Origin of the sequence: Sulfurivirga caldicuralii (assembly GCF_900141795.1) — a bacterium.
In the GTDB taxonomy this organism is placed as follows: domain Bacteria; phylum Pseudomonadota; class Gammaproteobacteria; order Thiomicrospirales; family Thiomicrospiraceae; genus Sulfurivirga; species Sulfurivirga caldicuralii.
The window spans coordinates 57304-113235 of the sequence record NZ_FSRE01000002.1 but is presented as its reverse complement, the minus strand read 5'-3'; the positions used below and the strand labels follow the sequence as shown (position 1 = coordinate 113235).

The 55932-nt window shown below is 60.1% G+C and carries 56 protein-coding genes and 4 tRNA genes (2 of these 60 cut by a window edge); 10 read left to right on the top strand and 50 right to left on the bottom strand.

From position 1 onward, the window contains the following. The 6 genes in view from BUQ81_RS03695 to leuC are tightly spaced (at most 51 nt apart) and all read right to left on the bottom strand, a layout consistent with a single transcriptional unit that may run on beyond the window. Window positions 1-983, bottom strand: the 5' portion of a protein-coding gene (locus tag BUQ81_RS03695) for an aspartate-semialdehyde dehydrogenase (RefSeq protein WP_074201050.1). Its footprint begins 40 nt before the window's first position; 983 of the gene's 1023 nt are visible here — the first part of the coding sequence; its start codon is at window positions 981-983; the stop codon falls past the left edge of the window. After that, window positions 980-1441, bottom strand: coding sequence for a bactofilin family protein (locus BUQ81_RS03690; RefSeq protein ID WP_074201049.1), 462 nt, complete (start codon window positions 1439-1441; stop codon window positions 980-982). Before BUQ81_RS03690 ends, BUQ81_RS03695 begins: the two co-directional genes overlap by 4 nt. Further along, window positions 1351-2316 (bottom strand): peptidoglycan DD-metalloendopeptidase family protein, encoded by a 966-nt coding sequence (locus tag BUQ81_RS03685; protein WP_074201048.1) that lies wholly within the window; start codon window positions 2314-2316, stop codon window positions 1351-1353. Before BUQ81_RS03685 ends, BUQ81_RS03690 begins: the two co-directional genes overlap by 91 nt. A gap of 51 nt (window positions 2317-2367) precedes the next feature. Continuing rightward, entirely contained in the window at window positions 2368-3441 is a 1074-nt protein-coding gene (gene leuB, locus BUQ81_RS03680) for a 3-isopropylmalate dehydrogenase (protein ID WP_074201047.1), read from the bottom strand. 9 nt (window positions 3442-3450) lie between these two features. Further along, entirely contained in the window at window positions 3451-4125 is a 675-nt protein-coding gene (leuD, locus tag BUQ81_RS03675) for a 3-isopropylmalate dehydratase small subunit (RefSeq protein ID WP_074201046.1), read from the bottom strand. A gap of 12 nt (window positions 4126-4137) precedes the next feature. Continuing rightward, window positions 4138-5553, bottom strand: a complete 1416-nt coding sequence (gene leuC / locus BUQ81_RS03670) for a 3-isopropylmalate dehydratase large subunit (RefSeq protein ID WP_074201045.1) — start codon at window positions 5551-5553, stop codon at window positions 4138-4140. 354 nt (window positions 5554-5907) lie between these two features. Between leuC and queE the strand changes: the two genes are divergently transcribed. Then, window positions 5908-6540 carry a 7-carboxy-7-deazaguanine synthase gene (queE, locus tag BUQ81_RS03665; RefSeq protein WP_074201044.1) on the top strand — a complete coding sequence of 211 codons (633 nt, stop codon included), beginning with the start codon at window positions 5908-5910 and terminating at the stop codon, window positions 6538-6540. Window positions 6541-6751: 211 nt separating this feature from the next. Here the strand turns inward: queE and BUQ81_RS03660 are convergent. The 3 genes from BUQ81_RS03660 to ffh form a co-directional block, all read right to left on the bottom strand. After that, window positions 6752-6828, bottom strand: a tRNA-Arg gene (locus BUQ81_RS03660). A 71-nt stretch (window positions 6829-6899) separates the two neighbouring features. Next, window positions 6900-6990, bottom strand: a tRNA-Ser gene (locus BUQ81_RS03655). A gap of 61 nt (window positions 6991-7051) precedes the next feature. Then, a complete protein-coding gene (ffh, locus tag BUQ81_RS03650) occupies window positions 7052-8476 on the bottom strand; it encodes a signal recognition particle protein (RefSeq protein WP_074201043.1) in 1425 nt (474 codons plus the stop codon). Window positions 8477-8540: 64 nt separating this feature from the next. On the opposite strand from ffh, the gene BUQ81_RS03645 reads away from it, so the two are divergent. The 4 genes from BUQ81_RS03645 to BUQ81_RS03630 all read left to right on the top strand — a co-directional run bounded on the left by BUQ81_RS03645 (window position 8541) and on the right by BUQ81_RS03630 (window position 12131). Then, on the top strand, window positions 8541-9341 hold the full coding sequence (locus tag BUQ81_RS03645) for a cytochrome C assembly family protein (protein ID WP_074201042.1): 801 nt from the start codon (window positions 8541-8543) through the stop codon (window positions 9339-9341). A gap of 48 nt (window positions 9342-9389) precedes the next feature. Then, complete coding sequence (locus tag BUQ81_RS03640; RefSeq protein WP_074201041.1) at window positions 9390-10685, top strand: HlyC/CorC family transporter; 1296 nt, start codon at window positions 9390-9392, stop codon at window positions 10683-10685. Then, entirely contained in the window at window positions 10685-11494 is an 810-nt protein-coding gene (locus BUQ81_RS03635) for an inositol monophosphatase family protein (protein ID WP_074201040.1), read from the top strand. The genes BUQ81_RS03640 and BUQ81_RS03635 overlap by 1 nt, the downstream gene beginning before the upstream one ends. Window positions 11495-11579: 85 nt before the next feature. Beyond that, a complete protein-coding gene (locus BUQ81_RS03630; RefSeq protein WP_074201039.1) occupies window positions 11580-12131 on the top strand; it encodes a cytochrome b in 552 nt (183 codons plus the stop codon). Between the two features lie 84 nt (window positions 12132-12215). Here BUQ81_RS03630 and BUQ81_RS03625 read toward each other — a convergent pair whose 3' ends face one another. From BUQ81_RS03625 to BUQ81_RS03500, 26 genes are all read right to left on the bottom strand, one after another. Next, window positions 12216-12986, bottom strand: a complete 771-nt coding sequence (locus BUQ81_RS03625; RefSeq protein WP_074201038.1) for a hypothetical protein — start codon at window positions 12984-12986, stop codon at window positions 12216-12218. After that, a complete protein-coding gene (gene ntrC / locus BUQ81_RS03620) occupies window positions 12987-14420 on the bottom strand; it encodes a nitrogen regulation protein NR(I) (protein WP_074201037.1) in 1434 nt (477 codons plus the stop codon). Beyond that, a complete protein-coding gene (gene glnL, locus BUQ81_RS03615; protein WP_074201036.1) occupies window positions 14410-15480 on the bottom strand; it encodes a nitrogen regulation protein NR(II) in 1071 nt (356 codons plus the stop codon). The genes ntrC and glnL overlap by 11 nt, the downstream gene beginning before the upstream one ends. Window positions 15481-15535: 55 nt before the next feature. Next, window positions 15536-15808, bottom strand: a complete 273-nt coding sequence (locus BUQ81_RS03610) for a hypothetical protein (protein WP_234947332.1) — start codon at window positions 15806-15808, stop codon at window positions 15536-15538. Window positions 15809-15867: 59 nt separating this feature from the next. After that, window positions 15868-15943 (bottom strand) — tRNA-Lys (locus BUQ81_RS03605). Window positions 15944-15988: 45 nt separating this feature from the next. Continuing rightward, a tRNA-Lys gene (locus tag BUQ81_RS03600) sits at window positions 15989-16064 on the bottom strand. Window positions 16065-16109: 45 nt separating this feature from the next. Further along, a complete protein-coding gene (gene queC / locus BUQ81_RS03595; RefSeq protein ID WP_074201035.1) occupies window positions 16110-16787 on the bottom strand; it encodes a 7-cyano-7-deazaguanine synthase QueC in 678 nt (225 codons plus the stop codon). Next, on the bottom strand, window positions 16784-17572 hold the full coding sequence (gene ybgF, locus BUQ81_RS03590) for a tol-pal system protein YbgF (RefSeq protein ID WP_074201034.1): 789 nt from the start codon (window positions 17570-17572) through the stop codon (window positions 16784-16786). The genes queC and ybgF overlap by 4 nt, the downstream gene beginning before the upstream one ends. Continuing rightward, window positions 17569-18180, bottom strand: a complete 612-nt coding sequence (gene pal, locus BUQ81_RS08920; protein WP_074201033.1) for a peptidoglycan-associated lipoprotein Pal — start codon at window positions 18178-18180, stop codon at window positions 17569-17571. Before pal ends, ybgF begins: the two co-directional genes overlap by 4 nt. Then, window positions 18177-19487, bottom strand: coding sequence for a Tol-Pal system beta propeller repeat protein TolB (gene tolB, locus BUQ81_RS03580; protein ID WP_074201032.1), 1311 nt, complete (start codon window positions 19485-19487; stop codon window positions 18177-18179). Before tolB ends, pal begins: the two co-directional genes overlap by 4 nt. A gap of 9 nt (window positions 19488-19496) precedes the next feature. Then, a complete protein-coding gene (tolA, locus tag BUQ81_RS03575) occupies window positions 19497-20504 on the bottom strand; it encodes a cell envelope integrity protein TolA (RefSeq protein ID WP_074201031.1) in 1008 nt (335 codons plus the stop codon). After that, complete coding sequence (locus BUQ81_RS03570; protein ID WP_074201030.1) at window positions 20501-20947, bottom strand: biopolymer transporter ExbD; 447 nt, start codon at window positions 20945-20947, stop codon at window positions 20501-20503. The genes tolA and BUQ81_RS03570 overlap by 4 nt, the downstream gene beginning before the upstream one ends. 1 nt (window position 20948) lies before the next feature. Then, complete coding sequence (locus BUQ81_RS03565) at window positions 20949-21641, bottom strand: MotA/TolQ/ExbB proton channel family protein (protein ID WP_074201029.1); 693 nt, start codon at window positions 21639-21641, stop codon at window positions 20949-20951. Window positions 21642-21725: 84 nt separating this feature from the next. Then, window positions 21726-22730, bottom strand: a complete 1005-nt coding sequence (ruvB, locus tag BUQ81_RS03560) for a Holliday junction branch migration DNA helicase RuvB (RefSeq protein ID WP_074201028.1) — start codon at window positions 22728-22730, stop codon at window positions 21726-21728. Continuing rightward, on the bottom strand, window positions 22727-23338 hold the full coding sequence (ruvA, locus tag BUQ81_RS03555; RefSeq protein WP_074201027.1) for a Holliday junction branch migration protein RuvA: 612 nt from the start codon (window positions 23336-23338) through the stop codon (window positions 22727-22729). The genes ruvB and ruvA overlap by 4 nt, the downstream gene beginning before the upstream one ends. Then, window positions 23335-23841, bottom strand: a complete 507-nt coding sequence (gene ruvC, locus BUQ81_RS03550; RefSeq protein ID WP_074201026.1) for a crossover junction endodeoxyribonuclease RuvC — start codon at window positions 23839-23841, stop codon at window positions 23335-23337. The genes ruvA and ruvC overlap by 4 nt, the downstream gene beginning before the upstream one ends. Window positions 23842-23846: 5 nt before the next feature. Beyond that, the gene (locus BUQ81_RS03545; RefSeq protein ID WP_074201025.1) at window positions 23847-24596 is read right to left on the bottom strand and encodes a YebC/PmpR family DNA-binding transcriptional regulator; all 750 of its coding nucleotides are present in this window, start codon (window positions 24594-24596) and stop codon (window positions 23847-23849) included. A gap of 8 nt (window positions 24597-24604) precedes the next feature. After that, window positions 24605-25669: a quinolinate synthase NadA gene (gene nadA / locus BUQ81_RS03540; protein ID WP_074201024.1), complete on the bottom strand. Its 1065-nt coding sequence runs from the start codon at window positions 25667-25669 to the stop codon at window positions 24605-24607. Between the two features lie 2 nt (window positions 25670-25671). Then, window positions 25672-27471, bottom strand: coding sequence for an aspartate--tRNA ligase (gene aspS, locus BUQ81_RS03535; protein WP_074201023.1), 1800 nt, complete (start codon window positions 27469-27471; stop codon window positions 25672-25674). Then, window positions 27468-28160 carry a DUF502 domain-containing protein gene (locus BUQ81_RS03530; protein WP_084188215.1) on the bottom strand — a complete coding sequence of 231 codons (693 nt, stop codon included), beginning with the start codon at window positions 28158-28160 and terminating at the stop codon, window positions 27468-27470. The genes aspS and BUQ81_RS03530 overlap by 4 nt, the downstream gene beginning before the upstream one ends. Before the next feature lie 90 nt (window positions 28161-28250). Then, a complete protein-coding gene (locus BUQ81_RS03525; protein ID WP_074201411.1) occupies window positions 28251-29213 on the bottom strand; it encodes a selenium metabolism-associated LysR family transcriptional regulator in 963 nt (320 codons plus the stop codon). Window positions 29214-29325: 112 nt separating this feature from the next. Then, the gene (locus tag BUQ81_RS03520; RefSeq protein WP_074201022.1) at window positions 29326-30345 is read right to left on the bottom strand and encodes an ion channel; all 1020 of its coding nucleotides are present in this window, start codon (window positions 30343-30345) and stop codon (window positions 29326-29328) included. Window position 30346: 1 nt separating this feature from the next. After that, entirely contained in the window at window positions 30347-31534 is a 1188-nt protein-coding gene (locus BUQ81_RS03515) for a UbiH/UbiF/VisC/COQ6 family ubiquinone biosynthesis hydroxylase (protein ID WP_074201021.1), read from the bottom strand. Further along, window positions 31531-32703, bottom strand: coding sequence for an FAD-dependent monooxygenase (locus BUQ81_RS03510; RefSeq protein ID WP_074201410.1), 1173 nt, complete (start codon window positions 32701-32703; stop codon window positions 31531-31533). The genes BUQ81_RS03515 and BUQ81_RS03510 overlap by 4 nt, the downstream gene beginning before the upstream one ends. Further along, the gene (locus BUQ81_RS03505; RefSeq protein ID WP_074201020.1) at window positions 32691-33998 is read right to left on the bottom strand and encodes an aminopeptidase P N-terminal domain-containing protein; all 1308 of its coding nucleotides are present in this window, start codon (window positions 33996-33998) and stop codon (window positions 32691-32693) included. Before BUQ81_RS03505 ends, BUQ81_RS03510 begins: the two co-directional genes overlap by 13 nt. After that, window positions 33999-34586 (bottom strand): UPF0149 family protein, encoded by a 588-nt coding sequence (locus tag BUQ81_RS03500; RefSeq protein ID WP_074201019.1) that lies wholly within the window; start codon window positions 34584-34586, stop codon window positions 33999-34001. A gap of 61 nt (window positions 34587-34647) precedes the next feature. On the opposite strand from BUQ81_RS03500, the gene BUQ81_RS08715 reads away from it, so the two are divergent. Then, window positions 34648-34959, top strand: a complete 312-nt coding sequence (locus BUQ81_RS08715; RefSeq protein WP_074201018.1) for a cell division protein ZapA — start codon at window positions 34648-34650, stop codon at window positions 34957-34959. Between the two features lie 216 nt (window positions 34960-35175). Then, entirely contained in the window at window positions 35176-35781 is a 606-nt protein-coding gene (locus tag BUQ81_RS03490) for a 5-formyltetrahydrofolate cyclo-ligase (RefSeq protein ID WP_159432259.1), read from the top strand. Between the two features lie 300 nt (window positions 35782-36081). On the opposite strand, the gene ilvA is transcribed toward BUQ81_RS03490, so the two are convergent. Then, window positions 36082-37611, bottom strand: a complete 1530-nt coding sequence (gene ilvA / locus BUQ81_RS03485; RefSeq protein WP_074201016.1) for a threonine ammonia-lyase, biosynthetic — start codon at window positions 37609-37611, stop codon at window positions 36082-36084. 153 nt (window positions 37612-37764) lie between these two features. Here ilvA and BUQ81_RS03480 point away from each other — a divergent pair, with 153 nt between their 5' ends. From BUQ81_RS03480 to BUQ81_RS03470, 3 genes are read left to right on the top strand one after another with little or no spacing between them, the layout of a single operon-like run. Further along, window positions 37765-39738 (top strand): TonB-dependent receptor domain-containing protein, encoded by a 1974-nt coding sequence (locus BUQ81_RS03480; RefSeq protein ID WP_074201015.1) that lies wholly within the window; start codon window positions 37765-37767, stop codon window positions 39736-39738. Between the two features lie 11 nt (window positions 39739-39749). Further along, window positions 39750-40367, top strand: coding sequence for an SCO family protein (locus BUQ81_RS03475; protein ID WP_074201014.1), 618 nt, complete (start codon window positions 39750-39752; stop codon window positions 40365-40367). After that, entirely contained in the window at window positions 40364-40837 is a 474-nt protein-coding gene (locus BUQ81_RS03470; protein WP_074201013.1) for a copper chaperone PCu(A)C, read from the top strand. Before BUQ81_RS03475 ends, BUQ81_RS03470 begins: the two co-directional genes overlap by 4 nt. An 89-nt stretch (window positions 40838-40926) precedes the next feature. Here BUQ81_RS03470 and BUQ81_RS03465 read toward each other — a convergent pair whose 3' ends face one another. The 14 genes from BUQ81_RS03465 to fabG all read right to left on the bottom strand — a co-directional run. Beyond that, complete coding sequence (locus BUQ81_RS03465) at window positions 40927-42063, bottom strand: ABC transporter permease (RefSeq protein WP_074201012.1); 1137 nt, start codon at window positions 42061-42063, stop codon at window positions 40927-40929. Further along, window positions 42063-43217 (bottom strand): ABC transporter permease, encoded by a 1155-nt coding sequence (locus BUQ81_RS03460; RefSeq protein ID WP_074201011.1) that lies wholly within the window; start codon window positions 43215-43217, stop codon window positions 42063-42065. The genes BUQ81_RS03465 and BUQ81_RS03460 overlap by 1 nt, the downstream gene beginning before the upstream one ends. Next, a complete protein-coding gene (locus tag BUQ81_RS03455; RefSeq protein WP_200770545.1) occupies window positions 43214-45163 on the bottom strand; it encodes an ATP-binding cassette domain-containing protein in 1950 nt (649 codons plus the stop codon). The genes BUQ81_RS03460 and BUQ81_RS03455 overlap by 4 nt, the downstream gene beginning before the upstream one ends. Continuing rightward, window positions 45156-46235, bottom strand: coding sequence for an HlyD family secretion protein (locus BUQ81_RS03450; protein ID WP_074201009.1), 1080 nt, complete (start codon window positions 46233-46235; stop codon window positions 45156-45158). Before BUQ81_RS03450 ends, BUQ81_RS03455 begins: the two co-directional genes overlap by 8 nt. Window positions 46236-46353: 118 nt before the next feature. Then, window positions 46354-48141 (bottom strand): ABC transporter ATP-binding protein, encoded by a 1788-nt coding sequence (locus tag BUQ81_RS03445; RefSeq protein WP_074201008.1) that lies wholly within the window; start codon window positions 48139-48141, stop codon window positions 46354-46356. Continuing rightward, window positions 48138-48920, bottom strand: a complete 783-nt coding sequence (locus BUQ81_RS03440; RefSeq protein ID WP_074201007.1) for a TatD family hydrolase — start codon at window positions 48918-48920, stop codon at window positions 48138-48140. Before BUQ81_RS03440 ends, BUQ81_RS03445 begins: the two co-directional genes overlap by 4 nt. Then, window positions 48917-49816 carry a DNA polymerase III subunit delta' gene (gene holB, locus BUQ81_RS03435; protein WP_074201006.1) on the bottom strand — a complete coding sequence of 300 codons (900 nt, stop codon included), beginning with the start codon at window positions 49814-49816 and terminating at the stop codon, window positions 48917-48919. Before holB ends, BUQ81_RS03440 begins: the two co-directional genes overlap by 4 nt. Further along, window positions 49813-50430 (bottom strand): dTMP kinase, encoded by a 618-nt coding sequence (gene tmk / locus BUQ81_RS03430; protein WP_074201005.1) that lies wholly within the window; start codon window positions 50428-50430, stop codon window positions 49813-49815. The genes holB and tmk overlap by 4 nt, the downstream gene beginning before the upstream one ends. After that, window positions 50427-51434: an endolytic transglycosylase MltG gene (mltG, locus tag BUQ81_RS03425; protein WP_074201004.1), complete on the bottom strand. Its 1008-nt coding sequence runs from the start codon at window positions 51432-51434 to the stop codon at window positions 50427-50429. The genes tmk and mltG overlap by 4 nt, the downstream gene beginning before the upstream one ends. Window positions 51435-51437: 3 nt before the next feature. Beyond that, window positions 51438-52241 (bottom strand): aminotransferase class IV, encoded by an 804-nt coding sequence (locus BUQ81_RS03420; RefSeq protein ID WP_159432258.1) that lies wholly within the window; start codon window positions 52239-52241, stop codon window positions 51438-51440. A gap of 35 nt (window positions 52242-52276) precedes the next feature. Next, the gene (locus BUQ81_RS03415) at window positions 52277-53596 is read right to left on the bottom strand and encodes an aminodeoxychorismate synthase component I (RefSeq protein WP_074201002.1); all 1320 of its coding nucleotides are present in this window, start codon (window positions 53594-53596) and stop codon (window positions 52277-52279) included. 9 nt (window positions 53597-53605) lie between these two features. Next, the gene (gene fabF / locus BUQ81_RS03410) at window positions 53606-54844 is read right to left on the bottom strand and encodes a beta-ketoacyl-ACP synthase II (protein ID WP_074201001.1); all 1239 of its coding nucleotides are present in this window, start codon (window positions 54842-54844) and stop codon (window positions 53606-53608) included. A 114-nt stretch (window positions 54845-54958) separates the two neighbouring features. Further along, window positions 54959-55198, bottom strand: coding sequence for an acyl carrier protein (gene acpP / locus BUQ81_RS03405; RefSeq protein ID WP_074201000.1), 240 nt, complete (start codon window positions 55196-55198; stop codon window positions 54959-54961). 75 nt (window positions 55199-55273) lie between these two features. Then, window positions 55274-55932, bottom strand: partial view of a 3-oxoacyl-ACP reductase FabG gene (gene fabG / locus BUQ81_RS03400; protein WP_074200999.1) — the 3' portion only. The gene runs 82 nt beyond the window's last position; the window shows 659 of its 741 coding nt (coding positions 83-741); its start codon lies beyond the right edge, outside the window; its stop codon occupies window positions 55274-55276.

Sequence of the window (55932 nt, the reverse complement as noted above, 5' to 3'; positions counted from 1 at the left end):
GTATTGGTCGCCGCGCCCTTGCGCACATTATCAGCCACCACCCACAGGTTGAGCCCGCGCGGATGGGAAATATCCTCGCGAATGCGGCCCACATAGACCTGATCGGTATCGGCCGCATCGATGGCGGTGGGATAGCCGCCGTCCCTGCGCTCGTCCATCAGCACGATGCCGGGGGCTTTTGCCAGTATCTCGCGCGCCTGCTCGGCCGTGATCTTTTCCTTCGTTTCGATATGCACGGCTTCACTGTGGCCATAGAACACGGGCACCCGCACCGCGGTGGGGTTCACCACAATGCTGTCGTCACCCATGATCTTTTTGGTCTCCCACACCATCTTCATCTCTTCCTTGGTGTAGCCGTTATCCATGAACACATCGATCTGCGGAATGCAGTTGAAGGCGATCTGCTTGGGATAGACATTGCACTCGATGGGCTTGAGGTTGAGCAGGTTCGCCGTCTGTGTCGCCAGCTCCTCGATGGCTTCCTTGCCGGAGCCGGACACTGCCTGATAGGTGGCCACATTAATGCGCTCGATGCCCACAGCATCATAAATGGGCTTCAGCGCCACCAGCATCTGAATGGTGGAGCAGTTGGGGTTGGCGATAATGCCGCGATTTTTGTAGCCGGCCACCGCCTCGGGATTCACTTCGGGCACCACCAGCGGGATGTCGTCGTCATAGCGGAACTGGGACGTGTTGTCCACCACCACACAGCCCGCTGCGGCCGCCTTGGGCGCATAGATTTTGGAGACACTGGCGCCGGGGGAAAACAGGCCGATCTGCACCTTGGAGAAGTCGAAGGTTTCCAAGTCCTGGACTTTCACCCACTGACCGTTGAACTCGATCTTCTTGCCGGCGGAGCGGCTGGAGGCCAGGGGATAGAGATTGCGTACCGGAAACTTGCGCTCCTGCAGAACGCGCAAAATGGTTTCGCCGACTGCACCGGTCGCGCCGACAACTGCGACATCATACCCTTCAGGTCTCATTGCACTTCATCCTTCTGTTTGTCTTGATTGATTTCCAACGCAGGCCCCGGCTCGGTTCGGGCCGGTTCGAGATTGACCTGCACGATATTGATCTGCGCCTGCTCGCCCTGATCGAAGCTCTGCCCCACAAAGCGACCCCCCTGCTCAATGGTGAAGGTGGGTGCCACCACGGTGCCCTGCAGCGTACCGGACACCATAATGTCCAGCTGCTGGCACACCACATCGCCTTCCATGTAGCCGTTCACCACCACCTGTCGGGCGCGCAGCGTACCCAGCACCTTGCCTTTGGGGCCAATGATGACCTCGGCGCTGGAGTCGATACGGCCTTCCACAATGCCCTCAACGTACAGCGGCGCGTTGAGACCCGTCAGTTCGCCCTTGAGGTGGACATCGCCGGCAATGATGGTGGCGCCACCGCCTGAATGTACTGTTTTACCCTTTCCACCAAAGAGTCCCATGGCACGTGCCTCGCCTTTTTGAAAATCGCGTCGTAGTGCTTCAGATCCCACGCCACAAAGGGGGCCGGATTGAGCGAGCGCTGAATGAATGAAATCTCATAATGCAGGTGCGGCCCCGTGGACAGGCCGGTATTCCCCATCAGGGCAATGACATCACCCTTTTTGACCACCTGGCCGTTTTTAACCAGCACCTTTTTCAAATGGCCATACAGGGTGCGAAAACCAAAGGCATGATCAATCAGCACCATATTACCGTAGCCGCTGCTCTTGTGATAGCCGGCATATTCCACCACCCCGTCGGCCGTGGCAATGATCTTGTCACCGAGTTTCCCGCGGTAATCAATGCCCTTGTGGAATTCGCGCTTGCTGGTCACCGGGTGTTTGCGCCAACCGAAGCTGGAGCTCACTCCCTTGAAGGTCTGCACCGGACGCCCTGACGGAATCACCTGCAGCAGATAGCGTTTCTCGCCCATGGTCAGCTTGAGGTTTTCCACCCGCTGCGCCAGTGGCGCGGTGTCATCTTCCGGTTCGGCACCGAGCATGGCCTCGAGTGCAGCCACGGCTGCATCCAGATTTTCCAGATGCTGCCCCTTGGCGTCCAACTCCTGCTGCAACTTTTGCGTGGCAGCCTGATAGGCAGACAGTTCCCCTGCCCGCTGCTCGAGCAGCTGCTCGTACCGAGCCAACGCTTCGGCACGTTTCTGCTGCAGCAGCTGCACTTCCTGCCGCAACCCCCAGATGAGCGCCAGCGAAATGGCAGCCAGTATCACCAGCCCCATCACCACCCACCAGAAAAATCGCTTGACCAGCTGGTTAAAGGTGTAGTGACGCACCCCATGGACGTCACTGATGGTGATGGTAAAGCGGTTTTTCATGCTAAGGTCAGCCGCTGAATACGGGGGTCCCCGACTTTTTTAAAGTCGGTTTCACAACGCCGCGACAACGGCATCGCCCATGGCGCTGCAGGAGACCTTTTGCGTGCCTTCTGTCCAGATATCTGCTGTACGCAGGCCCTGATCGAGCACCTTGCTGACCGCCTGCTCGATACGCGCCGCCTGGTCCTCGGCGCCGAGGGAGTAACGCAACATCATGGCGGCAGATAGAATGGTGGCCAGCGGGTTGGCAATATCCTGCCCGGCGATGTCTGGCGCCGAACCGTGGGACGGCTCGTACATACCCTTGTTTTCTTCATTCAGAGACGCAGAGGGCAACATGCCGATGGAGCCGGTCAGCATGGAGGCCTCATCCGAAAGAATGTCACCGAACATGTTGCCGGTGAGCATCACATCAAACTGCTTGGGCCAGCGCACCAGCTGCATGGCGGCATTGTCCACCAGCATATGCTCCAGCGTAACATCCGGATAGTCCTTCGCCACCTCGGTGACCACTTCCTTCCACAGCTCGGTGACTTCCAGCACGTTGGACTTATCGATGGAGGTCACCTTTTTATTGCGCTTCTGCGCTGCCTGGAAGGCCACATGGGCAATTCGTTTGATTTCGGATTCGGAATAGACGTAGGTGTTGAAGCCTTCACGCTCGCCATTTTCCAGGGTGCGAATCCCGCGGGGCTGGCCAAAGTAAATTCCGCCCGTCAACTCGCGCACGATAAGAATATCCAGTCCGCTGACCACTTCAGGCTTGAGCGACGAGGCGTGCGCCAGCTGCGGATAAAGCATGGCTGGTCGCAGGTTGGCAAACAGCCCCAGCCCGGAACGCAGCCCGAGAAGGCCTTTTTCCGGACGCTTGTCCCGGGGCAGGTCGTCATACTGTGGACCGCCCACGGCACCCAGCAGAATGGCATCGGCCTCGCGTGCCAGCTGCATGGTGGATTCCGGCAGCGGCGAGCCCTCGGCGTCGTATGCAGCCCCGCCCACTAGCGCCTCTTCCATTTCGATATCGATGGCGCCCTCGTCGCTCAGGCGCTTGAGCACCTTGACCGCCTGTTCGGTAATTTCGGGGCCAATACCGTCACCCGGCAGAACCAGTACTTTCTTGCTCATGTTCGTTCCTCAGATCTGGTCAAATTTTTCCGCAATTTCGTGCAGGTGCATGAACAGCCAGGGGGCTTCCTGCTTGCGGCGTTCTTCATAGGCGCGAATTTCAGCCGCATACTGCAGCGTCAGGCCGATGTCATCCAGCCCCTGCAGCAGGCAATGACGACGGAAGGGGTCCACTTCAAAATGAATCACCTCACCATTGGGCTTGGTAATGGTCTGCGCCTCCAGATCCACCGTCAGCTGATAGCCTTCCTGCGCTTGCACCTCCTTGAACAGCTGATCGACGGTGACCTCGTCCAACACGATGGGCAGGATGCCGTTTTTGAAGCTGTTGTTAAAGAAGATTTCCGCAAAGCTGGGCGCGATGATGACATCAAAGCCATAATCCTTAAGCGCCCAGGGCGCGTGCTCACGGCTGGAGCCGCAGCCAAAGTTTTCCCGCGCCAGCAGAATCTTGGCGCCCTGATAGCGGGGCTGGTTGAGCACAAATTCCGGGTTGACCGGTCGGTTGCTGCAGTCCTGCCCCGGTTGCCCCACATCCAGATAGCGCCATTCATCGAACAGATAGGGGCCGAAGCCGGTACGCTGAATGGATTTCAGAAACTGCTTTGGAATAATCGCGTCGGTATCCACATTGGCGCGATCCAGCGGCGCCACGATGGCGGTCAAGCGTCCAAACTGTTCCATCTGCCGCCCTCCTTACAGAAATTCACGTACATCAACGAAATGCCCGGCAATGGCTGCTGCAGCGGCCATCTGCGGGCTGACCAGGTGCGTGCGCCCGCCAGCGCCCTGCCGCCCCTCGAAGTTGCGGTTCGAGGTGGAGGCGCAGTGCTTTTTCGGCGGCAGACGGTCGGCATTCATGGCCAGACACATGGAGCAGCCCGGGTTGCGCCACTGGAACCCGGCCTCCTTGAAGATCTTGTCCAACCCTTCCTTTTCCGCCTGCATCTTCACCAGACCGGAACCGGGCACCACCAACGCCTGCTCCACGCGGTCGGACACCTTGCGTCCCTTGACGATTTCCGCAGCGGCACGCAGGTCTTCGATGCGCGAGTTGGTACAGGAGCCGATAAAGACATAGTCCACCGGAATTTCGGTCGCCGGCGTTTCAGCCTCCAGCCCCATGTATTCCAGCGCGCGACGCATGCCGGCCTCGCGTACCGGATCCGTTTCATAATCGGGATTCGGCACCTTGCCGGTAATGGGAATCACCATTTCCGGGGACGTCCCCCAAGTCACCTGCGGTTCGATCTGGCTGCCGTCAAACTCCAGCACCACATCGAAGTCGGCATCCGGATCGGAGTGCAGAGTCTTCCAATGCTCAACCGCACGGTCCCACAGCTCGCCGGTGGGGGCAAACGGGCGCCCTTTTACGTAATCGATGGTCTTGTCATCCACGGCCACCATACCGGCGCGGGCGCCCGCTTCGATGGCCATGTTACACACTGTCATGCGCCCTTCGATGGACATGTCGCGGAACACCTGGCCGCCGAACTCGATGGCATAACCGGTTCCGCCAGCAGTACCGATCTGGCCGATAATGTACAGAATGACATCCTTGGGACCCACGCCCGGCTGCAGCTGCCCATCCACCTTGATGAGCATGTTCTTCATTTTCTTCTGGATCAGGCACTGAGTGGCCAGCACATGCTCAACTTCCGAGGTACCGATACCATGCGCCAGACAACCGAGCGCACCGTGGGTGGAAGTATGGGAGTCGCCGCAGACCACAGTCATGCCTGGCAGGGTGGCCCCCTCCTCTGGGCCCACCACATGGACAATGCCCTGACGGGGATCCCCCATGGGGAACTCGAGAATGCCAAATTCCTGCGCATTTTTGTCCAGGGTCAGCACCTGAATGCGCGAGATGGGGTCTTCGATGTTCTCCGGCCCCCCTTCCACTTCGGTGGTGGGCACATTGTGATCCGGGGTACACAGATTGGCATCCACGCGCCACGGCTTGCGCCCGGCCAGACGCAGGCCTTCAAACGCCTGCGGCGAGGTCACTTCGTGCAACAGGTGGCGGTCGATATAGATTAATGCGGTGCCATCCTCATCCTGACGCACCACATGCTCGCCCCAGAGCTTGTCGTAGAGGGTTTTTCCTGCCATGATCCGCTCGTCGATATCCGATAGAAATAATCTTGCCATTATAGCAGCAAGGCACCTCCGCAAAACCTCTGAATGCGCTCGCGTTGCTGGCGCGAGGGCAGCAGATTCAAGGCGCACGGCGCAGCTTTTGTTGGCGCCAAAGGCAAGCCGCGCAACGCAGAAGATGCTGCCGTCCCGCCGCAACCCGAAGGGACAGGGCGATTCCGGCCCAATGCGGTGTTGCACCTCACTCGCACGGAATGACCATGCCACGTTCGGTGCGTCTTGCCTTGAACCGGAATCGCCACTGTCGCGACCGTTCAGAGGTTTTGCGGAGGTGCCGTAAAATAACCTTTTTAATTTCGGACGCTGCCCATGGCCTACCGCATCAAGGAAGTCTTCTATTCACTGCAGGGCGAAGGGGCCCACAGCGGTCGCCCCGCCATTTTCTGTCGCTTCAGCCATTGCAACCTTTGGACGGGCAAGGAGGAAGATCGCGCCACTGCGGTGTGCCGCTTCTGTGATACCGATTTCGTGGGCACCGACGGACAAAATGGTGGCCGTTTCGACACGGCCGAGGCACTGGTTGAACACCTCATTCGCTTCTGGCCAGATATCAGCGTACCCCCTTTCGTGGTGCTGACCGGTGGCGAACCCCTGCTGCAGGTGGATACCGCCCTGCTCAAGGCGCTCAAACGGCAACGTTTTGAGATCGCGGTGGAAACCAACGGCACCATCAAGGCGCCGGGCGGCATCGACTGGCTGACAGTCAGCCCCAAGGCCGGTGCGCCGCTGATTCAGACATGGGGCGACGAGCTCAAGCTGGTATATCCGCAGGCTGATCTGCCGCCAGAGAAAGTGGCACACCTCGAATTCAAACTGTTCTATCTGCAACCCATGGACGGGCCCAACCAGCAGGCCAACCTGCGCAAGACCCTAAACTACTGCCTCAAGCACCCGCAATGGCGCCTGAGCCTGCAGACTCACAAGCTGCTTGGGATCGACTGACCGGCGAATCCCGAATCCACTGACTACCCCTGCCACTCAAGCCCGACCTGCCCCCAAATGGAAAAGACAAATTCCGACGGCCGACCAACCAAGTGGGGGGCGCCATCCATTGAGCGCGCCAATACGCTCTGGAGAATAGGAAGCACGAAAAAACTTGAAATAAAAAAGCCCCGCAAGGAGGAGGGGGAACCTTGCAGGGCCGGGAGGTGTATGGCGCGCTCGGGAGGACTCGAACCTCCAACCGCCTGGTTCGTAGCCAGGTACTCTATCCAGTTGAGCTACGAGCGCTGAAATTGATGGGTGCGAATTATGCGGATTGGCAACCGCATTGTCAAATAATTTTCACACTCAAATAAAAATGGCGGTGAAGGAGGGATTCGAACCCTCGATGGGCTTTTGGCCCATACTCCCTTAGCAGGGGAGCGCCTTCAGCCTCTCGGCCACTTCACCGCGTTGAGGCCGGTATTATACGAAAACGAACGGGCTTGTAAAGCGCGAGGCCTATCTGCAGCTACTTGCGCCCAAATGGCAAGCCGCCACCGAGGCCCGGCAGACCGCCCATACCGCCGGCGCCACCAGGTCCGCCCATTCCGCCCGGCAGCTTGCCGCCCAGCCCGCGCATGAGGTTTTTCATGCCGCCCTTGGAGAGCTTTTTCATCATCTTCTGCATCTGCTCGAACTGCTTGAGCAGTCGGTTCACATCCTGCACCTGCACACCCGCCCCCTTAGCGATGCGGCGCTTGCGCGAACCCTTGATAATGGAGGGATGACGACGCTCCTGCGGCGTCATGGAGTTAATGATTGCCTCCATGCGCTTGAACTCCTTTTCCGCCACGGCAGGATCCACCTGATTGGCCAGCCCGCCCATACCGGGCAATTTGCCCATCAGGCCGCCAATTCCACCCATGCGGTGGATCTGCCCCAGTTGCTCGCGGAAGTCTTCCAGATCGAACTGTCCACTCTTCTGGACCTTTCTGGCGAACTTTTCCGCCTTTTTCTTGTCGATCTTGGCTTCAGCTTCCTCGATCAGGGAGAGCACATCGCCCATGCCGAGAATACGGCTGGCCATGCGATCCGGATGGAACGGCTCCAGCCCGTCCAGCTTCTCACCCGTACCGATGAACTTGATCGGCTTGCCGGTAATTTCACGGATAGAAAGTGCCGCACCGCCGCGCGCGTCACCGTCCGCCTTGGTGAGCACCACGCCAGTGAGCGGCAGCGCATCGTGAAATGCCCGGGCCGTATTGGCTGCGTCCTGACCGGTCATGGCGTCCACCACAAATAGGGTTTCCGCCGGATTCAGCGCCGCATGCAGGCGCTTGATCTCGGCCATCATTTCGTCGTCCACGTGCAGACGACCGGCGGTGTCCACGATCAGCACATCGGCAAACGCCTTGCGCGCCGCCGCCACCGCCTGCTGCGCAATCTCAACAGGATCCTGTTCGGGCGAGCTGGGGAAGAAGTCCACACCCACCTGCCCGGCAAGCGTTTCCAGCTGCTTGATGGCCGCGGGGCGATAGACGTCCGCCGACACCACCATCACCTTTTTCTTCTCGCGCTCCTTCAGGTACTTGGCTAGCTTGCCGACGGTGGTGGTCTTGCCCGCACCCTGCAGACCAGCCATCAAAATGACTGCTGGCGGCTCCACATTCAGATTGAGCGGTTCAGCCGCACCGCCCATCACCTCGGTCAGCGTTTCATTGACGATCTTGATGAACGCCTGCCCCGGATTCAGGGCACTGCTGACTTCCTGACCGATGGCGCGCTCACGGACACGATCGATAAACTGCTTGACCACCGGCAGCGCCACGTCCGCCTCCAGCAGGGCACGACGCACGTCGCGCAGGGCGTCCTGAATATTGCTTTCGGTCAGCTTGCCCTGCCCGGTCAGACTGCGCAGGGTCTTGTTCAATCGATCGGTTAAATTCTCAAACATGCCTTGCTCCATTTCAGGCGATTTTACGCTATTATAGCGGCTTTACGACTATGACCTTTTGCCCATGTCCGGTTTCGGCTTTGCAAGCCTTATCGCATTCATTCTCTACCTGAACAACTGGCTGATTGTGGTTGCACGCCTGCGGTTTGACCTGGAGGCAGGTTACCGTCGTCCGCAGCTGATTGCCTACACCCTCATCGGCCTCATCGCTCACGCCATCAGTATCTGGCTGGCCATGCGGCAGCAGGATCAGTGGGTGTTCGGCTTCGGCATCGCCCTTTCGCTGATCGGCTGGAGTGCTGCCGTAGCGCTATGGATCGGCATGCTCACCAAGCCGACAGAAATGCTCGGCCTGATCATCTTTCCCTTTGCCGGCCTGCTGGCACTGGCGCCGCTGGTCATTACCGACACGCACCCACTGCCGGTGGAATACGGGGCGCATATCGTGCTGGCCATTCTCGCCTATGGCCTGTTCTTCCTTGCTGCCACCCAGGCGATTCTGTTCCTCATTCAGGAACAGCGCTTCCGCTCCCATAAACTGGGCAGTCTGTTCGGGGCTCTGCCGCCGCTTCAGCTGATGGAAAAAACCCTCTACCAGTTGCTGGTTCTGGGCTTCATCACCCTCACCTTTGCACTGATCACCGGTTTCTTTTTCGTGGAAGATCTGTTTGCCCAGCATCTGGCCCACAAGACCTTCTTCTCTCTGTTGGCCTGGCTGCTCTATGGTCTGCTGCTGTGGGGGCACTTCCGCCGCGGCTGGCGTGGGCGCAAGGCAGCCCGCCTCACCCTGTGGGCCTTCGTTCTGCTGATGCTGGGCTATGTCGGCTCCTCCATCGTACTTGAATTTCTTCTGCCCCGCCCCTAATCAGAGCTTTTTTGTCACAACATTTTTTGACATGGAGATTTCACACCCATGAACGATATGCCGCTGTCCCTGCTGTTTGCCATCCTGGGATTGCTTCTGCTCATGTCCGCCATCTTTTCCAGCTCCGAAACTGGCATGATGGCACTGAACCGCTATCGCCTCAAGGCACTTGCGAAAGAAGGTTACAAGCCCGCCATCCGCGCCCTGCGCCTGCTGGAACACCCGGATCGCCTGCTGGGCGTCATCCTGTTGGGCAACAACTTCGTTAATATCCTCGCCTCTTCCATTGCCACCATTATTGCCATGCGTATCGCCGGCGAGCCGGGTATCGCCATCGGCGCGGGTATCCTGACGCTGGTCGTACTCATCTTCTCCGAGGTGGCACCGAAAACCTTGGCGGCCATGTATCCGGAAAAGATCGCATTCCCGGCCACCTATTTCCTCGAGCCGCTGCTGAAGGTGCTGTCGCCGCTGGTGCTCATGGTCAACTTCGTGGCCAACAACTTCCTGCGTCTGCTCGGCGTCAAGCTGGTGAAAAACGATAGTGATCTCCTCACACCGCAGGAGCTGGAAGCCATTATCGAAAGCTCACCACAGATCCCCAAGCAGTACCGCGACATGCTCAAGAGCATCCTGCGCATGGAAGAGGTCACGGTGGAAGATGTCATCGTGCCCAAGTCCGACATCTACGCCATCGATGTGGACGAGCCCATGGACAGGATTCTGGAAGCGATCAAGAAATCACCCTACACGCGCATTCCGCTGTATCGTGGCTCGCTGGACGAGGACCTGATCGGTATCATCAATATTCGCCGCGCCCTGCCGATTTTGATGGGCTGTCACGAAATCACCCTGAAGGACATCATCAAGCAGTCTCGCCCAGCCTATTTCGTCCCCAACACCACCCCACTGAACAAGCAGCTGGCGGAATTTCGCAAGCACCGCCGTCGTATGGCGCTGGTGGTGGACGAGTATGGCGATCTGATCGGTCTGCTCACCATGGAAGACCTGCTTGAAGAAATCGTCGGTGAACTGACCCACGACAAACGCGGCACCCCTCAGGAACGCAGTCCGGTCATTCAGGCCGAAGGTGGCGAACTGCTGGTGGAAGGCGGTGCCTTTATTCGCGATCTGAACCGGGAGTATGGCCTGGATCTGCCGGTGGACGGTCCGAAAACCATCAACGGCCTGATTCAGGAAGTGCTGGAAACCATGCCGCAACCGAGCACCGCGCTCAAGATCGGCAACTGGATTCTCGAAGTGGTTTCCACCAGCGAAAACGCCATCGAGCAGGTCAGGATCACGCCAGCATCCAACAACAGCGAAGAACGCACGGAGGACTGATGCACCCCACACCCTACGAATCCGATGCCGACTGGCAACTCCTGCAGGACGAACTGCGCCGCCTGGCACAGGCAGAATTGCTGCCCCGCTTTCGCCATGTGACGGCGGAAAAAAAGGCCGATGGCTCCCTGCTCACCGAAGCGGACGGCGCCATGCAGCGTGCCTGCCAGCGCTTTCTGCACGACAACTGGCCCCAACTCGCCTTTGTGGGGGAGGAATCCACCCCGGCGGCACAACAGGCGGCGTTGCAGTCGGATACCGGTTGCTGGGTACTCGACCCCCTTGATGGCACCACCAACTTTGCCCACGGCTGCCCGCTGTTCGCCACCTCGCTGGCGCTAGTGCAGGGAGGTGAAGTCGTGCTTGGGCTGGTGTACGACCCCGTCCGCGATGAACTCTTTACCGCACGCAAGGGTCAGGGCGCCACACTGAACGACACCCCCATCCGGGTCAACACCGCGGTCGATCAGCTTAAGGAGACACTGGCGCTGATCGACTTCAAGCGCCTGCCCAAGCCGCTGGCGGCCCGCCTCGCCACCGAGGCACCCTATGCCTCGCAGCGCAATATCGGCGCGGTGGTGCTGGACTGGTGCTGGATCGCTGCCGGGCGTGCTGAAATCTATGCCCACGGCGGCCAGGGGCTGTGGGATTATGCGGCGGGACACCTGATTCTGCATGAAGCGGGCGGCGTCTCGGCAACGCTGGACGGCGAAGCCGTTTTTAACGGCACCCTGAACAAACGCAGCGCCGTGGCAGCCGCATCCCCCGAACTGCTGCAGCAGTTCCTGGCCCTTGCAGCAGATGTCTAATGCGTAACCGCCGGCAAACTAATACAATTTATCGGCACGCATAAGCAAAACAACACATCCCACGCATATACAGGAGCTGCTGCCCATGTTATGGAATACCCGCGAAAGCTATGGCCTGATTACCCGCCTGTTCCACTGGGGCATCGCCCTGCTGTTCTTTGCCCTCTTTTTCGTGGGACTCTACATGGGCGAACTGGACAAGACCGATCCGTTGCGCAAGCAGCTGTTCGCCCTGCACCAGTCCGTTGGCATGCTGGTCTTTCTACTGACGCTGATTCGCATTCCTCTGAGCCGGATTCAGCCTGAACCCATGCCCCCCTCGCACATGGGGCCTTGGGAAGTGCAGTTCGCCAACGCAGTGAAAAAAGGCATGAACCTGCTTCTGCTGCTGATCCCCATCGCGGGCTACCTGACGGTCACCACCAAGGGTTACCACCCCATCTTCTTCGGCATTGAAATGCCCATTCTGATCGGCGAAAACGAAGAGCTGCACGAGTTCTTTGAAGAGACGCACGAATTTCTGGCGTGGACCCTGATGGCCATTGTGGTGCTGCACATGGCCGCTGCGTGGAAACATCACTTTATTGACAAGGACGATGTGCTGTTGCGCATGCTGGGTCGCAAACGCCCTGAATAAGTCTATCTGAACGCCCTGACAGACCCAGTGCCCCGGTTTTTTGCCGGGGCACTTTTTTTCGGTCTGTAAAAGTCGGGGACCCCCTTACGGATTGCGCCAGCGGGATACGCCAACCGTATGCACGCGGCGACCGCGTCCGCCGCCTTCGCGCAGCGGCACCGCCTCCCACTGCCAATGCGTCTCTGCGGGTGGTGGCGTTTCGCCCCACCAAGGATCAATCTCATCCACGACACGCCCGCCGCGATCCAGCGATTCAATATGCCGGTCGGCAATCAGCAGCACCTCAGCACCCGGGAAACGCTGCAGATAAGTCAGGTGGGCACGCATCAATGCGCGGCCGTAGGCATCAATGGCGTCGTCCTTAATTCCCTGTTTCAACAGGTATTGTGCGGGCAGCAGCGGCAGTTGCGTGGCCAGATTGAGCGACACCACTACATCGTAGCCCCGGTCCAGTCCCCAGCTGGGCACAGGCGGTGTGAAATCTCCCTGCACCAGCTGGTGCAGATGCTCGGTCACATCCCGCTCGAGCAGATGCACCTGTTTATAACCCCGCAAGCGCCGACGCGCCCTGCGCAGAAAAACGATATCCACCACATCCACCCGCACGCCCTGGCGGTCCAGCCATTCCAACGGGATATCTTCCAGCAGACCGCCGCCAAGAATCAGCCAGCGTGAACCGGGCTGAGCATTCAGCGCCTCCATGGCCTGCCGACACCGGGCGTAGTGAGCACTCCATGCCCCTGCACAGCGGTGGCGCCGTGCCTGCAACGCGATGGCTTCATAAAGATAGCCCAGTGAACGGGCCTGAGGGACCGCCGGCCAGGTGGTCCAGTACTGCAACCACTCGGCCAGCATTTATTCGATACCCAACTGCTGAAGCTTGCGGGTCAGGGTGTTGCGTCCCCACCCCAGCCGTTTGGCGGCCTTCTGCTTGTGGTAGAAGGAGGCCTTGAGCGCCTCTTGGATCAGAACCTTTTCCAGCGTCTGCTCGGCCACGCCGTGCAGATCGTTGCCTCCTTTGGCCAGATAATCTGCCGCCCAGCGGCGTAGGGCATGGCTCCAGTCATCCCCCGTTTCCTGCCCGCCGGTGGTGACCTGTGTCTCGCGCAGCTCCAGCGGCAGATCCTCTTCGTGCACCACCTTGCCCGGTGCCATAATCGTGAGCCAGGTACAGAGGCTGGAGAGCTGGCGCACATTGCCGGGCCATGGCAACTGGCTCAGATAGCGCTCCACGGCCGGATCCAGCGTCTTCTCCTCAAGCCCCAGCTTGCGCGCCTCTTCCGCCAGATAGTGGCGCAGCAGCAGGGGAATGTCCTCGCGGCGCTCGCGCAGCGGCGGCACCTTGATGCGGATCACATTGAGGCGGTAGAGAAGATCTTCACGAAAACGTCCCTGCCTCACCAGTTCTTCCATGTCCTGATGCGTCGCGGCGAGAATGCGCACATTCACGGCGATGGGGTCGCGCCCGCCTACACGAAAGAAGGTACCGTCGTTGAGTACGCGCAGCAGACGGGTCTGCAGATCCACCGGCATGTCGCCGATTTCGTCAAGAAACAGTGTGCCGCCATGGGCCTGCTCAAAACGGCCAATGCGGGTGGCCACGGCACCGGTAAAGGCGCCCTTTTCATGGCCGAACAGCTCGGATTCGAGCAGTTCCCGCGGAATCGCGGCGGTATTCAGCGCCACGAAAGGCTTGTCCGCCCGCGGGCTGAGCGAATGCAGCGCGCGCGCCACCAGCTCCTTGCCCGTGCCCGTTTCACCATTGATCAGCACAGTGACATCCAGCTTGGACACCCGACCGATAATGCGGAACACCTCCTGCATTGCCGGGGCCTGGCCGATGATCTGCACCGACAGCTGCCCGCCTTCATCAGTCCTTTTCCGCGTCCCGCGGCGACGTCCACCGGAGAGTGTCTTGCGCACGGCACGGTCCACCAGTGCCACCACCTCATCCACCTCAAAGGGCTTGGGCACATATTCAAAGGCTTCGTGAGCAAATGCATTGACGGCCGTATCCAGATCAGCGTGCGCGGTCATCACGATGACAGGAATCTCTGGCCTGCGCTCGTGCAGCGCCTCCATGAAGGTCAGCCCGTCCATGCCAGGCATGCGCATATCGGTCAGCACGGCCCTCGGAGGCGCCTTGTCCCAGCTCGCCAGCGCATCTTCAGGCGATTCGAAGGTGCGGATTTCGTAAGGCAGTGACTCCAGCGCCTCGCTCAGTACCCAGCGGATGGAGGCATCGTCATCAACCACCCAGACAATCGGCTGTTCGGTTTCATGCGTCATGGGCTTCTCGCTCTCTTGGCAATGGCAGGATCACGCTGAAACAGGTGTGCCCCGGCTCACTTTCCGTCGTAATCAGGCCACCGTGCTGGCGCACAACGGCCTGAGAAACCGGCAAACCCAGCCCCGTGCCGTCCGGCTTGCTGGTCACCATCGGATAGAAAATGGCGTCCGCCAGCTCGGGTGGAATGCCTTCCCCTTCATCGATGACCTCAACCACAACGACCTGTGGCAGCAACTTTTGCCCAAGAGTAAAGCGATGCTCTACCCGCGTGCGCAAGGTCAGCACACCACCGTGAGCATGCATTGCTTGAAAGGCGTTGCGTACCAGGTTGATGAACGCCTGCACCAGCTGTTCGAAATCCATGGCAAATTCGGGAATGCTGGGGTCATAGTCCAGCCGGATGGAAATGTTGGCCGGGCGCTCACCCTCAAGAACTTCCAGCACATAGCCGAGCACGTCGTGGATGTTGTGCGGCGCCAGTTCAGGCAGCTTGCGCGGCCCCAGCATACGATCCACCAGGTTCTGCAGGCGCTTCACCTCATCGCGAATGACCGACAGTGCCTTGTGGGCCTGACGGGTGTCCGGCAATTGCGGCTTGAGCAATTGTGTGGCACCGTAAATGCCGGCCAAAGGGTTCTTGATCTCGTGCGCGAGCGTTTTCACCAGTTGCGTACCCGCTTCATACTGATGCCAGCGCTCCTCCTCTTCCAAAATACGGCGCTCGCGCAGGGTCTCGTTGACTTCCACCAGCCAACCGTTTTCACCCTGAATATCGTAGGATGCAATCACCAGCCGTCCCTCCAGCTGCTGTCCGTCGTCCCGCTCCAGTACCTGCTCGTGCAGCGTCATGCGCATATGTTCACACGCTTTCCAGTCGATATCCGTCTTGGGAAAGAACCAGCTGAAAGGACGGCCCCGCGCCTTGTTCAGACCACAGAAAAAGAGTTCAGAGGCAGACAGGTTCATCCACTGCAGCTTCTGATCGGCGTCAAACCACATCACGGCCGTCATCAGTCCACCGAGCAGTTCCTGTGCGACTTGAGGGGGTATCTTGTACATCTAGCAGCGCATCCTGCACCGTAAAAGTGCAGTATAAGGCCTTATAACGTGCTGCTCAATGGGATTCTGTGCCCTGCTGTGGTGCAGTTTGAACAGCAGGAGGATCGGAGGGGAATGCAAAGATGAACATGATGGCGAACAGAATCAGAATGACCTGACGCGTCAGACCGGTAAAGCGCAGGCCCGGGTGGGCAATGATGGCAAAGCCGAGGGCTGCCGCGGCGGCACTCCACGCACCCAGCAGGGCCGACAGGACCGCGGCCAGCGCGCCGATGGCCATGGCAAAATAGTGCCAGGTAAAGGGCAGTTTCTGGGGTTTGTTTTTCACGCCGGATCCGCCATGTTGTCACAAATGAAAAAAGGCCCTTTGCAGGGCCTTTTGAACAATGGTGGGTCGTGAAGGATTCGAACCTTCGACCAACTGGTTAAAAGCCAGCTGCTCTACCAACTGAGCTAACGACCCGGATGGGGGTGGAACACCGCATGTGCCATGTTCCGCAATTCTGGATGGTGGGTCGTGAAGGATTCGAACCTTCGACCAACTGGTTAAAAGCCAGCTGCTCTACCAACTGAGCTAACGACCCAAATCAATGAGGCGGTATTATACGAATCGACCCGCCGAATGCAACTCAATTTTGATAACGGGTGGGGTCGGCAACCCCCGCCTCTTCAAAGCCCTTGCGACGCAGCCGACAGCTGTCGCACACACCGCAGGCCCGCCCCTGTTCATCCGCCTGATAGCAGGAAACCGTCAGCCCGTAATCCACCCCCAACGCGAGTCCGGTGCGGATGATTTCCGCCTTGGCAAGATGAATCAGCGGGGTGTGAATCTTGAAGGGATGCCCTCCCACCCCTGCCTTGGTGCCCAGGTTGGCCGCCTGCTCTAAGGCAGCGATAAATTCGGGACGACAGTCGGGATAGCCGGAATAATCGACGGCATTGACCCCGATAAAGATATCCTGCGCCTCCAGCACCTCCCCGAGCCCCACGGCAAAGGAGAGAAACGTCATGTTGCGCGCAGGCACATAGGTAATGGGGATGGATTCCCCAACACCGTCCGTGGGCACCGACAGCGAATCATCGGTCAGCGCGGACCCGCCGATAGTGCCCAGGTCAATGCGCACAACACGGTGGCTGATGGCCCCCAATGCTTCGGAAATCCGTGCCGCCGCATCCAGTTCGGCGCGGTGGCGCTGACCATAATCAAAGCTCAGCGTATGACACGCATAGCCCTGATCGCGGGCGATGGCCAGTACCGTGGCGGAATCAAGCCCACCAGACAGCAGGACAATCGCGGGTCTGTTCATTTCGCCTTGCCCGCCTGCAGCTGTTTCAACAACGCCCTGGCTTTCGGCGTGACTGTATCATCCGGGTAGGCCTTGATTTCTCGCTGCAGCAGCTTGATGGCTTCCTGCTTGCGGCCCAGCTTGGCCAGCGCTGCCGCACCCCGATACAGGGCAGCCGGCACCTTGCTGCTGTCCGGGTATTGCTTGATCACCTGCTCGAACCGGTTCCAGGCGGACTTGTAATCCAGCAGCACCATATACGCCTCGCCGGCCCAATAGGCGGCATTGGGTGCCAGCACGGAATCCGGATGTTTTTTCAGGAAAGCCTCAAAAGCCTTGGCCGCTTTTGCATAGTGAGCTTTCTGCAACAGGGTAAAGGCGGCACTGTATTCCGACTGCGTCGCGGTATCAGCCGGCTTGAGACCCTTTTCCGAACCACCCGCCTCGTTCCGTTCGACTGGCGCCTCTGCGGAAGCCTGCTCAACCGCCGCACTGTCTGCAGGGGCTGGCCGCTGCAGCTGCGCCTCCAGTTCGTCGATGCGTGCCTTCAAGGCGTCGAGCTGGCGCTTTTCATCCGCCTTTTGCTGACGCAAACGATACTCCAGTCGATCCACCCGATCCTGCAACGCCTGAATTTCCCGCTGCTGCTCGGCCAGTCGGTCGCTGAGCTGCAGCAGAACAGGGTTTTCCATCATCCGCTCCAGGCGGCTGACGCGCTTTTCCAGATCATATTCGCTCACCACCACGGGTGCCGCCAGCGCAGTCCCCGTCGTGAACGCCACGAAAAGAAACAGCAAGCGTTTCATCGGATAAACACCATTTCGACGCGACGATTCTTCGCCCACGCCGCCTCATCGTTGCCATCCACCGCCGGCTTGGTTTCACCATAACTGACGATCTCGATCCGATCCGGCGTGACGCCATACAGCTCGAGGATTTGTGCCACCGCCTTGGCGCGGCGCTCGCCAAGGGCGAGGTTGTACTCCGGTGAGCCGCGCTCATCGGTATGCCCCTCGAGGCGCACGCGCACATTGGGCTCGTCCAGCAGCTTTTCGGCGTAATACTTGATGGTCTCGCGCCCCTGCTCGTCCACCTGATCGGAATCAAAGCCAAAATAGATCACCGGCGCATCGGGCTGCATATCTTGATCAGTCTGCTCAGCGCCAGCCTGCATTTCATCGGGGCTCAGCCCCGCACCGACCGCTTCGCCGCTATCCGACTGAATGGGGATCACTTCAACGCCGGATGCCTGATCGCCCGATTGAATCGGCAAGCCATTGCGTTCGCCCTGCGCCTTTTCCGCTTCGCTTACGGGCTCGACCGGCGCAGTTTCAGGCTTGGTCTGCTGACCGCCACATCCGGCCAGTGTTCCGGCCAGCAGAAGCGCTGGCCACAGTTTCGTCATTCGCTTCATTTGTCAGCTCCTTTGATTTGATCCATATAGGGTCCCCAGTCCGGTTCGCGCACTTCGCCTGCCTTCACACGCAGAATTTGCGATGCACCACCGTCGACGGAGACCACTGCCAGCATGCCGCGGTTGTCCTTGTTCATGGCATAGATCAGCATATCGCCATTGGGGGCGAAACTGGGTGACTCATCCAGAAAAGTTCGCGTCAGGATACGGAATTCGTTGCTGTACAGGTCCAGCAACCCGATATGCATGCCCACGCCCGGGACACTGGTGACCATGGCCAGATAACGACCGTCCGGCGTAATGGTCGGCGTGGCGTTGTAAGTGCCTTCAAAGGTCACGCGGCGTGTTTCACCAGTATCGAGAAACACCTGAAAGATCTGCGGCTTGCCACGACGGTCCGAGGTAAAGTAAATGGAGCGGCCATTGGGCGCCCAGCATGGCTCGGTATCGATGGCTGGATTGCGGGTCAGACGCTGCAGCTTCCGGGTAGCCAGGTCGAGGATATAAATTTCCGCATTGCCGTCCTTTGAGGTAGTGAACGCAAGCTTGCGACCGTCGGGCGACCACGCCGGCGCGCCATTGATGCCCTTGAAGCTGGCCACCTTTTCGCGTTTGCCCGTAAACAGGTTCTGGACAAAAACTTCCGAGCGACCGTTTTCGAATGAAACATAGGCGAGCTTACGGCCATCGGGTGACCAGTCCGGTGACATGATCGCCTCATAGGAGCGTAACACTGTCTGCTCGTTCAAGCCATCGGAGTCCGACACGTTCAGCAGGAAACGGCGCGCCTTGCCTTCACCCTGTTTGACCACATAGGCAATGCGCGTGTCGAAAGCCCCCGGAATGCCGGTAAGCTCTTCGTACATGCGGTCACTGATCTGATGAGCCACGCGGCTCAGCTGCCTGGTCTTGACGCTCGGCCACACGCGAGCGAACAGCACACTGCGACGCAGCAGATCCACCAGCGTGGCTTCTACGCGCCACGTCCCATCAACATTGTGCGCGATCTTGCCCATCAGCAGCACATCACTGCCGCTGTCGCGCCACTGCTCAAAGTGAATCTGCCCGGGCGCCAGCGGCAGTTCCGGCAACTGATCAACAGGCAGGGCGCGGAACTTGCCGCTGCGGCGCATGTCGAAGCCCACGATTTCGGACAGCTTCTGCGGCGCTTCAGCCTCGCCCTGAAACGGCAGAATGGCAACCGGCGTGGCCTGCGTTTCAGCCTCTTCAATCTCGATGGTCAGTACTGCATGCGCCTGCCAGGCGAGCATCAGCAAAACAAGGGTCAATACAGCACGTTGCAACATGCGGTGTCCTCAGGGTTTGAATACAAATCGAATGGTACGCTCAAACAGCGCCGGATCAGGCGGCGGCGGCAGGGTGCCGGTGCGCCACACGGCGCGCTCTGCCGCATCGCGGAATATCTTGTCCGCCCTGGCGTTGCAGTTGAGCACCTGCACATCGACTATCTTGCCTTGTTTGTCCTGCTGGATCTGCAGCTCGCACTGGGCGTTCGGGTCCACCTTGGCTGGGGTGCGCCAGTTTTCCTTCACCTTGGCAGCAATCTGGCTGATATAGAGCTGGCGCAGCTTTTTCAGGCGCGCTGCGCGTTCAGCTGCCTGACGGCGCTTTTCCTCTTCCGCCAACTGCTGCTGCAACAGCGCTGCCTGCTGCTGACGCTCCTTCTCCAGCTGAGCCTTGCGCGCGGCCTCTTCAAGTCTTTTCTTTTCTTCTAGTTTTCTTTTCAGCTCTTTTTCGAGCCGTTTTTTCTTTTCCAGTTCCGCCTTGCGTTTCGCTTCGGCCTCCGCCAGCAGACGCCTGGCCTTTTCTTCCGCTTCGCGACGTTTTTTGGCTGCCAGTTCAGCCTTTTTCTTCAACTCTTCAGCCTTGCGCTTCGCCTCGGCCAGTCGCTTCTGTTCGGCCAGCTGTTGCTGCTTGAGCGCTTCAGCCTGCTCCCTGGCACGGCGGGCCTGTTCGGCTGCCTGCTTCTTGCGGCGTTCCAGCTCTGCCAGACGGCGCTTTTCCGCCTCTGCCTGTGCTTTCAGACGCTGCGCCTCTTCTCGACGACGCTGCTGCTCGGCGCGCACCCTTTCAATCTGCTGCTGCACCAGTTGCGCATCGACGGTAAAGGTCTTCAGCGGGGGAATTTCCTTGAGCGGCGCTGTTTTCGGCGCAGGCTCGGTCGGCGCGGGTTCAGCCTGCACAACAGCGCCGGGCGTTTTGGGCTGTGATTCCCACACGCCGAACAATAACAGCAACAACACCCCGTGCACCAACAGGGAAGCCAGTGTGGCCACGGGGTGCTTAAGCACAAAGCGGATCACTGCGCATCCTCCGGCTGGGTCAGCAACGCCACGTTATCCACGCCATTGGCACGCAGAATGACAAACAGCTTGACCACTTTTCCATAAGGCGCATTACGGTCGCCCTGAATATAAACAGGCTGTTTCATCACCTGTGCCCGCGCCACCGTTTCTGCCACCAGTCGGGCAAGGTCCTGCTGGGCGAGGGCACGGTCGGGATCAGCACTGGTGCGATAAAGCCCCTCCTTGGTAACGGTAATCACAAAGGGCTCGATCTTGGCGGCGGCACGCGCGCTTTTTACCTTCGGCGTCGCCGGTAGATCCACCCACACGGCCTGCTGCACAATGGGGGCAGTGACCATGAAAATGATCAGCAGCACCAGGGTCACATCCACATAAGGCACCACGTTGATCTCGGCGATCAACGGGGCCTTGCGCAGGTATCCTCGCCGCTTGCGCGCCATTTCAGCGTCCCTCGCCGTCCAGTTCCAGCTTGCGCGCCTGACGGTGAACCCGCGTCATCACCAGCTCGGCCAGCGCTTCCCAGTCGCTTTCCAGACGGTTGGCCCGCGCGGACAGGCGGTTGTAGGCAATCACCGCCGGGATGGCGGCAAACAGACCGATTGCCGTGGCGATAAGCGCTTCGGCAATCCCGGGTGCCACCGCAGACAGGGTGGCCGTTTTCACATTGGCCAGACCGGCAAAGGCGTGCATCACCCCCCACACGGTGCCGAACAGACCGATGTAAGGGGCGGACGAGCCCACAATGGCAAGCGTTGGCAGCATCTGCACCAGAGCCGGCTGGGCGGCACGCATGGCCGCTTCCTGGGCGCGCTCAGCCCCTTCCACCAGCGCTTCCGGTTTACGAATCCCCATCTTGTCCAGCTTCAGCAGCTCTTCCACCGGCGCCGCAAAAATGCCAGCTACCGGACTGTCTGCATAGGGCTTGGCCGTATAGACGTTATAAAGTTGCAGCCCCGGACTCTTTTCAAAGTCCTCGCGTAGTTCACGCGTATCTTTAGCCAGGCGCCCCAGCTGGGCGCGCTTGGCAAAACCGACGGCCCAAGCGGCTACTGACATGAACAGCAGCAGCACGATCACACCCTGCACCACCGGCGAGGCGGTCAAAATCAGATGTAGGAGTTCTTTTGCTTCCATATTTGCTCTAGTGTCCTGTTTTTCATGCCTGCGAAAACAGGCGAAAAATCGGGGTTTCAAAAAGTCAGGGACCCCCTCTTGCAATCAGTCCCGCCGTGTGAGCCCAAGATGCCCATATGCCAGATCCGTCGCACTACGGCCACGGGGCGTGCGCACGACAAATCCCTGCTGCACCAGATAGGGCTCGATCACCTCCTCAATAGTGCCCTTTTCTTCACCCAAGGCACTGGCAAGGCTGTCGATGCCCACCGGGCCACCGTCAAACTGGGTGATAATCACCTCCAGCAGGCGACGGTCCATTTTATCCAAACCGCAGGGATCCACTTCCAGCAAATTGAGTGCGGCATCCGCCAGGTCTGCTGTAATCACGCCGTCACCTTTTACTTGTGCAAAATCACGTACCCGCTTGAGCAGCCGATTGGCAATTCTCGGCGTGCCGCGCGCTCGACGGGCAATTTCAGCCGCCCCGGCCGGCTCAATATCGACACCCAATATATGCGCCGCACGGGTCACGATGTGCGACAACTCCTCGACGGAATAGAACTCGAGGCGATGGACAATGCCAAAGCGGTCCATCAGCGGCATGGTCAGCAGCCCGGCGCGGGTAGTGGCCCCCACGAGGGTAAACGGCGGAATGTCCAGCTGCACGCTCTGCGCCGCAGGGCCCTCGCCGATGACGATGTCGATGCGGAAGTCCTCCATGGCGGGATAGAGCACCTCTTCCACCGCGGGCGACAGCCGATGAATCTCATCGATAAACAGGACGTCAAAGGGCTCGAGACGGGTGAGAATGGCGGCCAGGTCGCCGGCACGCTCCAGTGCAGGCCCCGAGGTCTGGCGCAGATTGGCGCCCATTTCATGGGCGATAATATTGGCAAGGGTCGTCTTGCCCAGCCCGGGTGGACCATACAGCAGCACGTGATCCAGCGCTTCCTGCCGCTGACGGGCCGCCTTGATGAACATGGTGAGCTGCTCACGCACGCCCTGCTGGCCCACATACTCGTTCAGCGCCTGCGGACGGATGCGCGGCGGCAAGTAGATGTCGTCTTCCTGCGCCTGATTGCCGATAATGCGGTCGGTCTCGATCATCGCTGCTGCGCCTGTCTCAATGCGGCCTTGATCAGCTCAGGTGTCTCCAGCGCGTCGGCATCTGGTACCTGATCCAGCAACTTCTGCGCTTCGGCGGGCTTGTAGCCCAGGCTCTCGAGCGCCTGCAGCGCCAACGTCATACTGTTTTCAGCCAGGGGCAAGGTGGCACCGCCCGTCAAAGCCGCATGGCCAGCCGACACCTCGACACCCAGCTGTTTGAGCTTATGCTTCATTTCCACCAGCAGTCGCTCGGCGGTCTTTTTACCCACACCCGGAATTTGGGTCAAGGCCTTGAGGTTTTCCTGCGACACGATGGCAACCAGCTCACTGACGGACCAGGTGGAGAGAATGGCCAGCCCCATCTTGGCACCGACGCCATTGATCTTCAGCAGCGTGCGGAAAACATCGCGCGTGGCCTGATCGGCAAAGCCATACAGCTGCATCTGGTCTTCGCGCACGATCATGTGGGTGTAGAACCGCTGTGCCGCAGCATCCAGCTGCACGGGGGTATTCATGGGCAGGTGCAGCTCGTAGCCCACCCCCTGCACATCCAGTAGCAGCACTGGCGGCTGCCAGCTAAGAACCTGTCCCGTGAGTGCACCAATCAAAAGCGCGCCCCCTTGTTGAGGATGGAAAGGTCAACGCCCAGTGCGGCCAGCCGCCCATGGCACAGGGCGCAAGCCAGCGCATCGGCTGCATCCTCCTGCGGCGTTTCCGACAGGCGCAGCAGCTGGCGCACCATGAACTGCACCTGCTCCTTGCGCGCATGGCCCTTACCGACGATGGCGCCTTTGATGCGCGTGGGCGTATATTCGTAAATGGGCAACTCGGCCAGCGCCGCCGCACACAGCACCACCCCGCGTGCTTGACCCAGCTTGATGGCCGCCACCGGATCCTTGTGCACGAACACCTTTTCCACCGCCACCTGATCCGGCGCATACTGCCTTACCAGCTCGCCAAAAGCTTCAAAAATGCGCTTGAGCCGTTGCGGTGCAGGAAACTTCTCGACACGAATCACGCCGCTGGCCACATACACCGGCTGCTGGCGCACCATTTCGATAATGCCAAAGCCGGTCTTGCGGGAGCCGGGATCAATGCCGAGAATGCGCAAGGGTTTCAGGCGATCTTCTCCATGACTTCATCAGGGATATCCACGTTGGAATAGACCCGCTGTACGTCGTCCAGATCTTCCAGTGCGTCGATCAGCGCCATTACCTTCTGCGCCTGCTCGGGATCGGTGATTTCCGCCTTCACATCCGCTTCCATGGAAATGTCCGCCTGCACCGGCTTGAACCCGGTTTCTTCCAGCGCGGTGAGCACATCCATGTAGTTTTCCGGTGTGGTGATGACATCCACACTGCCGTCATCGTTGACGACCACATCGTCTGCCCCGGCTTCAATGGCCGCTTCCATCAGCGCATCCTCACCCACACCGGGCTCAAAGGAGATCAGCCCCACGCGCTTGAACATGTAGGCCACGGAACCATCCGTACCCAGGTTGCCGCCCCGCTTGCTGAAAGCGTGACGCACTTCAGACACGGTGCGCTGACGATTGTCGGTGAGGCAGTCCACCATGATGGCCACGCCACCCGGGCCATAGCCCTCGTAGCGGATCTCTTCGTAGTTGTCCGCCTCGTCCTGACCGGCCCCGCGTGCAATGGCCTTTTCGATGGTGTCCTTTTTCATGTTGTTGCGCAGCGCCTTGTCCACGGCAGCGCGCAGACGCGGGTTATCCTCAATGACGGCCCCCCCCATCTTGGCAGCCACCACCAGTTCACGGATCAGCTTGGTAAAGATCTTGCCCCGCTTGGCGTCCTGTGCCGCCTTGCGGTGCTTGATATTGGCCCATTTACTGTGTCCAGCCATAATCGCTCCTATTTCACCAGACCCTGCTCACGGGAAAAGGCCAGCATCCGCTCGATGGGCTGCACGGCGCGCTCCCGCAATTCAGGGTCGATCACAATTTCCTGATCTTCCGTTTCCAAAACGCGCTTGAGATTGACCAGCGAGTTCATCGCCATCCACGGGCAGTGGGCGCAGCTGCTGCACTGACGCTCGCGGCTGCTTGTTGGCGCCACGATCAGCTCCTTGTCAGGCGCCACCTGCTGCATCTTGTAGAAGATGCCATAGTCGGTGGCCACGATAAACTGCCTGTCCGGCAGGGTACGCACTGCTTCGATCAGCACGCGGGTGGATCCCACCACATCCGCCAGGGCAATGACATTCTCCGGCGATTCCGGGTGCACCAGCACTTTCGCCTCGGGGTGCTCGGCCCTGAGCTTTTCCAGCTCATAGGCCATGAACTCGTCATGCACCACACAGTGCCCCTGCCAAACCAGCATGTCTACGCCGGTTTCCTTTTCGATCCAGTGGCCCAGGTGGCGATCCGGTGCCCAGATGATGCGCTCACCCTGCGCCTTTAGGTGGCGCACGATATGCAGCGCATTGCCGGAGGTCACCGTCCAGTCTGCCAGGGCCTTCACCTCTGCGCTGGTGTTGGCATAGACCACCACCGTATGATCAGGGTGTTCGTCGATAAAAGCCCTGAACGCATCCGGGGGACAGCTGAGGTCCAGTGAACAGGTGGCCTCCAGCGTGGGCATGAGTACCTTTTTCCCCGGGCTCAGCAGCTTGGCGGTCTCGCCCATGAAGCGTACGCCACACACCACGAGGATATCCGCATCGGATTTGGCGCCAAAGTTGGCCATTTCCAGCGAGTCGGCCACCACGCCGCCCGTCTCTTCCGCCAGGGCCTGCAGCTCGGCATCCACATAATAATGGGCCACCAGCTGGGCATTCTTTTCCTTCAGCAGCGCCTTGATATCACTTTTCAGCGCGGCTGTCTGCTCCGGCGACAGAATCGGCCCGGCCGGCGCCTGCTGTGCCAGCTGCTCAATGCGCTGCTGCAATGCCTGAGGAAGCCGGGTGGTATCAGTCATGATTACTTGACGGCCTCGCGGAAGCGCAGCCCCAGTTCGCGCAACTGCTCCGGCGCCACTTCACCTGGCGCCTCAGTGAGCAAACACGCCGCCGACTGGGTTTTGGGGAAGGCAATGACATCACGGATGGTGTCACACCCGGCCATGAGCATCACCAGACGGTCCAGACCGAAGGCCATGCCGGCATGGGGCGGTGCACCGTACTTAAGCGCCTGGAGGAAGAAGCCGAACTTCTCCTGCGCTTCCTCGTCGGAAATGCCCAGCAGCTTGAACACTTCCGCCTGCATGGCCGAATCGTGGATACGCACGGAACCGCCGCCCACTTCGATGCCGTTGATAACCAGATCGTAGGCACGGGACAACAGCTGGTGCTTTTCTTCCTGCTCCAGCGCCCTGAGTTCCTCGGTGGTCGCCTTGGGCTGGGTAAAGGGATGGTGAATCGCGGTTAGGCGTGCAGTCTTCTCGTCCTCTTCGAACATGGGGAAGTCCACGATCCATACCGGTGCCCACTCACCTTCCAGCATGCCCAGGTCCTCGCCCAGCTTGACGCGCAGCGCACCCAGAGACTCGTTGACCACCTTGGCCTTGTCCGCACCGAAGAAGACGATATCGCCATCCTGGGCACCGACCCGTTCCATAATTTCCATCACTTGATCGGGGAAAAACTTCACAATGGGCGACTGTAGCCCTTCAATGCCCCTGGACAGATCGTTAACCTTGATCCACGCCAACCCCTTGGCACCGTAAATGCCGACAAATTTGGTGTACTCGTCGATCTCCTTGCGCGTCAGCCTGGCACCGCCGGGCACCTTCAGCGCGGCCACGCGGCCTTTCGGATCCTTGGCCGGGCCGGCGAACACCTTGAAGTCGATATCCTGAAGCAGGTCAGCCACATCCATCAGCTCCAGCGGAATACGCAAGTCGGGGCGATCCACCCCATACTTGCGAATCGCTTCGGCGTAGGTCATGCGCGGAAAATCTTCGCTAAACTCGACGCCGATGCCTTCCTTGAAGATATGCTTCACCAGTCCCTCCATCAGCGCCATCACGCCCTCTTCGGTGAGGAAACTGGTTTCCAGATCCAGCTGGGTGAACTCAGGCTGGCGATCGGCACGCAAGTCCTCGTCACGGAAGCAGCGGGTAATCTGGAAGTAGCGATCGAAGCCGGACATCATCAGCAGCTGCTTGAACAGCTGTGGCGACTGCGGCAGGGCAAAGAACTTGTGCGGATGGGTGCGGCTGGGTACCAGATAGTCGCGCGCGCCTTCAGGGGTGGACTTGGTCAGCATGGGGGTTTCGATTTCCATGAAACCGTTGTCGTCCAGGTAGTTGCGCATGGCGCGGGTGACCTGATAGCGTAGCTTGAGATTGCGCTGCATGTCGTCCCGGCGCAGATCGATGTAGCGGTACTTCAGGCGCACATCCTCGCCCACCTTCTCGTCCAGCTGGAATGGAATGGGCTCTGCCATGCTCAGCACCTGCAGGTCCTTGGCGAGGATTTCGATCTGGCCGGTAGGCAGGTTGGGGTTAGTGGTCCCTTCCGGGCGGGCGCGCACACGGCCGGTCACCTGAATGACGCACTCGGCCCGCAGGCGTTCGGCGGCAGCAAACGCCTGCGGTGTATCCGGGTCCACCACCACCTGCACCAGACCGCTGCTGTCGCGCAGGTCGATAAAGATCACCCCGCCATGGTCGCGACGGCGGTGCACCCAGCCGGAAACGGTGACCGTTTCATCCATCAGGTTTTCAGTCACTGTGCCGCAGTAGTGGCTGCGGTAGGCGTGTTCTGTCGTATTGCTCATGGGTTCTCCGATTTTTTATGTTCTGTGTCAACGTCATGGGAGTCATTCTGATGCGCTTCAGCCGGGCGCCCTTGTGCGTCACATTCAACGGGGGGCACCACCACCCCGCCGGAAATCACCATCTTCAGTGCCTCATCCACACCCATCTCCAGCTCGATGATGTCAGAGCGGTCGGCAATGATGAAAAAACCGGACGTAGGGTTGGGCGTCGTCGGCACAAACAGGTTGACGACCTCGTCCACTCCAGTCTTGCACTGGGCTTCCCCGCGAGTGGTGCTGGTCTGAAACCCCAGCGTCCACAGCCCGCGACGGGGATACTCCACCAGAAAGACTTTCTGAAAGCTCTGATCACCGGTCCCCAGCACCGCTTCGGTCAACTGCTTGACCGCAGAATAGATGCCCCGCACCAAGGGAATACGCTCAAGAAAGGTTTCCCACAGACGCATGAGGCGGTTGCCGAGAAAATTGGCCACCAGCATGCCTGTCACCAGAATCAGCGTCAGCGAGACGATAATGCCAAAGCCGGGAATCTTGAAACCGAGCCAGTATTCCGGCCGCCAGTGTTGCGGCAGCAAAAGCAGGCTCTTGTCGAACAGATTGACCAGGAAGATGAGGGCGGCGATGGTGACACCAAGCGGCAGCCACACCAGCAGGCCGGCGATCAGATAGCGTTTCAGCACGGACAGCATGCGCACCCTCTTGAGCGTTGCGGTTTCAGAAAACGCATATTATACGAGACCGCCCCGCCATGATGTGGGCAAGCACACTGAATGAGCGGCTCAACCGCCCTTGCGCATGGCCTGCTGGACCGCCTCCAGTTCGGGCACGGAAAAGCCTTCTTCAATGGCGCGTTGCTTGCAGTAATCCACTGCAAAATTGAGTAGCTCGACCACCGCATTGTTGCGGAACTTGTGCTTCTGGCGCACATGAGAGAAGGGACGTGTCAACGGCGGGTTGAGCGGAATGGCCTTGAGCGTGCCCAGCTTGAGCTCCTTGCGCAGTGTCGTACGCGAGACGATGGCAATGCCCACACCGGCTTCGATGGCCATCTTGATGGCCTCGGGGCTGCCCAGCTCGAGCACCACGTCCAGATCGCTGTAGCTCATCCCCTGCTCCTTGAGGTACTGATCGATCACCGCACGGGTACCTGAGCCCTCTTCACGGGTAATGTACTCGTAGCGACGGATCTCCTCCACGGAGACCTCCTTGCGGGAAACCAGCGGATGATCTGGCGGCACGGCCAACACCATTTCGTCGATGCGGCACACCTCCACTTCCAGATTCTTGTTGTATACCGGCGCCTCCACCAGCCCCAGGTCAACCAGGTTGTTTTCCACCATGGTGACGATGGCGTCGGTATTGCCTACCTGCAGGCGGATATTTACTTCCGGGAACTGCTGCTTGAAGGCACCCAGCAGGCACGGCAGCATGTATTCGGCAATGGTAGTGGAAGCCCCGATCAGCAACGAACCGGACACCTCGCCGGTAATTTCCAGCACCTCGTTGTACATGCGCTCATAGAGCTCGAGGATGTTTTCGGCGTAGCCATAAACGATCTTGCCCGCTTCGGTCAAGGAAATCTTGTTGTGCGTGCGGTCAAACAGGCGGGTGTTGAACTGCTCTTCCAGCTGCTTGACCTGAAAGGTTACCGCCGGCTGCGTCATGTGCAGCGTTTCAGCCGCCTTGGTAAAGCTCAATACCTTGGCAACCGTGTAAAAGACCTGCAGGCGGCGATCCACTATGGCCATTGAGGGCCTCCCTTTGCCGAACGTTTCAATTTAATTTTTTGATTGCCCCATGAGCAAAAATCATAACGGCTAATCCTAATCGAGACTGTCATATTTTTGCAATACTTCAGGAACTCTTCTTTTCCTCAATCAGCTGGTGAAGACGACTCACGGCGCTTTCCACCCGCTTGATGTCCGCACCCAGTCTTTCCACTTCACGCCGGCCGCCCTCATCTCCCAGCCTTTCCAGCATGCTCGCCTGATTACGCGCCAGCACCTCAATATCCTGCGCCAACCGCTCCACGCTTTTTTCCAACTGCTCGGCACTGCGCACCTCGATGGTTTCAAGCCGCTGCAACAGCGCATCCACATGGCGGGCCAGGGCCCGCTCCTGCGCAATCACGCGCTCGTTGGTATCCCGCACGGTATGCAGAATCTCTTCCTCAATACGGGACTGCTCTTCGCCCACCAGAAAGGCGGAGATGTTCGCCGTCACCAGCGAGAACAGTAAGACGCCGATCAGGAGCATGGCGCCGCCGAACAGGCGTCCATGTTCCGTTTCAGGTACCACATCGCCATAGCCGACCGTAGTCACCGTCACCAGTGCCCACCAGATGCCGTCACCGATGGTACGATGCTCAAGATGGGCAAACAGCGCTCCGGCAAACACCACCAGCAACGCGGCCAAGCCCAGCACCTGACCGAAGCGGTTACGGCGCAGAATTTCCAGCGCCGTACCAAAGAAGTGAACCGTAAAGCGGAAGATCAGTGCCAGACGCAGCGACTGGAAAATGATGGCATAGGCTTCCCACCACGGCAGCAGCGGAAAGGCCAGAAACACAATCAGGGCATTCATCCAGTTAAAACGTACATAGCGCCACTTGTCGTCCACGAGGTAAAGGGAACCGATGAATTCCACCGCAAAGACCAACCAGATAAGAACATCAATGAAGCGGAACTCGGCCTGAACACCGAAAATCTGCGCAAATACCTGAAAGAACACCAGCGCCAATGCAATCAGCACGGCCGTTTCCATCAGCTCGCCAAAGCGGCGGGCACGCGCATTCTCGCTGGCGGGCACACCGCCCACGCCCAGTACCGCGCGCATGTTGATGTTGATGCTTTTTTTCAACTTCTGAATGGGCATTTCAATAGCTTCCCGGTCGTGCATCCAGCGCAAGACGCGTCAGGGTCTGCGTCGCCGGCCGCAGACGCCCGGCCAACATGACCAGCTGCCGCAGCGGCCGCTTCCACGGCAGGTCGTGGGCAAACAGCCACTCAAAACCATCCATGGCGCGCTGCACCGCCAGATTATCCATATAGCGGCGGCGCTGATAACGGCTAAGCACAGCCGGCACCCAGAAGGGGGCCTTGGCTTCAAAAGCCGTCAGCACCTCTTCACACAGCACCTGTGCATCCAGAAAGCCCAGATTTACACCCTGCCCCGCCTGCGGGTGGATGGTATGTGCGGCATCGCCCACCAGCACTACCCGCTCGGCATGGTAGCGCTGGGCATGCCTCCGCACCAGCGGAAAGCCGGCACGCTCACCGACCCAATCAATCCGCCCCAAACGCCCGCCGCTGGCCTCGGTCAGCGCTTCTGCAAACGCCTCATCATCCAGAGACAGCACCCAGTCGAGCTTGTGCTGCGGCAAATACCACGCCAACGAGGAAAGGTTGTCCTGCATAGCCAGAAACGCCACTGGTCCCTCTGCGGTATAACGCTGCCAGCAGGCGTCCTGATGAGGCCGCTCGGTGCGCACACAGCCGACAATAGCGGCCTCGCCATACTCGTGCGCATCCAGAGGGATGTTGGCCAGCTGGCGCACGCGGGAAAAGGCACCATCTGCACCCACCAGCAGCTGCGCGTGCAAAACGTCTCCGCCCTCCAGCACCACATGCACGCCGCTGGCTTCCGTTTCAAATCCCTCGATACTGTCAAAGCAAGCAGTCACATTGGCATGATCGGTCATACGCGCCCACAGCGCGGCCTGAATCAGACGGTTCGGCAGTACATGTCCCAAATTGTCCTCGCCCACCGAGGCAGCATCAAACACTACCTCACCGTCCACATCATCCGCCCACACATGCATGGCACGAAAGGGGTGTGCACCCTGCGCCAGCAGCGCCTTCCACACGCCCAGCTGCTCAAGCCATTGTTCCGAGGCGTGTGTCAACGCGCTCACACGCACTTCACAGGGGGCCACATCCTCAATTGCCGGTGGGGGTTCGCGCTCCACCACAGCCACCTGCATACCAGCTTCGGCCAGGCGCAGCGCCACTGATGCACCCACCATGCCCCCGCCAACAATTACGGTATCCACGATTCGACTCATGACTCCAGCCCCATGGAAAAGCGCGCCAGACGCCGCTTCAGACCCGGCATCAGCTGCGTCGCCACCAACCCCGCGCCACGTAGATGGCCGGCACCGGGCAAGCGGCATTGAAAAATAGTCACCAGAGAATCCGTCATGCGCATCACTGCCTGATGATCCGCCTGCCGTTTTGTCTCGTAAGCCTGCGCCCACACCGCGGTGCCCCAGGCGTCCCGCTGCTGCAACGCATCCAGATAGTCGGCTACATCGCGCAAGCCCAGATTGAGCCCCTGGGCCGCCACCGGATGCTGGGTATGCGAGGCATTGCCCAGCAGCGCCACCCGCCCTTCCGCCACCCGCGGCACATAGACCTCCTTCAAGGGGTAGGCCAGGCGCGGACCGACTTCGTCGAAACCGCCCAAGCGCGGCCCGATTCGTGCAGCGAAAGCCTCCAGCCAGTCACGGTCATCCAACGCCATCACTGCATCCAGCTGTTCATCAGGGCAGACATACACCGCCTTGTGGTGGTGGGTACGGTGCGGCAGCAGCGCCACCGGTCCGTCGGGGGTAAAGCGTTCATACGACCAGCCATGGTGGGGCTGACGGGTCTTCACCTGCGCCAGCACCGCATGGGCACCATAATCCTTTTCCTGCAGTGGCCAGCCCATGGCTTCGCGAACGCGGGAGTGGGTGCCATCCGCGCCCGCCAGCAGTACGCTCTCAATGGACGTCCCGTCCTGCAGCTGCACCCCCACGCGCGTCTCCTCAAGCGCCACATCCACGACCTGCGCCGGGCGCAGCACCTGCACACCGGCGCGTTCGGCTTCTGCCCACAGGACACGGCCCAGATCGACGCCCAGCACACTGTAGCCCAGTGCCGGCACACCCATCTCCTCGGCGTGCATCAGTGTCAGGCCAAAGTGCCCCTGCTGGGAAACATGCACATGGCGAATCGGCGTGGCCAACGGCGCCAGCTCGTCCCAGATACCAATGCGTTCCAGCAACTGCTGGCTGGCCAGATTGAGTGCCAGCATGCGCCCATCAAACGAGGTGCCCTCGGATTGGGCCGGGGCACTGCGTTCCACCAGCAGGGTTTTTACCCCTTGCCGCCGGGCACCAATGGCCAGCGCCAGCCCAACGGGGCCGCCGCCAACCACAATCAGATCGGCTGAGCGGGCTAACTCATCCATGCCTCAATCTCCTCCGGCGTGCGCGGCAGGCCATGCGTGAGGATTTCGTAGCCCTCGGCGATGACGCGCACATCGTCCTCAATGCGGATGCCGATGCCGCGCCAGTGCGCCTCGACGGTGTCATCATCCGGTGCCACATACAGTCCCGGCTCCACCGTCAGCACCATATTCTCTTCCAGAGGGCGCCAGGCGCCGTTGAGACGGTAGGCACCCACATCGTGCACATCCAGCCCCAGCCAGTGGCCGGTCTTGTGCATGTAGAAGCGGGTATAGGCCTTTTCTTCGATCAGCGTATCCACCTCGCCCTGCAGCAGGCCCAGATCCACCAACCCTTCTGTCAGCACACGCACAGCCGCCTGGTGATGACGGTCATAGGGGATGCCGGGGCGTACCTGCGCCAGCGCCGCATGTTGGGCCGCCAATACCACTTCGTAGAGCGCCTTCTGCTCGGCACTGAAGCGGCCGCTGGCGGGGAAGGTGGTGGTAATGTCGCCCGCATAGAATGCCTTTTCCGCGCCCGCATCCACCAGCAGCAGTGCGTTGCGATCGAGTGGCGCACCGTTTTCGGTATAGTGAAGCACACAGGCATTGGCACCGGATGCCACGATGGGGTTGAACGACAGGTCATCCCCTCCCGCCTCGTAGAAGGCACACTCCAGCGCCCGCTGCACCTCACGTTCCGTCTGCACGCGAGGAGCCGCCTGCATGGCGGCGAGGTGCCCCTTGACGCTGATCTGCGCCGCTTCGCGCAAATGCGCCAGCTCCCAGGGCTGCTTGATGAGGCGCTGTTCATGCAGAATGCGATCCAGATCCTGCAGTGCCTGTGGTGGCTCGACGCCTTCGCGAATGTGCTTTTTCAGGCCCGCAAAGACCGGCTGCAGCACCGGCCACCAGTAAGCGCTGTCGCTGAAACTGACATGCACCTGCTGTACGCCCTTGAGCAGCTCAACCAGTTGCGCATCCCACTCTTCGCCGCTGTACGCGGCATCCACGCCCAGCACGTCCGGAGCACGCTCTACGCCCAGGCGGCGGCCGGTCCAGATTTCGGCCTTTTCGTCGCGGGGGCGCACAAATGCCACGCTGTGCGTGCTGCCGTCCTCGGCATGAATCAGCAGCAACGTGCTGTCCGGTTCGCTAAACCCGGTCAAATAGTAAAAATCGCTGTGCACGCGGAAAGGATAGTCCACGTCCCGGTTGCGAAACTGCTCCCGCCCTGAAAACACCAGCGCGGCACTGGCGGGTGGCAGTGCCTCAAGCAGCCGTGCACGGTTGGCCTTGAAAGGGGTTATGTCCATTTACTGCACAGTCTTGTGTGTGGGTTCGGGAATGGTGTCCAGCTCAATGGGCTTGCGCTCGGCCGGATGCAGGTTTTCATACACGGCAATGGCACCGATGCGGATAAACTCGATGATCTCTTCCAGCTGGGCATTCATCTGTTCGTCTTCAACATCCTTCAGCGCTTCACTGTCGATGTCGGCCACATCCTGCAACGTCTCCAGGTACTCCTTTACCTCTTCACCCAACTTCGCGCGACCCGGATGGGTCAGACCAAAGCCATAGAGAAACCCTTCGCACCACTGGCCCACGGCACGGGCGCGTTCGATCAGGGGGCGCGCTTCGTCCGGCAGACACAATTCAAGACTGAAATCGCTGCTGGTGAGTCCTTTCAGAGTCTCATCATAGAGCACATAAAGGGTCTGCAACGCCTTCTCCTTCACCGATTCGGCGCCGATCTCCTGCAACAGCCCCTTGATGAAATCGCCCACCTCCAGCTTCTCAGCCCCGCACAACTCACCTGTGAGCATGCCGTGCAGAAAGGCCGGCGACTCCAGCTCGGGCCATTCGCGCACAATGCGCTCCACCGTTGGACAAATTTCTTTCATACCGGACCTCTGTTTCTTTTATCATCAAATCTTACACCATCGCTGCACAGGACTCATGCCCATGAGCCAGAAAACGCTGGATATCATTCTCAACAACCACACCTTCCGCGTGCCGGTCGCACCCGAGGACGAAGCACGCCTCATCGAAGCGGCCACGCTGGTGGACAGAAAGCTTCAGGAAGCCCCGGGGCGCACCGGGGAACTGCGCGCACTGACGGTGGCACTGAACCTGGCCTATGACCTGCTGCTGGTCAAGGAACGCAGCCGCGCCACCACACGGCAGGTGGACAAGACCCTGGAACAGGTCATGCAACAGCTTTCCATGTCGCTGGATGTACCGGACACGCCGGAAAGGCGCAGCGATAGCGCTTGAACGCCCTTCCAAAGGGTCTATAATGAAAGTGCAGATCGGTTCGTCCGAGTGCCCCTGTGCCGATGATCGATGATCTAGGGGTCAGAGGCATGGGTGGTGAGCCGCCCGCTTTCGTCCGGGCAGCCTAAGCCCATGTTCGAGACCGCCACCTGAACCTATGGGTTCAGGGACCAAGGGCGACCGATCTGCCCCCTTTCCTGCCCCATGAGTCCTGTCGTGAATGCATCTAACCTGCGCACATTGCGCCAGACCCTGCGCAAGCAGCGCAACATGCTCTCCTCCAAACAGCGTCTCGAAGCTGCAAACCGTGCGACCCATCATCTGTTGCGTGCGCCCTGGCTGCAACGCAAGGCGCATGTAGGCGTTTTTCTCTCCAGCGATGGTGAGCTACCCACCGAACCGCTGATTGCGGCACTGCATGCCCGCGGCCATCAACTCTATCTGCCCGTGTTGGCGCAGCCGCTCCCCCATCCCATGCTGTTTGCGCACTGGACACCAGATGAACCGCTCAAGCCCAACCGTTACGGCATTCTCGAGCCCATCAACCGCCAGTATCGCCACGGGTGTCAACTGGATGTGGTCATCACCCCACTGGTAGCCTTCGATGCCCAGGGGCAACGTCTGGGCATGGGAGGCGGCTACTACGACCGCACCTTTGCATGCCGAAAAATTGGCACGCGAAAAAAGTCGGGGACCCCCCTCCTGATAGGGTGGGCCTACGCCTTTCAGCAGGTGGGTGCACTGCCGGCGCAGCCGTGGGATGTGTCACTGAATGGTGTGATAACGGAAAACGGCGTGCAACGCTTTACGCACAAAAACTGAACCATTCCACACCGCATTGCGCACGTCTCATGCCAGGTCAATCACCACATGGTTTTCCGGAATGGCTCGCGGCATGCCGGGCCGCACTCTTTCAGGTTCAAGCCGAGGCGATCACACTATCACGGAGGGTCTGGTCAGACACAGCCTGGCAATAAAGGATGCAGCAGCAGGCAGAGCAAGAGGAGGAATAACCCGCCTTTCCGACGGATTGGATCTACACGCCACCCTTCTCAATGCAGCGCACTGGATCTGCTCTGCTCTTGCGGCCACGGCTTTCTACTGTGGAATCCGCCAAGCCAATCAGTCGGTCGGGCACAGGAACAGCTGATAGCCGAGGTTGTTCTGTTCATTAACGAACGGGTAGCCCAGGCTTTCCAGATACATCTCGAAATCCTGTCGCTGTTCAGGCGGCACCTGCACACCCACCAACACACGCCCATAGGCAGCACCGTGATTGCGGTAGTGGAACAGACTGATGTTCCACTCCTCGCTCATGTGGCTGAGAAATTGCAGCAGCGCGCCGGGCCGCTCCGGAAACTCGAAGCGATAGACCACCTCGTTCTTCACCCCGTGGGCATGGCCGCCCACCATGTGGCGCAGGTGCAGCTTGGCCAGCTCGTTGTCGGACATGTCCACCACGGGATAGTCGTGGGCACGCAGCTGTTCGATAATCTCTTCCTTCTCGCTTTCGCCCTGCTCGGTGCGCACCCCGACGAACACAACTGCCTGCTTGGGATCCGCATAGCGGTAATTGAATTCCGTGATCATGCGTCGTGGTCCCAGCAGTTCGCAGAAGCGCTTGAAGCTGCCCGGGCGCTCATCGATGGTGACGGCAAAAATCGCCTCTTTCTTCTCGCCCAGCTCGGTGCGTTCGGAAATATGGCGCAGGCGGTCGAAGTTCATGTTGGCACCACTGACAATGGCGGACAGCTGCATACCCTGGCGCGCTTCGTCCTGCTGCAGCCACTTTTTCAATCCGGCCAGCGCCAGCGCGCCCGCCGGCTCGGCGATGGCGCGGGTGTCTTCAAAAATATCCTTGATGGCCGCACAAATCTCATCGGTATTGACGGTCACCATCTCGTCCACACACTGCTGCGCGAACTGAAACGGCAGCTCACCCACCTGCGCCACCGCCACACCATCGGCGAACAGCCCCACCTGATCCAGTACCACGCGCTCACCTGCCTTGAGCGCTTCGGTCAGGCAGGCCGCATCCTCCGGCTCCACACCAATAATGCGTGTATTGGGACAGACCTGCTTGAATACGGCCGCCACACCGGCAATGAGCCCACCGCCGCCCACCGGAATAAACACCGCATCCAGTGGACTGCGCTTCTGACGCAGCATTTCCAGACCAATTGTGCCCTGCCCGGCGATCACATCCAGATCGTCATAGGGATGAATAAAGGTATAACCATTGTCTTCAGCCAGCTGGCGCGCATGGGCTGCAGCCTCATCATAGGTATCGCCCGCCAACACCACATTACCCCCCATGCGTCGCACCGCATTCACCTTGATCGGTGGCGTGGTGCGCGGCATGACGATCACCGCATCAATGCCCATGCGGCTCGCGGCCAGTGCCACCCCCTGCGCATGGTTGCCAGCAGAGGCGGCGATGACCCCCGCCTCCTTCTGCGCTTCGGTCAGGTGCACCATCTTGTTGTAGGCGCCGCGCAGCTTGAAGGAGAACACCGGCTGCAGGTCTTCACGCTTCAGCCAGACGTCATTCTTGAGCCGACGGCTCAATAGCGGCGCCTTTTCAAACGGCGTTTCCGTGGCCACATCGTAAACCGGCACGGAGAGCACGCGACGCAGCAATTCCTGAGGCATGGGGGTATCGTCCAGGTTAAGTCAATTGACCCGCATTTTAACGCGTGCGTAAGGGTTTCGTAACAATTCAGCCAGTTTTTCAAGGGTTGCGTCAGGGTTCCATTTCGGCTTTTGCCTAAGATATGCGAAACATCATCTACAAGGAGCACAACCATGTACCGCAAGACCCTCATTGCTGCCGCACTAACCGCCGCCCTGCCCCTTCACGCAGAAACCCTCGCCCCCATCCAGGTGGAAGATACGGCCACAGCCGAAACACTGCCTGCCGAACTGCTAACCGACAGCGCCAGGGGTGAAACGGGCGATCTGCTGCGACAGCTGCCCGGTGTGGAGGGCAGCCGCATGGGTGGCCACGGCATTGACCCGGTGGTGCATGGTCAAAAGGCGAGCCGCGTGCGCGTGAGCCTTGATGGGGCCGAAATCGCTTCCGGCTGCCCCAACCGCATGGACCCGGCCACCAGCTACATGGATCTGGAAAGCAGCGATACCGTTACTGCGCTGCTGGGCATCACCACCTTGACCCGCCCCGTGGACAACGCCAGCGGCGGCACGCTGCTGCTTGAACGCAAGCTCGACTGGACGCCCGGCATCCATGGTCGCGCAAGTGTAAAAAAATCCCATTTAATTCAGGACAGTGAGGCTGTCAATGTCAATGCGGCTGGTGATCGCGCGACACTGCGTGTCTTTGGCAACCACACCCAGGCGAACAACTACACGGATGGCAACGGTGACACCGTCAAGGCCGAATACGAAAGCAAAGCCTTCGGTGCCAAGGCAGGCGTGCGCATCGGTTCCGGTGTCGCCACCGTCAGCGCCGAACGCAGCCGCATCGAGGATGCGCTTTATCCCGGTGCCAAGATGGACTCTCCCTACTCCGAAGCCAACCGTCTCAGCGCAGGCTATGCCTGGAACGGTGGCAAGGTCGAGCTGTACCACACCAGCGTCGATCATCTGATGGACAACTACTCCCTGCGTACTGCTAACCCAATGATGAAGCGGCGCACGCCAACCAACACCGATACCACCGGCGGCATCCTGACCCTGCACAGCCAGTTCGGGCCTGCCCAGCTCACCTATGGCGTGGACGCCCGTTACGAAAAGAAAAACGCCACCTTTGAAAATGCCGCCAACGGTGCAGCGCTGTCGCTCATGTGGCCGGATACCCGCTACGAACGCCGCAGTGCCTTTGCGGAAATGACGCACCCCTTCTCTGCCGGCACGCTCAAGCTCGGCGCCCGCGTGGATCAGATCCACACCGATGCCAAGGATGCAGATAGGGCCGTGGCCAGCGGAACGCCTCGCTCACTCTATCAAAGCACCTATGGCACCACCCCCGACATCAAGCACGACGACATCCACACCAACCTGCTGGCAGGCTGGAAGCACCGCCTGGGCAGCTGGACCAGTCAGTGGACCCTTTCGAGCACCTGGCGCACCCCCGATGCCACCGAGCGCTATATGGCCAAAAGCGCCGCTGCCAAATCATGGGTGGGGAACCCGAACCTGAAGGCGGAAAACCACCGTCAGATTCAGTGGGATCTGTCCGGCAGGGCGCTGGCCGCCTTGTGGCAGGCACACCTGTGGGCTGACTGGGTGGACGACTATATCCTCAAGGACAGGGCAGTGAACCAGGCCAGCGTGGCTGCAAATGATGGCCGCGTTATTTATGTCAATAAAAATGCTCAGCTGCGCGGGGCCACGCTGACCGGCGACTGGGCCCTGGACAGCCGCACCGACCTGACTGTCAGCGCCACCTATACCTACGGCTACAATGACAGCGACCACCGCAATCTGGCCGGTATCGCCCCGTGGCACGGCTTTGCGGAGCTCTCCCGCGAGCAGGGAGCGTGGCGCTATGGTGCTCGGATCAACTGGGCTACAGACAAGTCGGATATCGATCCGCTTTCGCCGGATGAAACCGGCAAGACGCCCGGCTGGGCCACCCTCGACCTCTATGCCGACTGGCGCATCAACCGCACCTGGGCGCTGGCCGCAGGCGTGGACAATGTGTTCGATCACGCCTATGCCGACTATCTGAACCGCAAGATGGATCCCACCCAGGGCACCAGCTATCAGGTGAACGAACCCGGCCGTAGCGTATGGGCTAAAATCAGCGCCAGATTCTAAGGGATTTCGCCATGCGCAAAAGTGTCTGGGCCATTCTTGTCGTGCTGCTGGCGGCAGTAGCTGCCGGCTACTTTGCCTGGCAGCGTGGCCACAGCGAAGGTCATGCCGTGCTGTCTGGTCCGCCCCCCGGCGGCGACTTCACCCTGCAGAGCGCCAATGGCCCGGTGAGTCTGCACGACTTTAAGGGCAAGATCGTGCTGCTCTATTTTGGCTACACCTTCTGCCCGGACATCTGCCCCACGAACCTGGGCAACCTGTCCGTGGCATGGCGCAATCTGCCGCCTGAAATCCGCGACAAGACCCAGATCATTTTTGTCTCCGTTGATCCCGAGCGGGATACGCCGGAGCGCCTGAAAGCCTACACGGACTTTTTCAATGCGCACATTATCGGCCTGACCGGCGATCCCAAAACGCTGAAAGAGATCGCTCATCGCTATGGTGCCGTGTACAGGAAGGTACCGGTCAAGGAAGCCTCCATTGGCTATCTGGTGGATCACTCCGCCTTTACCTACTTGATCGATCCCGATGGCAAGCTGGTCACGCAACTGCCCCATGGCACCTCACCGAAAGCCTTCCAGCAGGCCGTTACCGACCTGTATAACAAGACCCTGAAAGGAGCCACACCATGAACCTGAAGACCCTGTTTGGCGCCAGCATGCTGGCCACTGCCTCTCTGTTCGCGCAAGTACACGCCGCCGATGCAGATCATGTGAAGGTCATCAATCCCTATGCCCGCGCTGTTCCACCCACAGCAGCGGCCAGTGCCGCCTTTATGGTGTTGAAAAACACCAGCGACCATGACACCGCGCTGGTGGGTGCCGATTCGGACGTCGCCAGGGTGACCGAACTGCACACGCACATTCACAAGAACGGCATGATGATGATGCGCCCGGTAGAAAAGATTGACCTGCCGGCTCACAAGGCCACCCCCCTGCAGCCCGGTGGCTACCACATCATGCTCATCAACCTGAAGCATCCGCTCAAGCCGGGTGACACCGTTCACCTGACACTAACATTCAAGGACGGCAGCACCAAGCAGGTGACAGCACCGGTGAAAATGATTCACGCCGGCATGGGCATGAAAATGTATCACCACTAAGGCGCAAAAGCCCTAATGGACAAGGGGGTCCCCGACTTTTTCGGCGCCCCCTTTTTTTGCACACTGCAAAAACGTGGCGAAAAGGCCGCTCAGACGGCAAATTGGCGACGGAAACGCCACGCGCCGAAGGAAAACAGCACCAAACCGATGGCAGCCAGCGCCAGCAGGTGGGTTTTCAGTTCAGCCAGGGTCGCCGCCTTGAATAGGATGCTGTTGCCGATAATATTGAAGTGATACAGCGGTGTAAACGCCATCAGAGCCCGCTCCCAGGCGGGCATGGCCTCTGGCGGCGTCCACGCCCCGCTTAGCAGCAGCATGGGCAGAATCAGCATGAAGGTAAGCAGCATCACCTGCCCCAGATTGCGCGCCAGCGTGGCAATAAACAATCCCACCCCACAGATGCTGAAGGCATACAGTGCCACGCTGGCGTAAAACAGCCCCAGATCGCCCCGTAGCGGCGCGCCGATCAGCGGCACGATCACACAGAACAGGCTGATGGTCACCCCGAGCAGAATCACCAGAATGACGGCGAATATCTTGGCGAGCATGATCTGCGTCGTATCCAGCGGCGTCACCAGCAGCTGCTCAATGGTACCGCGCTCCTTTTCGCGCACCGCCAGCGCAGCCGGCAGCAGCATGCCCAGCACGGTGATCACCATGAACAGCTCCGTCACCGACATGAACCAGCTGTCCTCGTTGTTTTCGTTGAAGCGCAGGCGCACGCGGTTGTCCACCTGGGGCACCGGCAATGGCTGCGCGGCACTGCGGTGCAGTTTTTCCAGCATCTGCTCGGTGTTGTAACGTGCATGAATCTGCTGGGTATAGCTGGCCATCAGGCTCCCCAGGGTGACATTGCTCCCATCCATGAAAACCTGAATGGCCACCGGCTGTCCACGCCACAGGGCTTCGTCCAGCCGCGGCGGCAGATCCACCACCTGCATCAGTTTGCCGGAATCCAGCAGCGCCTGCCCCGTCTGCATGTCTAAGACCGATCCCTGCACATCGAACCATGGGCGGTGAAACGCCGCCAGCCACTCGCGCGCCGGGGCACTGCTCTCTTCCATGACCACACCCATGGGCGCCTTGTTGAGTTCCAGGCGAATGCCGGTGCCGGCGATATAGATCTCGGCGGTAAAGAACCAGATTATCGCCAGCAGCAGAAAGGGGTCGCGATAGAGCGTGCGCAGCTCCTTGAACCACAGTGCCGCCAGCTGACGCCACCACATTATCGCTTCACCCGCTTGTGAAACAGAACCCACGCCAGCGTCAGAACCACCACGGCGTAAAGCCCGATCAGGGCCACCTGCGGCCAGAGAAAGTCCCAGCCCTGTCCTTTCAGAAACACGCCCCATACCACCTCAAGATCGTGCATGGCGGGAAACAGATGCGCTTCGCGCTGCGCTTCGGGGCTCATGGCGCTGATGGGCATCATCAGACCGGAGAACATGAACCCTGGGATCATGGTGCCCAGCATGGTAATCAGCGCGGCCGCCGCCTGACTGCGCACCAGCACGGAGACCAGCAGGCCAATCCCGCCGGCCGCGAAAATGTACAGCAGGCTGGCTACCGCATACACACTCGCGCTGCCCTTGAAGGGCGCTCCATACACCCACAGGGCCATGGCGGTGAGCACCAGCAGGTTAATCGCGGAGATGGCCACATAAGGCAACAGCTTGCCGATGAGAAAATCCACACGGCGCACGTTGGAGGCGTAGAAATTGAAGATGGAACCGCTCTCCTTTTCGCGCACCACACCCAGCGCGGTCAGCAGGGCTGGCGCCATGAGCATGATCAGCATGATCAAACCCGGCGCAATGGACCACTCACTCTTGAGTGCCTGATTGTAAAGGTAGCGCACCTCAAGCTTCACCGGGCTCAGCTGCTGCTGAACCCGCTGCGGCGGCAGCCCCTCACGCCGTACCAGCCAGTCCTGAATACGATCCTGATTGAAGCGCGCCGTAATCGCCTGCACATAGCCGCTGGCAACGCGGGCATGGTAGGTAAACTGGCCGTCGATCAGCGTCTGCACCGGTGCCGTCAGACCACGGGACAACCGCTCGGAAAAATGTGGCGGCACGATGAGCACAAAGCGCACATCGCCGCGCTTGAGCGCCTGCTCCACGGCCTGATCGCCCGTCAGTTCACCACGATAGTCAAAATACTCGCTCAGGCGAAAGCGATCCACGAAATCGCGGCTCAGTGGCCCCTTGTCCTGATTCCACACCGCCATGGGCACATGGCGTACCTCCAGCACCAGTCCATGACCCAGCACGACCATCATCAGAACGGGCACCAGAAAGGCCAGCGCCAGATAAATGCGATCGCGCAGAATCTCGCGGGACTCCTTCAGCGCCAAGGCGCGAATATGGCGCAGGTTCATGCTGTTCCCTCGATCATGCTCACGAACACCTCTTCCATGGTGGGTTCCACGCGTTCAATGGCACTGATCACACACCCCGCCTCGTCCAATTGGGCCTTGAGCCGACCAAGGGATGCGTCATCCCCGGCCACAAACACGTGCACCTCGCGCCCCTGCGCGAACGCCAGCCAGCCCCGTTGCCGCAATGTCGCCAGCGCCCGAGCGGTATCGTCCACACGCAGGGCATATACCTCTCCGAAGCGGCTGCGCACCGTACTGCGCAACTGCCGGGGCGAACCGCTGGCCACCACCCTGCCCTGGCGCATCAGGGCCAGATTGTGGCAATTTTCCGCTTCGTTCATGGCATGGGTCGTGACCAGCAGTGCGACACCCTCTTTGCGCACCAGCGTGTGCAGCAGCCCCCAGAACTGCTGCCGCCCCAAAGGATCGACGCCGGACGTGGGCTCATCCAGAAACAGCACTTCCGGCTCATGCAGGATAGCTGCAAGCAGTGCCAGCCGCTGACGTTTTCCCAGTGGCAGGCGGCCTGCCGCCTCGTTTTTATCCGTTACCAGGCCTGTCCAGTCCAGCCCCCATTCGATGCGCTGCTGCAGTTGTCTGCGGCGCAAACCATAAATGCGTCCAAACAACCGGAGATTTTCCAGCACGGAGAGCTGCGGATAGAGGGAAAACTGCTGCGACATGTAGCCGATGCGCTGGCGGACCTGCCGGGCGGCCTTGCCCAGTGGCTGACCGGCCACCTCCCCGCTGCCTGCGGTAGGCAGCAGAATCCCCGTCAACATGCGAATCAGCGTACTTTTGCCAGCCCCATTGGCGCCCAGCAGACCAAAGATTTCTCCAGCGCGGACCTGCAGAGAGACATGATCCACGGCGGTAAAGTCGCCAAAGCGACGCACCAGCCCATCGGCCCGTATTTCCACTGGAGCCGACGCCGGCGGTGGGGGTGCCCAGTCAAAGGTCAGGTCATGGGGCGCGCCGACCGCTGCCATGAACAGGTCCTCCAGTGTGGGCGGTGTCTCTCGTACGGGCGGACTGTCCAGCTTCTGCACCAGCGCCTCCCGTTGTGTCTGTGGCAGCCAGGCACGCAGTTGACCGGCTTCCATACGCAAACGCATGGCAGAAAAATCCTGCAAACAAGGACGCAACGTATCCCGTGCTGCGGCCGAGAACCAGAGCACCGTCGCCGCCTGACCGGCTGCAAGAGAATCGGGCGGACCCTGCTCCAGGATCAGGCCATCGTGCATGAGTGCAAGCGTATCGAAGCGTGCCGCTTCATCCATGTAAGCCGTGGACACCAGTGCAGTCAGAGCGCGCTCGCGCACCAGCTGATTGAGCAGCTCCCAGAAGGCCTGACGGGAGATGGGATCCACGCCGGTAGTGGGCTCGTCGAGGATAATCAGTTGGGGTTCATGGATCAGGGTGCACATCAACCCCAGCTTTTGCTTCATGCCGCCGGAGAGATGCTGCATGCGGCGATCGCGAAAGCGGGACATCTGCGTCATGGCCAGCAGCTGCTCAATGCGCTGACTGACCACTTCAGGCGGGATGGCGTGCAGATCGGCAAAGAAACGCAGGTTTTCCTCGACGCTGAGGGTGGGATACAGGTTGAGCCCCAACCCCTGCGGCATCAGGCCCAGTTGCGCCTTGACCGCCTCGGCGCTGCGCTCGTCGCGGATGGCCACGCCATTGACAACAACCTCACCGGCATCCTGCGCGAGCACACCGGCGACAATGTGCATCAGCGAGCTTTTTCCCGCCCCGTCCGGGCCGATCAGCCCGAACAGCTGCCCCCGTGCCACCGTGAGGTCAACGCCTCGCAGCGCAGTCGTCTTTCGATAGCGCTTGACCACGCCCTGCAGGCGAATCATGGCGGCGGACTGCTGAGAATCCATGGCGCCTGTCTGGCCACTCGCCATCTTTGCGGAGGGCGCTGCTACGTCACTCATGCCCGCCAGCAAGTGGCACCTCTGCATCCGCCGGCATGCCCGGCAGATAATGGTGGCCAGGATTACGCTTCAGGTAAAACCTGGCAGCGAATACCTGCTTGATGCGTTCATCCGGGGTCTGGATTTCCTTGGGGGTAAATTCTGCCTGCTGATTCATGAATCGCAGCACCGCCTCTTCACTCTGCCCGGGCAGGGCGTCCACCTTCACGCGGGCGATGCTGCCTAGCTGAATACGCCCCAGTGCCTTCTCCGGGATATAGCCCTGAAAATAGAGCGCGTCCAGATCGACGATTTCATACAGCACCGAGCCGGCCGGCAGCACCTCGCCCACATGCGCGAGGCGCCGCACGATGGTACCGTCACCGGGTGCACGAATGGTCATGTCCTCCAGCACACTCATGGCTTCTTCCAGCGCGGCATGGGCCTGCAGCATGGCCGCATGGGCCGCGTTCACCTTTGCCTCCTCGCTTCTGATGCGCTCATAGCCCAGCCTGGCCTCGTTCAGGGCCTTTTGCGTCTGAATCACCGCAGCCTGCGCCACCTGCCACTGGGCTCGAGCGGTCTTTTCCGCCAGCTGCGCCTTTTCCAGCGCATCGCGACTTATCTGCTTCTTGCGATATAGCACGGCAAGACGCGCCGCCTCCCGCCTGGCCTGATCGTGCTGCGCCTGCGCTGCGCTGGCCTGCGCCTCGGCATGGCTCAGTGCTGCCTGCGCCGTTTCCACCTGAAGGGGGACGCTCTTTTTCAGCACTTCAAGGGCAGTCTGCGCCGACGCGTACTGCGCCTGCGCCGCATGCCAGGCCGACGCCGCCTGCGTCACCCGGCTGCGAATCTGACGGTCGTCCAGCCGCGCCAGCACCTGCCCCTTTTTCACCGCCTCGCCTTCCTGGCGGGTCAGTTCCACCACCCTGCCCGGCTGCTTGGCCGCGGCCAGCAGATGATCGCCCTCGATACGACCGTTCAGCAGCAGCGTGCTGTCATCCTGCTGCTCGGCGTGCAGATGCCAATACTGCCAGCCTGCACCAGAGAGTGCCACCACAACGAGCGCAAGAGCCCACCAGCGTGCCTTCATAAAGCCCCCTTCACAACCAAGGTGTTTTCAAGTCAGTATACGACAGCCTCCTGCGCACGTCCGCTCAAGAACACATCGGACGGTCGCAACAGGGGGTATGGTCGGAAACGGCGCGCGATCAGAACGAGGTTGATTTCGCCAGGGTGCCGTACAGACGCCAGTAGGTGCCCTGCTGGCGCAGCAGACCGGCGTGGTCGCCATGCTCCACGATGCGGCCGTCTTCGAAGACGATAATGCGCTCGGCCTGCAGCACGGAGGTGAGACGGTGGGCGACGATGAGCGCCGTGCGGCTTTCCAGCCACGGCGCCAGCGCATCGTAGAGGCGGCGCTCGGTTTGCGCATCCAGTGCCGAGGTAGCCTCATCCATGATGACAACGGCCGGGTCCTGCAGAATCATGCGGGCAATGGCGATGCGCTGGCGCTGGCCGCCGGACAGGGTGATGCCATTGCGGCCCACGCGGGTTTCCAGCCCGTCCGGCAGTTCGCGCACGAAGTCGGCCGCCTGTGCCATTTCCAGCGCCTGCCATAGCTGCGCGTCCGATAGCGCCTCGCCCAGCGTGAGGTTGAAGCGCACCGTTTCATCGAACAGCACCGGCTGCTGCAGGACCACCGCCACCTTCTGGCGCAGCAGCTGACGGTCAATGCGCGCAAGTGGCACGTCGTTGTAGCAGATGCAACCCGACTGGGGCGTATAGAAGCCCAGCATCAGATTGACCAGTGTCGTCTTGCCGCCGCCCGATGCACCCACAAACGCCACCTTTTCACCTGGCGCGATGGAAAAGCTCAGATCCCGCAGCACCGGCTCGTTGTCACCATAGGCGAAGGTCAGGTTCTCCACGCGAATACCGACCGGCAACCGTTGGAAAGGATTTTCATGGCCCTCAGGTTCCGGCTCCTGTTCCAGCGCCAGCACGCTGTTGATGCGCTGCAGGGCGCCGGATGCCGCCGCATAGGCGTACTGAATGGAAAGGATTTCCTGCACCGGCCCCATCATGAACCACAGATAACCGAAGATGGCCATCATCTCGCCGATGGTGAGATCCGACCACAGCACCATCAGCATGCCGAGCATGCGAAACAGATCAAAGCCGATCAGAAACACCATGAAAGACAGCCGGCTTGCCGCATCCGACTTCCACACGAACTGCCCGGCGGAGTCACGCACCTGGCGGGCCAGCAGCGTCAGGCGGTCAAAAAAGCGTTGCTCCTTGCCTGCTGCACGAATCTGCTGCAGCGCATCCAGGGTTTCAGTCACGGCCTGCTGAAACAGCTCCAGCGCCGTGTTTTCGCGTTTTTTCAGCTCGCGCACCTTGCGCCCCAGCGCAATGGTGAAATAGATCACCACCGGGTTCAGCAGCAGAATGAACAGCGCCAGCTGCCAGTTGAGCCACAGCAGCACCGCCGACACGCCGACGAGCGACAGCACCGCCACGATCAGCTTGCTGATGGTCGTGCTGATAAAGTCGTCCAGCGTATTGACGTCGTTCACCAGCGTGGCGCTGACGGAGCCGGAGCCCAGCCGCGTATAGGCATCCATGGAGACATGCCGCAGCCGCGCCAGCAGGTCCTGACGAATCTTCCAGGTGACATCCTTGCCGATAAGGGTGAAGTTGCGGTTCTGCCAGATGCCCAGCCCCAGCCCTGCCAGACGCAGCGCGATGGTCACCAGGGTAATAAAACCGATGTAGAGCACCGGCCCGTGCCACTCAGGGGGGAACAGCTGACTCATCCACCCCACCAGCGTTCCGGGCTGATTCAGCAGCACCTCGTCCACCAGCAGCGGAATGAGCAGTGGCACGGGCACCGCAGCCAGCGCCGCCGCCAGCGCAATGACATTGGCGATAATCAGTTCACGTCGGTGCGACTTGACCAGCTGCCAAATGCGCCACCAGGTATAGGGTTTCATTCACTCAAACCAAACAGGGTGTTGAAGTTCTGCCAGGTCTGTTCGGCAATGGCTTGCGCCGCTTCACCTCGCAGCTCGGCCAGTTTTTCCACCACATAGCGGGTGTAGCCGGGCAGGTTGACCTTGCCGCGGTAGGGCACCGGCGCCAGATAGGGGCTGTCGGTTTCCACCAGCAACCGCTCTGCCGGGATCTCTTTCGCCACTTCCTGCAGATCCTTTGCACTGCTAAAGGTAAGGATGCCGGAAAAGGAAATATAGAAGCCCATGTCCATGGCCCGCTGTGCGGTGGCCAGATCCTCCACGAAACAGTGCATGATGCCCCCTACGGCATCCGCGTCCTCCTCTTCCATAATGTCGAGCAGGTCCGGCGTGGATTCACGCGTGTGGATGATGATGGGCAGATTTACTTCCTTCGCCAGCCGGATCTGCTGGCGGAAACGTTCGTGCTGCCAGCTCAGATCCTCCTTTTCCGGCTTGAAGTGGAAGTAATCCAGTCCGATTTCACCCACGCCGATCACCTTGGGGTGGGCAGCCAGCTCGCGAAAACGGGTTTCGTCCAGCTGCACCGCCGGATCGGTGGTGGGATGAATACCCACAGTGGCATAGACATTGTCGAATCGCTCGGCGATGTCGATCACCTCATGCCAGCGCGCTGGCTCAATGGCAACGCAGAGCATGCGAGTCACGTCCAGCTCGGCTGCCTGGGCAATGATTTCGTCCACCGTTCCGGCCTTTTTGGGAATGGTGTTCAGATGACAATGGCTGTCGGTAATTCTCATGCGTCCACCTCTTGCGGATACAGGTAGTGAATGAGCACTCGCTCGAGGGTCAGCTGCACATTGGCGTTTCCGGCCAGTGCCGTGCGCGCCTCCTGAATGGCGGTATAGAGCCCATGCAACGCCATGTCGTGCGGGCGGGCGTGCAGCTGGCGCGTGCACCACATTTCAAAATAATCCAGCGCCTGCTGCGGCACATCCCATTTGGACCACGCCTCGGCCACGTCCACCAACGTCTTCTGACCACGGCGCAGGCCGTTCATCTGCTCTCGCCACGCCTGATAGCTTTTCCAGCCCTCGTTTTCCAGCCATGCCCGGGCGGCCAATGGCATGCCGTGGTGAATTGCCAGCGCCGTCTGCAGTTGCTCAGGCTCTGCCTGCGGCATCGCCTGCTGCAGCCACGCAAGCGCTGTCGCTGCATCCGGACGTGGCAGGCGCCACAGCTGGCAGCGGCTGCGAATGGTAGGCAGCAGCGCACCCAGCTGGTGAGTCAGTAGAATGAAGTGAGTATCCTGCGGCGGCTCTTCCAGCGTTTTCAGCAGTGCATTGGCGGCCGAGCGGTTCATGGCTTCAGCCGGCCACAGCAGCACCACCTTGGCGCCGCTCTGATGCGCTGCTTCATACACCCAGGTGTTCAGATCGCGAATGGTTTCGACGCGAATGTCCTTCTTGCCCTGCTCCGGCGTGCAGCGCAGCAGGTCGGGGTGGGTGCCGGCGTCAAGCATGGCACAGGCCGGGCACGTGCCGCAGCCGCCCTGCGGACACAACAGCTGGCGCGCCATCGCCTCCATCAGTTCAACCCCGCCCATGCCGGCAGGCCCGTGTAGCAGCGTATTCTGCGGGGCCGGCTGCACCGCCTGCCACTGAGTAAGAATGGGCTCAAGCCACGGCAGGTTCACAGCAGTCTCTCCAGTACCTGTACCAGCTGTGCCTGCACGTCCTCCACGGATTGACTGGCATCGATAATGGCATAGCGTTGCGGTGCCAGCGCCGCACGCTGCAGGTAGGCTTCGCGTACGCGCTCAAAAAAGTCCAGCTTTTCCTGCTCAAAACGGTCGTGTCCTTCGCCCCGGGCGGCTACGCGTGCCAGTCCCACTTCCGGCGGCAGGTCAAAGATGAAGGTCATGTCGGCATGGAATCCCTGCAGCGTCCAGTCGGCCAGGGCATCAAGACGCTCGAAGGGCATCCCACGTCCTACGCCCTGATAGGCATAGCTGGCGTCCACAAAGCGGTCCGACACCACCCACTGCCCGGCCGTCAGTGCCGGCTTGATCTTTTCCTCCACATGCTGGGCACGGGCGGCGAACATGAGCAGCGCTTCGGTATCTACCGTCATGGCCGCATTGGCCGGATCCAGCAGAATGGCGCGGATCTGCTCGCCGATGGGGGTGCCACCGGGCTCGCGGGTGGTCAGCACCGCCTTGCCACGGGCGCGCAGCCAGTCAGCGATGAACTGCTGCGCGGTGGACTTGCCCCCACCTTCCACGCCTTCCAGAACCAGAAAGCGACTCACCGATGTGACCTTTTCAACTGATAGCGTTGCACAGCTCGATTGTGTTCCCTGAGCGTGTTGGAAAATTCGTGACTGCCGTCCCCCTTGGCAACAAAATAGAGTGCCTTGCCGGGTGCCGGATGCAACACCGCATCGATACTGGCCTTGCTCGCCAGAGCGATGGGAGTGGGCGGCAGCCCGTTGATGCGATAGGTATTGTACGGGGTTTTGCGGCGCAGGTCGGCACGGGTCAGATTGCCGTCAAACGCCTCGCCCAGTCCATAAATCGTCGTTGGATCCGACTGCAGGCGCATGCCCTTTTTCAGGCGGCGGATAAACACACCGGCAATTTGGGTGCGCTCATCGGCACGCCCCGTCTCCTTTTCCACGATGGAGGCCAGAATCAGTGCTTCGTAAGGCGTTTTCAGCGGCAGATCCGCATCCCGCCTGGGCCAGGCCGCATTGAGATAGCGCCACAATGCCTCGTAGGCACGCTTGACCAGCTCGAAATCGCTGGTGCCGGCGGTATAAAAATAGGTTTCCGGCAACAGCTGCCCTTCCATGGGCTTGTCGCTCCCCAGCCGTTCGGGCAGCGCTGCGATGGCTTTCGCATCCGTGAGCGTCACCTTGACCTTTTCTGCGTGCTGGATAGCCTGCAGTGCTTCCCGGAAGCGCATGCCCGGAATCAGGGTCACTCGATACTGGACGCGGGGCCCGCTGACCAGCGCCTGTGCCAGTTGCGCCATGGTCCATTGGCTATCGAGGCGGATCTCGCCGGGCTGTATGCGGCGATCCAGGCCCTGCCAGCTCAGATAGAGGCGAAACAGGGTCGGACTGCGCAGGCCTGCGTCGTGCAGACGTTTCAATGTTCCATGCACCGTCGGTGCCACGGCCAGCACCTGTCCCTGAGCAACTGGCAGGAGCGGGTGGCGATACAGATTGTAGAGGTATACACTCAGAGCCAAAGCAGTAAAAACAAGCAGCCCTGCGCCGCCCAGCAAGAGCACCTTGCGCCTGATCACCATCCGTTATGCCTCACGCCAGGCCGTTTCTGTGATGAAATCGTGCAGGATATCAGCCAGAGGCGCCCACGCCTGCGTTTCAAACCGCTTCTCGATGCCCCCTTTCACCGCACCAACCGGCTGCAGCAGCCTGACCGCATTAGCCAGTGCCAGACCATCCATATGCATCACCCGTCCCAGAGAGAGGGGGATGGTATGAACCTGATACCCCAGCACCTGGGCACACTGACGCAAGGCAAAAACGGTCGTGCTTTCCACACCCGCTTCGCTCAGCTCCGGCAGATAGAGCGTCCGCCCCAGCTTGGCGACCACAGCCGAGGCAACGCCACTGACCACATTCTGTTTCGCATCCAGCATCAACGCCTCCGGCGCATTTTCTGGCAGAACTCGCAAAGCCTCCACCTGCGCAAGGCGATTCAGGTGCTTGATACCCGGATAGACATCGGGCGTCGGCCAGAGCACAGAGCTGATTGTCAGCGTCAGCGCCTCGGTTGAGGCCCTGGGCAGACCGGACTGAAACATCACCAGCCGCGTCAGTTTCGGGGACTGAGGCGGTCGATAGCCCCGCCCTCCCATCTCGCCGCGGGTCAGAATGCATTTCAAAACGCCCGATCCTTTTTTCAATTGCGGCAGAATGGTTTTCAGATCGGCTTCGAGCCAGACCGCATTGGCAGGCGGCATATGCATCGCCTTCAGGGATTGAATGATGCGCTGCTTATGCGCTGACCAATTCAGCAGCGCACCCTGTTCAACACGGATGGTAGTAAAAAAACCATCACCATAGTGAAGCCCCCGATCCCATAGGCTCAAGCTCGACGCTTTTTTGCCGTTCAGCCAGCTTTCCTTCATCCCAATGCCCTCAGCAGACCCTCAGCCTTATGGCGGGTTTCCTTGAGCTCCTGCTCGGCCTGGGCATCCGCCACGATACCGGCGCCGGCACGAAAGTGCACGCGGCTGCCATGTCGCTCCAAGGTGCGAATCAGAATGTTCAGATCCATGCGCCCGTCCCAGCTGATATACCCGAGACTGCCAGTATAGGCCTGCCGGGGTGCCGCTTCCAGCTCAGCAATGATTTCCATGCAGCGCACCTTGGGGCAGCCGGTAATGGTGCCACCGGGAAAAAGCGCCTCGATCTGCTGCAGCGGACTCAGGCCGTCGCGCGGACGCCCACGTACGTTGGAAACGATGTGATGCACATGCTGATAACTTTCCAGCACCATCAGCTCGTTGACCTCAACCGTACCAGGCTGACAGATGCGCCCCAGATCGTTGCGTTCCAGGTCGATAAGCATGATGTGCTCGGCGCGTTCCTTGACCGTTTCCAGCAGTTCGGCCTTCAGGCGGGCATCAGCATCGGGGGTGGCGCCGCGCTTGCGCGTGCCGGCAATCGGGCGCGTCTCCAGCCAGGTGCCGTCAAAACGCAGCAGCCGTTCGGGCGAGGAGCTGATCACCTGCCAGTCGCCAAAATCAGCCAGCGCCGCAAAGGGCGCCGGATTGGCACGTCGCAGTCGGTCATAAAGGTCGGCAGGCGCGCCTTCAACCTCGGCCTGCCACGCCCGCGACAGGTTTACCTGAAACACGTCGCCGGCAAAAATGTAGTCGCGAATGGTCTCCACCCCCTCCAGAAACTGCGCGGGCGGTTCTTCCATCAGCTTGCGCACCGACAGCGGCGCTGAACCACTCGCCCGCTGCTGCAAAGCCGCCTTGATATCCACCTGCATGGGCTCGATCAGATCTTCGGCGCCGGGTTCTGCGACCAGCAGCAACGAAGCCGTGGCATGATCGACGATGATGGCGGCCGGACAGTGCACCAGCTGGGCCAGAGGGCCCTGCCCGCGCGGCAACTGCAGCGTCGGCTCTACCACGCGGGCGTATTCATAGGCAAAAAAGGCAAAAAAACCGCCCAGAAAGGGAATGTCCGCCTCGGGGGACAGCTGAGGGCGCTTTTCCCAGCGCTGCAAAAATGCGCGTTTGAAAAAGTCGGGGACCCCCTCTTCCGTAAGGGTCAGCGTATCCTGTGGAAAGGCAAACAGAATGTCATAGCGCCCAAGCGGGCCTCTAGCGACACTCTGTAGCAGAAACGGATACCGCGCCGGATTGGCGCGGTAGAGATTCAGCAGATCGAGCTGTTCAGGCCATGCCTGACGAACAATGGCCGGCTGCATGGAAACCCGTCAGACCTTGCCCAGAACCAGCGTGCCGTTGGTGCCACCAAAACCGAAGGAGTTATTCAGCGCATAACGGATGTCGGCCTGACGCGCCTCGTTGGGCACATAGTCCAAGTCACAGCCCTCATCCGGGTTATCCAGATTGATGGTAGGCGGCAGCACGCCTTCGTGCAAGGCCAGAGCCGTGAAGATGGTTTCCAGTGCACCGGCCGCACCCAGCGCATGCCCGGTCATGGACTTGGTGGAGCTGACCGCCAGCTTGTAGGCATGGTCGCCAAAAACGCTTTTGACGGCGTCGGTTTCGGCCAGATCACCTGCTGGTGTGGAAGTGCCGTGAGCATTGACGTAATCGATGTCTTCAGGGTTGAGGCCGGCATCGCGCAGGGCATTTTTCATGCAGCGTGCCGCACCTTCACCTCCCTTGGCCGGCAGGGTCATGTGATACGCATCGCCGCTCATGCCAAACCCGAGCACCTCTGCATAGATGGTGGCTCCACGTGCCCTGGCGTGTTCATATTCCTCCAGTACCACGGCACCGGCACCATCGGCCAGCACGAAGCCATCGCGATCCCTGTCCCAGGGACGCGACGCCCTTTCCGGTTCGTCATTCCGGGTGGACAGCGCACGCGCCGCGGCAAAACCGGCCAGGCCAAGCGGGTTGGCCGCCTGCTCGGAACCGCCAGCGATCATCACGTCCGCATCGCCATACATGATCAGGCGTGCCGCATCGCCAATAGCATGGGTACCGGTGGCACAGGCGGTAACCATGGCCAGATTCGGTCCCTTGAGGCCGTACTTGATGGACAGGTTGCCGGAAGTCATGTTGATGATGGCGCTGGGCACAAAGAACGGGGAAATGCGCCGTGGCCCATTTTCCAGCAGGATCTTGTGCTGGCGGGAAATGGTGTCGACCCCGCCAATACCGGCCCCCATGTGCACCCCAATCCGCTCGGCGTTTTCCTCAGTGACTTCAATACCGGCATCCTCAAACGCCTGAATGCCCGCCGCCATGCCATAGTGTATGAACGGATCCATCTTCTTGGCTTCCTTGGGTGCGATGTACTGACTGACGTCAAAATCGCGAATCTGACCGCCGAACTTGACGGAAAACGCACTGACATCGAACGTATCAATGGTGCTGATGCCGCTGCGGCCCGCTTTGATTCCGTCCCAGCTTGACGCCACCGTGTTGCCCAGCGGGGAAACCATACCCAGACCTGTAATGACGACGCGACGCTTGCTCAAGGCTTTCACTCCTGTAACTAGTATCCATCCTGACGGCCTCGGCCGTTTTCAGGACGCACTTACAAAAAGAGCCGTATGAAAACGGCTCTTGCATGGGTGTTCAAACGCAGGGCATTACTTCTCGCAATGCTCTTCGATGTAAGCTACTGCCTGACCCAGTGTCTGAATGTTTTCAGCTTCTTCGTCTGGAATTTCACAGTCGAATTCTTCTTCCAGCGCCATGACCAGCTCAACGGTATCCAGGGAATCAGCGCCCAGATCGTCAACGAAAGATGCGTCAGGAGTTACCTGATCTTCTTCCACACCCAGCTGTTCTACCACGATCTTCTTGACGCGTTCTTCAATGCTGCTCATTGAAAGTCTCCAGTTGTTGTTAAGGAAAAATCTTTTGCTATTTTCTGCGGATTGCGTGCGCTTTGCAAGCACCAATCAGCACATGACCATACCGCCGTTAACGCTGAGCGTCTGCCCGGTAATGTAAGCGGCATCTTCGCTGGCCAGGAAGGCCACCGCCTTGGCGATGTCTTCCGGCTCACCCAGACGCTGCAGAGGAATCTGGCTTGTCAGCGCGGCACGCTGATCTTCGCCCAATGCGCGCGTCATGTCAGTATCGATAAAGCCCGGTGCCACCACATTGACAGTAATGCCGCGCGGACCCACTTCACGGGCCAGTGACTTGGAAAAGCCCATGATGCCGGCCTTGGCGGCGGCATAGTTGGTCTGGCCTGCATTCCCCATCAGCCCCACCACAGAGGCAATGCTGATGATGCGCCCTTCACGGGCCTTCATCATGCCGCGCAGGACCGCCTTGCTCATGCGGTACACGGAGGTAAGGTTGGTCTGGATGATGGCCTCCCACTCCTCGTCCTTCATGCGCATCAGCAGGTTGTCGCGGGTGATGCCGGCGTTATTGACCAGAATGGTGGGCACGCCCACTTCGGCATTGACCCAGCTGACCAGTTCATCGATCTGCTCGGGCTGAGTGACATCCAGCACCTTGCCGTAGCCTTCCAGACCGGCATCCTTGAAATAAAGCGAAATGGCTTCGGCTCCCGCTTCCGAGGTAGCCGTGCCCACAACGGTGGCGC

Coding starts and splice junctions, on each gene's coding strand:
- BUQ81_RS03690 (WP_074201049.1), bottom strand. CDS start 1,441: ATGGGACTCTTTGGTGGAAAGGGTAAAACAGTACATTCAGGCGGTGGC.
- BUQ81_RS03685 (WP_074201048.1), bottom strand. CDS start 2,316: ATGAAAAACCGCTTTACCATCACCATCAGTGACGTCCATGGGGTGCGT.
- leuB (WP_074201047.1), bottom strand. CDS start 3,441: ATGAGCAAGAAAGTACTGGTTCTGCCGGGTGACGGTATTGGCCCCGAA.
- leuD (WP_074201046.1), bottom strand. CDS start 4,125: ATGGAACAGTTTGGACGCTTGACCGCCATCGTGGCGCCGCTGGATCGC.
- leuC (WP_074201045.1), bottom strand. CDS start 5,553: ATGGCAGGAAAAACCCTCTACGACAAGCTCTGGGGCGAGCATGTGGTG.
- queE (WP_074201044.1), top strand. CDS start 5,908: ATGGCCTACCGCATCAAGGAAGTCTTCTATTCACTGCAGGGCGAAGGG.
- ffh (WP_074201043.1), bottom strand. CDS start 8,476: ATGTTTGAGAATTTAACCGATCGATTGAACAAGACCCTGCGCAGTCTG.
- BUQ81_RS03645 (WP_074201042.1), top strand. CDS start 8,541: ATGTCCGGTTTCGGCTTTGCAAGCCTTATCGCATTCATTCTCTACCTG.
- BUQ81_RS03640 (WP_074201041.1), top strand. CDS start 9,390: ATGAACGATATGCCGCTGTCCCTGCTGTTTGCCATCCTGGGATTGCTT.
- BUQ81_RS03635 (WP_074201040.1), top strand. CDS start 10,685: ATGCACCCCACACCCTACGAATCCGATGCCGACTGGCAACTCCTGCAG.
- BUQ81_RS03630 (WP_074201039.1), top strand. CDS start 11,580: ATGTTATGGAATACCCGCGAAAGCTATGGCCTGATTACCCGCCTGTTC.
- BUQ81_RS03625 (WP_074201038.1), bottom strand. CDS start 12,986: ATGCTGGCCGAGTGGTTGCAGTACTGGACCACCTGGCCGGCGGTCCCT.
- ntrC (WP_074201037.1), bottom strand. CDS start 14,420: ATGACGCATGAAACCGAACAGCCGATTGTCTGGGTGGTTGATGACGAT.
- glnL (WP_074201036.1), bottom strand. CDS start 15,480: ATGTACAAGATACCCCCTCAAGTCGCACAGGAACTGCTCGGTGGACTG.
- queC (WP_074201035.1), bottom strand. CDS start 16,787: ATGAACAGACCCGCGATTGTCCTGCTGTCTGGTGGGCTTGATTCCGCC.
- ybgF (WP_074201034.1), bottom strand. CDS start 17,572: ATGAAACGCTTGCTGTTTCTTTTCGTGGCGTTCACGACGGGGACTGCG.
- pal (WP_074201033.1), bottom strand. CDS start 18,180: ATGAAGCGAATGACGAAACTGTGGCCAGCGCTTCTGCTGGCCGGAACA.
- tolB (WP_074201032.1), bottom strand. CDS start 19,487: ATGTTGCAACGTGCTGTATTGACCCTTGTTTTGCTGATGCTCGCCTGG.
- BUQ81_RS03570 (WP_074201030.1), bottom strand. CDS start 20,947: ATGGCGCGCAAGCGGCGAGGATACCTGCGCAAGGCCCCGTTGATCGCC.
- BUQ81_RS03565 (WP_074201029.1), bottom strand. CDS start 21,641: ATGGAAGCAAAAGAACTCCTACATCTGATTTTGACCGCCTCGCCGGTG.
- ruvB (WP_074201028.1), bottom strand. CDS start 22,730: ATGATCGAGACCGACCGCATTATCGGCAATCAGGCGCAGGAAGACGAC.
- BUQ81_RS03545 (WP_074201025.1), bottom strand. CDS start 24,596: ATGGCTGGACACAGTAAATGGGCCAATATCAAGCACCGCAAGGCGGCA.
- nadA (WP_074201024.1), bottom strand. CDS start 25,669: ATGACTGATACCACCCGGCTTCCTCAGGCATTGCAGCAGCGCATTGAG.
- aspS (WP_074201023.1), bottom strand. CDS start 27,471: ATGAGCAATACGACAGAACACGCCTACCGCAGCCACTACTGCGGCACA.
- BUQ81_RS03530 (WP_084188215.1), bottom strand. CDS start 28,160: ATGCTGTCCGTGCTGAAACGCTATCTGATCGCCGGCCTGCTGGTGTGG.
- BUQ81_RS03520 (WP_074201022.1), bottom strand. CDS start 30,345: ATGCCCATTCAGAAGTTGAAAAAAAGCATCAACATCAACATGCGCGCG.
- BUQ81_RS03515 (WP_074201021.1), bottom strand. CDS start 31,534: ATGAGTCGAATCGTGGATACCGTAATTGTTGGCGGGGGCATGGTGGGT.
- BUQ81_RS03510 (WP_074201410.1), bottom strand. CDS start 32,703: ATGGATGAGTTAGCCCGCTCAGCCGATCTGATTGTGGTTGGCGGCGGC.
- BUQ81_RS03505 (WP_074201020.1), bottom strand. CDS start 33,998: ATGGACATAACCCCTTTCAAGGCCAACCGTGCACGGCTGCTTGAGGCA.
- BUQ81_RS03500 (WP_074201019.1), bottom strand. CDS start 34,586: ATGAAAGAAATTTGTCCAACGGTGGAGCGCATTGTGCGCGAATGGCCC.
- BUQ81_RS08715 (WP_074201018.1), top strand. CDS start 34,648: ATGAGCCAGAAAACGCTGGATATCATTCTCAACAACCACACCTTCCGC.
- ilvA (WP_074201016.1), bottom strand. CDS start 37,611: ATGCCTCAGGAATTGCTGCGTCGCGTGCTCTCCGTGCCGGTTTACGAT.
- BUQ81_RS03480 (WP_074201015.1), top strand. CDS start 37,765: ATGTACCGCAAGACCCTCATTGCTGCCGCACTAACCGCCGCCCTGCCC.
- BUQ81_RS03475 (WP_074201014.1), top strand. CDS start 39,750: ATGCGCAAAAGTGTCTGGGCCATTCTTGTCGTGCTGCTGGCGGCAGTA.
- BUQ81_RS03470 (WP_074201013.1), top strand. CDS start 40,364: ATGAACCTGAAGACCCTGTTTGGCGCCAGCATGCTGGCCACTGCCTCT.
- BUQ81_RS03465 (WP_074201012.1), bottom strand. CDS start 42,063: ATGTGGTGGCGTCAGCTGGCGGCACTGTGGTTCAAGGAGCTGCGCACG.
- BUQ81_RS03460 (WP_074201011.1), bottom strand. CDS start 43,217: ATGAACCTGCGCCATATTCGCGCCTTGGCGCTGAAGGAGTCCCGCGAG.
- BUQ81_RS03455 (WP_200770545.1), bottom strand. CDS start 45,163: ATGAGTGACGTAGCAGCGCCCTCCGCAAAGATGGCGAGTGGCCAGACA.
- BUQ81_RS03450 (WP_074201009.1), bottom strand. CDS start 46,235: ATGAAGGCACGCTGGTGGGCTCTTGCGCTCGTTGTGGTGGCACTCTCT.
- BUQ81_RS03445 (WP_074201008.1), bottom strand. CDS start 48,141: ATGAAACCCTATACCTGGTGGCGCATTTGGCAGCTGGTCAAGTCGCAC.
- BUQ81_RS03440 (WP_074201007.1), bottom strand. CDS start 48,920: ATGAGAATTACCGACAGCCATTGTCATCTGAACACCATTCCCAAAAAG.
- mltG (WP_074201004.1), bottom strand. CDS start 51,434: ATGGTGATCAGGCGCAAGGTGCTCTTGCTGGGCGGCGCAGGGCTGCTT.
- BUQ81_RS03415 (WP_074201002.1), bottom strand. CDS start 53,596: ATGCAGCCGGCCATTGTTCGTCAGGCATGGCCTGAACAGCTCGATCTG.
- acpP (WP_074201000.1), bottom strand. CDS start 55,198: ATGAGCAGCATTGAAGAACGCGTCAAGAAGATCGTGGTAGAACAGCTG.